This window comes from Subtercola vilae (assembly GCF_004923255.1).
GTDB lineage: Bacteria > Actinomycetota > Actinomycetes > Actinomycetales > Microbacteriaceae > Subtercola > Subtercola vilae.
In genome coordinates this window covers 1-56,753 of record NZ_QYRT01000011.1, presented here as the reverse complement: position 1 = coordinate 56,753, position 56,753 = coordinate 1, and the positions used below count along the sequence as shown (strand labels likewise).

The 56,753-nt window shown below is 65.1% G+C and carries 56 protein-coding genes, 4 tRNA genes and 1 pseudogene (1 of these 61 running past the window's edge); 26 read left to right on the top strand and 35 right to left on the bottom strand.

Annotated elements, in window-relative coordinates:
- From aroB to D4765_RS07785, 11 genes are all read right to left on the bottom strand, one after another.
- On the bottom strand, positions 1 to 411 hold the 5' portion of the coding sequence (gene aroB, locus D4765_RS07835; protein WP_136641736.1) for a 3-dehydroquinate synthase. 723 nt of this gene lie to the left of the window's left edge; 411 of the gene's 1,134 nt are visible here — the first part of the coding sequence; it begins with the start codon at positions 409 to 411; the stop codon falls past the left edge of the window.
- Positions 408 to 911, bottom strand: a complete 504-nt coding sequence (locus D4765_RS07830) for a shikimate kinase (RefSeq protein ID WP_136641735.1) — start codon at positions 909 to 911, stop codon at positions 408 to 410. Before D4765_RS07830 ends, aroB begins: the two co-directional genes overlap by 4 nt.
- Positions 908 to 2,140: a chorismate synthase gene (gene aroC / locus D4765_RS07825; protein ID WP_136641734.1), complete on the bottom strand. Its 1,233-nt coding sequence runs from the start codon at positions 2,138 to 2,140 to the stop codon at positions 908 to 910. The genes D4765_RS07830 and aroC overlap by 4 nt, the downstream gene beginning before the upstream one ends.
- A gap of 21 nt (positions 2,141 to 2,161) precedes the next feature.
- Complete coding sequence (locus D4765_RS07820) at positions 2,162 to 3,103, bottom strand: shikimate dehydrogenase family protein (protein WP_136641733.1); 942 nt, start codon at positions 3,101 to 3,103, stop codon at positions 2,162 to 2,164.
- Between the two features lie 5 nt (positions 3,104 to 3,108).
- The gene (mltG, locus tag D4765_RS07815; RefSeq protein WP_161580390.1) at positions 3,109 to 4,314 is read right to left on the bottom strand and encodes an endolytic transglycosylase MltG; all 1,206 of its coding nucleotides are present in this window, start codon (positions 4,312 to 4,314) and stop codon (positions 3,109 to 3,111) included.
- Entirely contained in the window at positions 4,314 to 4,787 is a 474-nt protein-coding gene (ruvX, locus tag D4765_RS07810) for a Holliday junction resolvase RuvX (protein ID WP_136641731.1), read from the bottom strand. The genes mltG and ruvX overlap by 1 nt, the downstream gene beginning before the upstream one ends.
- Positions 4,788 to 4,830: 43 nt before the next feature.
- Entirely contained in the window at positions 4,831 to 7,494 is a 2,664-nt protein-coding gene (gene alaS, locus D4765_RS07805; RefSeq protein WP_136641730.1) for an alanine--tRNA ligase, read from the bottom strand.
- Positions 7,494 to 7,727 carry a hypothetical protein gene (locus tag D4765_RS07800; protein ID WP_237280311.1) on the bottom strand — a complete coding sequence of 78 codons (234 nt, stop codon included), beginning with the start codon at positions 7,725 to 7,727 and terminating at the stop codon, positions 7,494 to 7,496. The genes alaS and D4765_RS07800 overlap by 1 nt, the downstream gene beginning before the upstream one ends.
- A 61-nt stretch (positions 7,728 to 7,788) precedes the next feature.
- On the bottom strand, positions 7,789 to 8,238 hold the full coding sequence (locus D4765_RS07795; RefSeq protein WP_136641728.1) for a DUF948 domain-containing protein: 450 nt from the start codon (positions 8,236 to 8,238) through the stop codon (positions 7,789 to 7,791).
- Between the two features lie 143 nt (positions 8,239 to 8,381).
- Positions 8,382 to 9,017, bottom strand: coding sequence for a 30S ribosomal protein S4 (rpsD, locus tag D4765_RS07790; RefSeq protein WP_201799257.1), 636 nt, complete (start codon positions 9,015 to 9,017; stop codon positions 8,382 to 8,384).
- Between the two features lie 238 nt (positions 9,018 to 9,255).
- Entirely contained in the window at positions 9,256 to 10,593 is a 1,338-nt protein-coding gene (locus D4765_RS07785) for a replication-associated recombination protein A (protein ID WP_136641726.1), read from the bottom strand.
- Between the two features lie 90 nt (positions 10,594 to 10,683).
- Here D4765_RS07785 and D4765_RS07780 point away from each other — a divergent pair, with 90 nt between their 5' ends.
- The 3 genes and pseudogenes from D4765_RS07780 to D4765_RS20260 all read left to right on the top strand — a co-directional run.
- Positions 10,684 to 11,481, top strand: coding sequence for a peptidylprolyl isomerase (locus D4765_RS07780; protein WP_136641725.1), 798 nt, complete (start codon positions 10,684 to 10,686; stop codon positions 11,479 to 11,481).
- A 10-nt stretch (positions 11,482 to 11,491) separates the two neighbouring features.
- The gene (locus D4765_RS07775) at positions 11,492 to 12,721 is read left to right on the top strand and encodes a DUF349 domain-containing protein (RefSeq protein WP_136641724.1); all 1,230 of its coding nucleotides are present in this window, start codon (positions 11,492 to 11,494) and stop codon (positions 12,719 to 12,721) included.
- Positions 12,722 to 12,821: 100 nt separating this feature from the next.
- A pseudogene (locus tag D4765_RS20260) lies at positions 12,822 to 13,379 on the top strand (type IV toxin-antitoxin system AbiEi family antitoxin); the annotation flags it as partial.
- Between the two features lie 129 nt (positions 13,380 to 13,508).
- Here D4765_RS20260 and D4765_RS07765 read toward each other — a convergent pair.
- The 13 genes from D4765_RS07765 to thrS form a co-directional block, all read right to left on the bottom strand.
- Entirely contained in the window at positions 13,509 to 15,761 is a 2,253-nt protein-coding gene (locus tag D4765_RS07765) for a RelA/SpoT family protein (protein ID WP_136641722.1), read from the bottom strand.
- 50 nt (positions 15,762 to 15,811) lie between these two features.
- Entirely contained in the window at positions 15,812 to 16,825 is a 1,014-nt protein-coding gene (gene secF, locus D4765_RS07760; RefSeq protein WP_136641721.1) for a protein translocase subunit SecF, read from the bottom strand.
- Positions 16,825 to 18,561 carry a protein translocase subunit SecD gene (gene secD / locus D4765_RS07755; RefSeq protein WP_136641720.1) on the bottom strand — a complete coding sequence of 579 codons (1,737 nt, stop codon included), beginning with the start codon at positions 18,559 to 18,561 and terminating at the stop codon, positions 16,825 to 16,827. Before secD ends, secF begins: the two co-directional genes overlap by 1 nt.
- A gap of 91 nt (positions 18,562 to 18,652) precedes the next feature.
- Positions 18,653 to 19,090, bottom strand: coding sequence for a preprotein translocase subunit YajC (yajC, locus tag D4765_RS07750; protein WP_136641719.1), 438 nt, complete (start codon positions 19,088 to 19,090; stop codon positions 18,653 to 18,655).
- A gap of 78 nt (positions 19,091 to 19,168) precedes the next feature.
- The gene (gene ruvB, locus D4765_RS07745) at positions 19,169 to 20,194 is read right to left on the bottom strand and encodes a Holliday junction branch migration DNA helicase RuvB (RefSeq protein WP_136641718.1); all 1,026 of its coding nucleotides are present in this window, start codon (positions 20,192 to 20,194) and stop codon (positions 19,169 to 19,171) included.
- Positions 20,191 to 20,817: a Holliday junction branch migration protein RuvA gene (ruvA, locus tag D4765_RS07740; protein ID WP_136641717.1), complete on the bottom strand. Its 627-nt coding sequence runs from the start codon at positions 20,815 to 20,817 to the stop codon at positions 20,191 to 20,193. The genes ruvB and ruvA overlap by 4 nt, the downstream gene beginning before the upstream one ends.
- Positions 20,818 to 21,030: 213 nt before the next feature.
- Entirely contained in the window at positions 21,031 to 21,660 is a 630-nt protein-coding gene (gene ruvC, locus D4765_RS07735) for a crossover junction endodeoxyribonuclease RuvC (RefSeq protein ID WP_136641716.1), read from the bottom strand.
- Positions 21,661 to 21,688: 28 nt separating this feature from the next.
- Complete coding sequence (locus D4765_RS19165; RefSeq protein WP_161580388.1) at positions 21,689 to 21,844, bottom strand: hypothetical protein; 156 nt, start codon at positions 21,842 to 21,844, stop codon at positions 21,689 to 21,691.
- 4 nt (positions 21,845 to 21,848) lie between these two features.
- On the bottom strand, positions 21,849 to 22,607 hold the full coding sequence (locus D4765_RS07730) for a YebC/PmpR family DNA-binding transcriptional regulator (RefSeq protein WP_136641715.1): 759 nt from the start codon (positions 22,605 to 22,607) through the stop codon (positions 21,849 to 21,851).
- Between the two features lie 66 nt (positions 22,608 to 22,673).
- Positions 22,674 to 23,294: a pyridoxal 5'-phosphate synthase glutaminase subunit PdxT gene (gene pdxT / locus D4765_RS07725; RefSeq protein ID WP_136641714.1), complete on the bottom strand. Its 621-nt coding sequence runs from the start codon at positions 23,292 to 23,294 to the stop codon at positions 22,674 to 22,676.
- A complete protein-coding gene (gene pdxS / locus D4765_RS07720) occupies positions 23,284 to 24,186 on the bottom strand; it encodes a pyridoxal 5'-phosphate synthase lyase subunit PdxS (protein WP_136641713.1) in 903 nt (300 codons plus the stop codon). The genes pdxT and pdxS overlap by 11 nt, the downstream gene beginning before the upstream one ends.
- A gap of 12 nt (positions 24,187 to 24,198) precedes the next feature.
- Complete coding sequence (locus D4765_RS07715; protein WP_136641712.1) at positions 24,199 to 24,852, bottom strand: HIT family protein; 654 nt, start codon at positions 24,850 to 24,852, stop codon at positions 24,199 to 24,201.
- Positions 24,852 to 26,774: a threonine--tRNA ligase gene (thrS, locus tag D4765_RS07710; RefSeq protein ID WP_237280313.1), complete on the bottom strand. Its 1,923-nt coding sequence runs from the start codon at positions 26,772 to 26,774 to the stop codon at positions 24,852 to 24,854. The genes D4765_RS07715 and thrS overlap by 1 nt, the downstream gene beginning before the upstream one ends.
- A 182-nt stretch (positions 26,775 to 26,956) precedes the next feature.
- On the opposite strand from thrS, the gene folP reads away from it, so the two are divergent.
- Positions 26,957 to 27,907, top strand: coding sequence for a dihydropteroate synthase (gene folP / locus D4765_RS07705; RefSeq protein WP_136641710.1), 951 nt, complete (start codon positions 26,957 to 26,959; stop codon positions 27,905 to 27,907).
- On the top strand, positions 27,900 to 28,679 hold the full coding sequence (locus tag D4765_RS07700; RefSeq protein ID WP_136641709.1) for a pyrimidine reductase family protein: 780 nt from the start codon (positions 27,900 to 27,902) through the stop codon (positions 28,677 to 28,679). Before folP ends, D4765_RS07700 begins: the two co-directional genes overlap by 8 nt.
- A 206-nt stretch (positions 28,680 to 28,885) precedes the next feature.
- On the opposite strand, the gene D4765_RS07695 is transcribed toward D4765_RS07700, so the two are convergent.
- The 3 genes from D4765_RS07695 to D4765_RS07685 all read right to left on the bottom strand — a co-directional run bounded on the left by D4765_RS07695 (position 28,886) and on the right by D4765_RS07685 (position 32,696).
- Positions 28,886 to 29,383, bottom strand: coding sequence for an NUDIX domain-containing protein (locus D4765_RS07695; protein ID WP_136641708.1), 498 nt, complete (start codon positions 29,381 to 29,383; stop codon positions 28,886 to 28,888).
- Between the two features lie 55 nt (positions 29,384 to 29,438).
- Positions 29,439 to 30,701 carry a phosphatidylserine decarboxylase family protein gene (locus tag D4765_RS07690; protein WP_136641707.1) on the bottom strand — a complete coding sequence of 421 codons (1,263 nt, stop codon included), beginning with the start codon at positions 30,699 to 30,701 and terminating at the stop codon, positions 29,439 to 29,441.
- An 84-nt stretch (positions 30,702 to 30,785) separates the two neighbouring features.
- Positions 30,786 to 32,696, bottom strand: coding sequence for a KUP/HAK/KT family potassium transporter (locus D4765_RS07685; protein ID WP_136641706.1), 1,911 nt, complete (start codon positions 32,694 to 32,696; stop codon positions 30,786 to 30,788).
- A gap of 208 nt (positions 32,697 to 32,904) precedes the next feature.
- On the opposite strand from D4765_RS07685, the gene D4765_RS07680 reads away from it, so the two are divergent.
- The 3 genes from D4765_RS07680 (at position 32,905) to D4765_RS07670 (ending at position 34,843) form a co-directional block, all read left to right on the top strand.
- Positions 32,905 to 33,594 carry a GAF and ANTAR domain-containing protein gene (locus tag D4765_RS07680; protein ID WP_237280310.1) on the top strand — a complete coding sequence of 230 codons (690 nt, stop codon included), beginning with the start codon at positions 32,905 to 32,907 and terminating at the stop codon, positions 33,592 to 33,594.
- On the top strand, positions 33,591 to 34,304 hold the full coding sequence (locus D4765_RS07675; protein WP_136641704.1) for a GAF and ANTAR domain-containing protein: 714 nt from the start codon (positions 33,591 to 33,593) through the stop codon (positions 34,302 to 34,304). Before D4765_RS07680 ends, D4765_RS07675 begins: the two co-directional genes overlap by 4 nt.
- Before the next feature lie 131 nt (positions 34,305 to 34,435).
- Positions 34,436 to 34,843: a hypothetical protein gene (locus tag D4765_RS07670; RefSeq protein WP_136641703.1), complete on the top strand. Its 408-nt coding sequence runs from the start codon at positions 34,436 to 34,438 to the stop codon at positions 34,841 to 34,843.
- Here D4765_RS07670 and D4765_RS07665 read toward each other — a convergent pair.
- Both D4765_RS07665 and D4765_RS07660 read right to left on the bottom strand, forming a co-directional pair.
- Positions 34,815 to 35,366 carry a DUF1003 domain-containing protein gene (locus D4765_RS07665; protein ID WP_136641702.1) on the bottom strand — a complete coding sequence of 184 codons (552 nt, stop codon included), beginning with the start codon at positions 35,364 to 35,366 and terminating at the stop codon, positions 34,815 to 34,817. The two genes, D4765_RS07670 and D4765_RS07665, sit on opposite strands and share 29 nt — an antisense overlap.
- Before the next feature lie 123 nt (positions 35,367 to 35,489).
- Complete coding sequence (locus D4765_RS07660) at positions 35,490 to 36,470, bottom strand: SDR family NAD(P)-dependent oxidoreductase (protein ID WP_136641701.1); 981 nt, start codon at positions 36,468 to 36,470, stop codon at positions 35,490 to 35,492.
- 98 nt (positions 36,471 to 36,568) lie between these two features.
- Between D4765_RS07660 and D4765_RS07655 the strand changes: the two genes are divergently transcribed.
- The 4 genes from D4765_RS07655 to D4765_RS07640 all read left to right on the top strand — a co-directional run bounded on the left by D4765_RS07655 (position 36,569) and on the right by D4765_RS07640 (position 38,622).
- On the top strand, positions 36,569 to 37,012 hold the full coding sequence (locus D4765_RS07655) for a GNAT family N-acetyltransferase (protein ID WP_136641700.1): 444 nt from the start codon (positions 36,569 to 36,571) through the stop codon (positions 37,010 to 37,012).
- Between the two features lie 72 nt (positions 37,013 to 37,084).
- On the top strand, positions 37,085 to 37,312 hold the full coding sequence (locus D4765_RS07650) for an RNA-binding S4 domain-containing protein (protein WP_136641699.1): 228 nt from the start codon (positions 37,085 to 37,087) through the stop codon (positions 37,310 to 37,312).
- Positions 37,313 to 37,528: 216 nt separating this feature from the next.
- Positions 37,529 to 37,888 carry a DUF732 domain-containing protein gene (locus D4765_RS07645; protein ID WP_136641698.1) on the top strand — a complete coding sequence of 120 codons (360 nt, stop codon included), beginning with the start codon at positions 37,529 to 37,531 and terminating at the stop codon, positions 37,886 to 37,888.
- A 56-nt stretch (positions 37,889 to 37,944) separates the two neighbouring features.
- Positions 37,945 to 38,622, top strand: coding sequence for an SDR family NAD(P)-dependent oxidoreductase (locus tag D4765_RS07640; protein WP_136641697.1), 678 nt, complete (start codon positions 37,945 to 37,947; stop codon positions 38,620 to 38,622).
- 262 nt (positions 38,623 to 38,884) lie between these two features.
- On the opposite strand, the gene D4765_RS07635 is transcribed toward D4765_RS07640, so the two are convergent.
- The 4 genes from D4765_RS07635 to D4765_RS07620 form a co-directional block, all read right to left on the bottom strand.
- Positions 38,885 to 38,956: transfer RNA gene (locus D4765_RS07635), tRNA-Val, on the bottom strand.
- Positions 38,957 to 39,016: 60 nt separating this feature from the next.
- Positions 39,017 to 39,087 (bottom strand) — tRNA-Cys (locus D4765_RS07630).
- Between the two features lie 36 nt (positions 39,088 to 39,123).
- Positions 39,124 to 39,195 (bottom strand) — tRNA-Gly (locus tag D4765_RS07625).
- Entirely contained in the window at positions 39,175 to 39,426 is a 252-nt protein-coding gene (locus tag D4765_RS07620) for a hypothetical protein (protein ID WP_136641696.1), read from the bottom strand. Before D4765_RS07620 ends, D4765_RS07625 begins: the two co-directional genes overlap by 21 nt.
- Here D4765_RS07620 and D4765_RS07615 point away from each other — a divergent pair.
- Positions 39,391 to 39,463, top strand: a tRNA-Val gene (locus tag D4765_RS07615). The genes D4765_RS07620 and D4765_RS07615 overlap by 36 nt on opposite strands.
- Positions 39,464 to 39,561: 98 nt before the next feature.
- Positions 39,562 to 41,139, top strand: coding sequence for a PucR family transcriptional regulator (locus tag D4765_RS07610; protein ID WP_136641695.1), 1,578 nt, complete (start codon positions 39,562 to 39,564; stop codon positions 41,137 to 41,139).
- A gap of 2 nt (positions 41,140 to 41,141) precedes the next feature.
- On the opposite strand, the gene D4765_RS07605 is transcribed toward D4765_RS07610, so the two are convergent.
- Positions 41,142 to 41,609, bottom strand: coding sequence for a PPC domain-containing DNA-binding protein (locus tag D4765_RS07605; RefSeq protein WP_136641694.1), 468 nt, complete (start codon positions 41,607 to 41,609; stop codon positions 41,142 to 41,144).
- Positions 41,596 to 41,742: a hypothetical protein gene (locus D4765_RS19160; RefSeq protein WP_161580387.1), complete on the bottom strand. Its 147-nt coding sequence runs from the start codon at positions 41,740 to 41,742 to the stop codon at positions 41,596 to 41,598. The genes D4765_RS07605 and D4765_RS19160 overlap by 14 nt, the downstream gene beginning before the upstream one ends.
- A 198-nt stretch (positions 41,743 to 41,940) precedes the next feature.
- On the opposite strand from D4765_RS19160, the gene D4765_RS07600 reads away from it, so the two are divergent.
- The 12 genes from D4765_RS07600 (at position 41,941) to D4765_RS07545 (ending at position 56,112) form a co-directional block, all read left to right on the top strand.
- Positions 41,941 to 43,206 carry a type III PLP-dependent enzyme domain-containing protein gene (locus D4765_RS07600; RefSeq protein ID WP_161580386.1) on the top strand — a complete coding sequence of 422 codons (1,266 nt, stop codon included), beginning with the start codon at positions 41,941 to 41,943 and terminating at the stop codon, positions 43,204 to 43,206.
- 55 nt (positions 43,207 to 43,261) lie between these two features.
- Positions 43,262 to 44,020, top strand: a complete 759-nt coding sequence (locus D4765_RS07595; protein WP_136641692.1) for a GntR family transcriptional regulator — start codon at positions 43,262 to 43,264, stop codon at positions 44,018 to 44,020.
- Positions 44,021 to 44,107: 87 nt separating this feature from the next.
- Positions 44,108 to 45,415: an NtaA/DmoA family FMN-dependent monooxygenase gene (locus D4765_RS07590; RefSeq protein ID WP_136641691.1), complete on the top strand. Its 1,308-nt coding sequence runs from the start codon at positions 44,108 to 44,110 to the stop codon at positions 45,413 to 45,415.
- 317 nt (positions 45,416 to 45,732) lie between these two features.
- Positions 45,733 to 46,785 (top strand): ABC transporter substrate-binding protein, encoded by a 1,053-nt coding sequence (locus tag D4765_RS07585; RefSeq protein WP_161580385.1) that lies wholly within the window; start codon positions 45,733 to 45,735, stop codon positions 46,783 to 46,785.
- The gene (locus D4765_RS07580; RefSeq protein ID WP_136641689.1) at positions 46,782 to 47,654 is read left to right on the top strand and encodes an ABC transporter ATP-binding protein; all 873 of its coding nucleotides are present in this window, start codon (positions 46,782 to 46,784) and stop codon (positions 47,652 to 47,654) included. The genes D4765_RS07585 and D4765_RS07580 overlap by 4 nt, the downstream gene beginning before the upstream one ends.
- Complete coding sequence (locus tag D4765_RS07575; RefSeq protein WP_237280309.1) at positions 47,651 to 48,442, top strand: ABC transporter permease; 792 nt, start codon at positions 47,651 to 47,653, stop codon at positions 48,440 to 48,442. Before D4765_RS07580 ends, D4765_RS07575 begins: the two co-directional genes overlap by 4 nt.
- Positions 48,442 to 49,227, top strand: a complete 786-nt coding sequence (locus tag D4765_RS07570; protein ID WP_136641688.1) for an ABC transporter permease — start codon at positions 48,442 to 48,444, stop codon at positions 49,225 to 49,227. Before D4765_RS07575 ends, D4765_RS07570 begins: the two co-directional genes overlap by 1 nt.
- Positions 49,228 to 49,238: 11 nt before the next feature.
- A complete protein-coding gene (locus D4765_RS07565; protein WP_136641687.1) occupies positions 49,239 to 50,924 on the top strand; it encodes an N-acyl-D-amino-acid deacylase family protein in 1,686 nt (561 codons plus the stop codon).
- The gene (locus D4765_RS07560) at positions 50,921 to 52,222 is read left to right on the top strand and encodes an amidohydrolase family protein (protein ID WP_136641686.1); all 1,302 of its coding nucleotides are present in this window, start codon (positions 50,921 to 50,923) and stop codon (positions 52,220 to 52,222) included. The genes D4765_RS07565 and D4765_RS07560 overlap by 4 nt, the downstream gene beginning before the upstream one ends.
- A gap of 74 nt (positions 52,223 to 52,296) precedes the next feature.
- Entirely contained in the window at positions 52,297 to 53,391 is a 1,095-nt protein-coding gene (gene add, locus D4765_RS07555) for an adenosine deaminase (RefSeq protein WP_136641685.1), read from the top strand.
- Between the two features lie 144 nt (positions 53,392 to 53,535).
- Positions 53,536 to 54,732: an acyl-CoA dehydrogenase family protein gene (locus D4765_RS07550; RefSeq protein WP_136641684.1), complete on the top strand. Its 1,197-nt coding sequence runs from the start codon at positions 53,536 to 53,538 to the stop codon at positions 54,730 to 54,732.
- Between the two features lie 3 nt (positions 54,733 to 54,735).
- Positions 54,736 to 56,112, top strand: coding sequence for an LLM class flavin-dependent oxidoreductase (locus tag D4765_RS07545; RefSeq protein ID WP_136641683.1), 1,377 nt, complete (start codon positions 54,736 to 54,738; stop codon positions 56,110 to 56,112).
- The last annotated feature ends 641 nt before the right edge of the window (positions 56,113 to 56,753 follow it).

Genomic DNA, 56,753 nt, shown 5'->3' with positions numbered 1-56,753 from the left:
AAGCCACGTGGCCGCGACGAAACCGGCGACGTCGGTGGTCGCTCCCCCGCCGAAGCCCACGATGGCATCGGAACGGGTGAAGTCGGCCTGACCGAGAATCTGCCAGAGGAATGACGCCACTTCGATGCGTTTGGCACCCTCGCCGTCGGGAATCTCGGCGAGCAGCACCTCGTAGTCGGCCTTGAGCTCAGTTCTGATCGAACTGGCCCAGTCGGCGAGCTGCGGGGCGTGTACGAGCAGTACCTTGCGAACGCCCGGAGCGAACGAGGACGCCAGGGTGTCGAGCACACCGCGGCCGACCACCACGTCGTATGGGTCGACACCCGAGACGCGGATGACCGTGGGGGTGCTGGGGGTGCTGGCAGTGCTGGCAGTGCTGGCTGCTGAGTCGGTGGTGCCCTCGGTGGTCATACGTTCTCCTTCGTGAGCTGCGCTCGCACCCAGGCGGCGACCTCTTCGGCGATGTCGTCGGCTTTGCGGTGTGAAGTGTCGATGGTGAAGTCGGCCAGGTCGGCGTAGAGGTCGCGCCGGGCATCCACCACCCGCTGCCAGGCCTCGACGTCGGGTACGAGCGGTCGTTTCGAATTGCCGAGCCTGGCCTTGACCGCGTCGCTCGTGACAGTGAAGAGCACAACAAGGCAGGTCTCGAGGTCGAACTGGGTCGCCACGTTCAGTACGGCGCCGCCGCCGAACGACACCACTCCCCCAGCCGAGAGAGCGTGCACGACTTCGGCCCGTTCGAGCTGACGAAAATACGGTTCACCGTGTGTCTCGAAGATCTCGGGAATGGCGCCGTGCAGCGCGACGATCTGCTTGTCGGTATCGGTGAAGCTCTGCCCGAGCAGCTTGGCCACGCGACGGCCGATGCGGGTCTTGCCGGCGGCGGGCGGCCCGATGATGACGACGGTCATGACCTCGAACGAAGCGCTGGTGGGATGTTCGCGAGGTACGACTCGAGGTTGCGGCGCGTCTCGGCGATGGCGTCGCCGCCGAACTTCTCCTGAACAGCGTTGGCCAGCACGAGAGCGACCATCGCCTCGGCCACCACTCCCGCGGCGGGAACGGCGCAGACGTCAGAGCGCTGGTGATGAGCCGAGGCAGCCTCTCCCGTGGCGATGTCGACCGTGCGGAGGGCGTGCGGAATCGTGGCGATGGGCTTCATGCCCGCGCGAACGCGCAGCACGGTGCCCGTACTCATGCCGCCCTCGGTGCCGCCGGCCTTGTCGCTCGAGCGCTCGATCTCGCCGTCGACCTGAAAGAGTTCGTCGTGTGCATCGGAGCCGCGGCGAGTGGTGGTCAGAAAACCGTCGCCCACCTCGACACCCTTGATGGCCTGGATGCCCATCAGCGCAGCCGCGAGCTGCGAGTCAAGCCGCCTGTCCCAGTGCACGTGCGAACCGAGGCCCGGCGGCAGGCCGTACGCGAGCACCTCGACGACGCCGCCGAGCGTGTCGCCGTCTTTGTGGGCCTGGTCGACTTCGGCCACCATGAGCGCCGAGGTCGCCGGGTCGAAGCAGCGCAGCGGGTCTGCATCGAGGCGGTCGACATCGGTGGACAGGGGCAGGGGTGAGTTTTCGGGAACACGCACCGGGCCGATGGAAAGAGTGTGGCTCACGAGGGTGATTCCGAGTTCGCCCAGAAAGTTTCGGGCCACGGCGCCGAGTGCGACGCGCGCTGCCGTCTCACGGGCACTGGCGCGCTCGAGAATCGGGCGGGCCTCGTCGAAGCCGTACTTCTGCATTCCCACCAGATCGGCGTGGCCCGGGCGAGGCCGGGTGAGGGGTGCACCGCGGCCGGAGGTGGGCGTGGCCGGGCCGCCCGACTCGAAGTGCTCTTCGGGGGTCTGCTCGGGGCCGGTGACCGGCTCAGAGCCCATCACGTCGACCCACTTCGGCCACTCGGTGTTGCCGATGCGGATGGCCACCGGGCTGCCGAGCGTGAAACCGTGCACCACGCCGCCCGACACCGTCACCTCGTCTTGCTCGAACTTCATGCGGGCGCCGCGCCCGTAGCCCAGCTTTCGTCGAGCGAGGTCGGTGCGGATATGAGCGAGAGTGACCGGGACACCCGACGGCAGACCTTCAATGATGGCAATGAGTTCTGGGCCGTGCGATTCTCCGGCTGTGAGCCAACGAAGCATGACTAAAATCCTCCCACAGTCTCAGCGCCCAGGCCGACCGCTGAGGCCCACTGCGTCGGCCATGGCCTCGAGAACAGCAGGTTCGTCGTCGAGCACGAGCTCGGGATCGCCCAGCGTGAAGACGCGAACCTGCAGCAGTGCCTGGTGCAGCAGCATCGACAGCCCCGAGACGACGGTGCCGCCGGCACCCTGCCAGCGCGCAGCGAGGGTGCTCGGCCACGGGTGGTACGCCACATCGAGGAGGGCTGAGCCCGGGCTGACGCGCAGGCCGCCGATGTCGTCGGCGGTGAGGGCTTCCCCGGGCAGGGTGCTGATTGTGAGGTCGCCCGACGTGCCGGCGAGTGCTGCGCTGAGCGGAACAAGCTCGACGATGACGCCCACCTGGGCACCGAGCGAAATGAGCTCGGCTGCCTTCGAAGGCGTACGTGCGGCCACGGTGACCAGTTGGGCGCCGAGTTGCGCGGCCGCGACAAGAGCCGACTTCGCGGTGGCGCCGGCGCCCAGAATGAGCACGTGCCGGGCCTGATGGATGCCCGCCGCTTCGACGGCGCGAACGATACCGGCCACATCGGTGTTGAATCCGAGGAGGGTCGGCCGCCCATCCGGTGCCGACGACGAGGCCGAAGCGAGCGCGGCACGCTGCTGCATGTCACCCTGCTGCATGTCACGCTGCGGCACCGCCGGGCCGAACAGCACGGTGTTGGCCGCGCCGGTGAGGCCCGCCAGGCGATCGACAGACGCGAGCAGGGGCAGAACTTCTTCTTTGAGCGGCATTGTGAGCGAGAGGCCACGCCACGAAGCGTCACGGCCGCCGACAAAGTCGGCCAGCTCGCCAGAGCCCACCTCGATCGCCGAGTACTCGGCATCGAAGCCGAGCACCCGGTAGGCGGCTGCGTGCAGCAGCGGCGATTTCGAATGTGCGATGGGAGACCCGAGCACAGCGAGTCGGAGCCGCGGCGGCATCAGACCTACCCGCCCGAACCGGGGTTCGCCGCCGACCAGGCCTGGTACTGCGCGACGGCCTTGTTGTGGTCGTCGAGGTTGCTCGAGAAGACCGTCTCGCCCGTGTCGAGGTTCACCGTCACGAAGTAGATCCAGTCGCCGGCGACAGGGTGCAGCGCCGCGTCGATGGCGGTGTCGCCCGGGTTCGAGATGGGGCCGACGGGCAGGCCCTTGTACACATAGGTGTTGTATTTGTTCGACTCGTCGTTGCGTTCGGCGTCGGTTGTGTCGACGCGCTTCGCACCGGTGCCGTACGCGACGGTAGCGTCACTCTGCAGCGGCATACCGTCGGCAATTCGGTTGACGAACACCCGGGAGACCTTGTAGAAGTCGGGTGTCTGCGCGGCCTCCTTCTGGATGACCGAGGCCAGCGTCAGCGTCTTCTCGCGGTCGGCGGGTGCGACCCCTGCGGCATCGAGCGACTGGAACGCGCGGTCGACCATGGTCTTGATCAGGTCGTGCGCGCTGGTGTTCGGTTCGAACGTGTACGTCGCCGGAAAGAGGTAGCCCTCGATGTTGGGCGCCGAAGCGTCGATTCCGAACTGCGTGAAGTTGGCGGCCTGGGCCTGCAGATCGGTGAGAGCCACCCCGGTGGCGTCGGCGACTTTGGTCAGCACATCGGCGGCGACGGTTCCCTCGGGAATCACCACACTGATCGTGACATGGTTCGTCGGGTTCTCGAGGGCGGTGAGCGCCGACTGCGAGCTCATCTGCTTCGCCAGCGTGTAGGTGCCGGGCTGGAATACCACTGCCGTGGGTTGTTTCAGCAGCAGTGCGTAGAAAGTTGCCGACGACTTGACCACGTCGGCCTTCTGCAGGTTGGTGCCGATCACGTCGCCGGTGTCGCCGCTGGCGATCACGAAACTGACCTTGTCGGCCGTCCCGTCGCCAGAGTAGTCCTCGACGGTCTTAGCGCCGAAGATCTTGTTGATCTGGGGCTCGTACGAGAAGTAGATCGACGTACCGATGGCGCCGAGACCACCCACCAGCACAATCGCCACGATGAGGGTGATGATTCCCCGCAGCGGCCGTCGACGCCGGGGCTCACGGGGGTGGCGGCCAGGATTCGCCGCCTCGCGGGCAGCCCGTCTGCCGTGGTGCTGTGAGCCTTCGGGGGCTTCACGAAAGAATTCGGCAAACGGGTGAGAGTCGGGTGGCTGCGGGTCAGTCACTATGAAATCCTTGAGGTCTTGTCGACGACGACGCCGGGCGGTCTGCCCGAGGCGCGCTCGACATCGAGGGCGTGCTGCAAAAGTATAACGGCGGCAACTTGATCGATCACTGAGCGTGAGTTCTTCGTGGTGCGACCGGTCTTGTGCAATGCGGACTGCGCCGAAACAGTGGTCAACCGCTCATCGATCATGCGCACCGGATGCTCGAATACCTGCGCACATCGGGCCGCGAACTCTTCGGCGTCGGCCGTCGAGGCCGTCGAACCGCCCGACATCGACAGCGGCAGCCCCACGATGAACTCGATCGCGTCGATCTCCCGGGCGATGCTGAGGATGCGCGCGATGTCGGCACCGCCGCTCGCGGCCCGGGCGACGGTCTCGACGGGGGTGGCGAGAATGCCGTGGAAGTCGGAGCGGGCGATGCCCACCCGAGCCTTCCCGACATCGATGCCCAGCCGAACGCCCGAGCGCATGGCTGGGCGTTCGGGCGAGCGTTCGGCTGCCGTGCTGTTGTCGCTAATGCGTCGAACCCACGGCCTGGCGAATGCCCGCGAGAGCATCGTCGAGAGCGTCGACGTTCGTGCCGCCGCCCTGGGCGAGGTCGTCTTTGCCGCCCCCGCCACCGCCCAGAATCGAGGCGGCGAGCTTGGCCAGCGCGCCCGCCTTGAGCGAGGCGCTGCGTGCTTCTGCCGTGGTGGCCACGATGACGACAGGCTTGCCGGCAACGGCGGCGGCCAGCGCGACGACTGCCGCGTCGGAGCCGAGGCGTTCGCGAACACCGGTGACGAGCATCCGGAGGTCATCGCTCGAGCGAAGCTCCCCCACGTTCTCTGCGACCAGGCTGACGTCGCCGACGCGCACGACGTTCGCGACAAGTGCAGGCACTCGGGAAGAGAGCGCGCTCGCTTCGTAGGCGGCGATCTTCTTCTCAGCGGCCTTGAGGTTCGCGGCCAGGTCTGCAATGCGCGCGGTGAGTTCGTCACGCGGGGCCTTCAGCGACGACGAGAGCTGCGAGACGATGGCACGCTCGGTGGCGAAGTCCCTGAACGCGTCGGCGCCGACAAGCGACTCGATGCGGCGGTTGGTCGACCCGACAGACGATTCGCCCAGCAGGTTGATCAGACCGATCTCTGACGTGTGCACCACGTGAGTGCCGCCGCAGAGCTCGCGCGACCAGGGGCCGCCGATCTCTACCATGCGCACGACATCGCCGTACTTCTCACCGAACAACGCCATCGCGCCGAGCTTCTTGGCGTCGTCGACGGCCATTTCGCGGGTGATGACCTCGAAGTCGTTGCGCACGGCCGTGTTGGAGATCTCTTCGATCTCCGACTTGGTCTCTGCCGATAGCGGCTGGCTCCAGGTGAAGTCGAGTCGCAGGTAGCCGGCCTTGTTGTACGAACCCGACTGGTGCGCGGTCGAACCGAGAATCTCGCGAAGCGCGGCATGCACAATGTGGGTTCCCGAGTGCGACTGGGTCGCGCCCTTTCGCCACTCGTGGTCGACCACGCTGCGCGCGGGGTCGCCCACGGCGACCTGGCCGCTCACCACGCGGGAACGGTGGCTGATGAGCCCCTTAACCGGCTTCTGCACGTCGAGCACCTCGAGCTCGAACCCGTTGCCGACGATGGAACCGGAGTCGGCCTCCTGGCCCCCCGACTCGGCGTAGAGGCTCGTCTCGGCGAGAATGACCTCGACGAGCTCACCGGTCACGGCCGTGGCCACCGACTGGCCGTCGATGATGAGGCCGAGCACGCGCGACTCTGTCTCGAGCTCGGTGTAGCCGGTGAAGACGGTCTCACCCACAGCGCGGAACTCGGCGAAAGCCGACAGATCGTTCGCGCCGAGCTTCTTGGTCTTCGCGTCGGCCTTTGCACGCTGCTTCTGTTCGGTCATCAGACGCTCGAACGCAACGCGGTCAACCGCGAGGCCGGCCTCTTCTGCGATCTCGACCGTGAGGTCGATGGGAAAACCGAAGGTGTCGTGCAGCTGAAAAGCGGTGTCTCCGGCCAGAGCCGTGGTGCCCTCTGACTTCGTCTTGAGCACGGCGAGATCGAGGATGCTCGTGCCACCCGTGAGCGTGCGGAGGAACGCCTCCTCTTCGGCGTACGCCGTGCGGGAGATGCGCTCGTAGTCGGCCTCGACCTCGGGGTACGCGGCCGACATCGCGTCACGCGACGCAGGGAAGAGTTCGGGAAAGGTCGAACGGTCGACACCGAGCAGTCGCATGCTGCGCACGGTGCGGCGCATCAGGCGGCGAAGTACGTAGCCGCGCCCCTCATTCGACGGAGTCACACCGTCTGACATGAGCATGAGCGCCGAGCGAACGTGATCAGCAACCACGCGCATCCGTACGTCGTCGTCGTGGTCGGCGCCGTAACGGCGACCAGAGAGGTCGGCCGCGAGGTCGAGCACGGGCCGCACCTGGTCGATCTCGTACAGATTCTCGACCTTCTGCTTGATGAAAGCCACCCGCTCGAGACCCATTCCGGTGTCGATGTTCTTGCGCGGCAACTCACCGAGGATGTCGAAGTCGACTTTCGACTTCACATTGCCGATGAGGTACTGCATGAACACGAGGTTCCAGATCTCGATGTAGCGGTTCTCGTCGGCCGCAGGGCCGCCTTCGGCGCCGTACTCGGGGCCGCGGTCGAAGTAGATCTCCGAGCAGGGGCCAGCGGGGCCGGGCTGGCCGGTCGACCAGTAGTTGTCTTCTTTGCCGAGGCGCTGGATGCGGTGGTCGGGCAGGCCCGCCGTCTTCTTCCACATCGCGATGGCTTCGTCGTCGTCTTCGTAGACGGTGACCCAGAGATCTTTTTCGGCAAAACCGAGCCCGCCGTCGGCTTCGGGCGTTGTCAGAAGCTCCCACGCGAACTCGATGGCCTGCTCTTTGAAGTAGTCACCGAACGAGAAGTTGCCGTTCATCTGAAAGAACGTGCCGTGGCGGGTGGTCTTGCCCACCTCTTCGATGTCGAGGGTGCGGATGCACTTCTGCACGCTGGTGGCACGTTTGAACGGCGCGGGTACCAACCCCGACATGTACGGGATGAACGGCACCATTCCGGCGACCGTGAAGAGCAGTGTGGGGTCTTCGCTGACCAGCGATGCAGACGGAACGACCGTGTGCCCGCGATCGGCGAAGAACGTCAGCCAGCGCTGGCGGATGTCGGCGGTGAGCACTACTTCGCAGCTGCCTTCTTCACGGTGTCTTTCACCGTGTCGCCGGCGTCGCCGATGGCGGCGCGCAGTTCGGATTCACGCTCGTGATAACCGTCGACCAGTGCGTCGGAGAAGTCTTTGATCTTCGAGTCGAGCTCGGCGAAGATCTTCTTGCCCTGGGCGGTCTGGTTGAACTGGTGTGCGGCCAAGACGCCGACCGTAATACCGGCGGCAAACCACAGAACTTTCTTCACGACGCGCTCCTTGTGTTTCATGTGTGTATCAGTGTGAAATCGATGACCAGTTTAGTGCGTGTCAATAGTCTGACCGCGGGGCCTTCGGCTTCTTTGTGGATGCCCGGGCCGCGCGTCGCCCTGTGGAGGAGTTGCCTCCCGTATTGGTGTTCTCCTCAGCAAGGTCTCGGCCGCCGCGGATGGCCGCGCGCACCGCTGCGCTGAAGCCCGCGATCTTGATCAAGGGGCCGCCGACACTCGCTGCGAACAGCGCCACAAGCGAGTTCACGTTGCCGGTGACCTCTGCCACGTTCGACGTGATCGCGTCGACCCGGGCGAGCTGCTTGTTCGCCTCCTGAATCGTGACGGTGCTCTCTTCGAGGATGGGCGTGATGCCCTTGCTCACATCACGGATGGCGAGGGTGGTCTCATCGAACACCTTGCCGAGTTTGACCAGTGGGAGCGCCAGGATGGCGACCAGAATCGCGAACACTCCGGCGGCAATCAGACCTGCGATGTCTCCACCCGACATGGGGCACTCCTCTTCGGTTCGATGATTCAGGGTTTGTGATGCACGAGTGATGAAAAAAGGGCGGGCCACCCGAAGGTGACCCGCCCTAAGCGTAGCTGGCACGAACTGCCAGAACGACGTCGCCGGTCAGGCGAAGACGAAAACTAGCGAGCCGCGTAGTACTCGACGACGAGCTGAACTTCACAGGTCACGGGAACCTCGGCGCGCTTGGGGCGACGCTCGAGACGGGCCTGAAGCTTGTCGATCTCGACCGAGAGGTAACCGGGAACCTTGGGCAGAACGTCGACGTGGCCACCGGCTGCGGCAACCTGGAACGGAGGCAGCGCCTCTGAACGAGCGTGAACGTGAATCATCTGGCCGGGCTTGACGCGGAACGACGGGCGGTCGACGCGCGCACCATCGACGAGGATGTGACGGTGAACGATCAGCTGGCGAGCCTGGGCCGTGGTGCGGGCGAACCCGGCACGCAGAACCAGTGCGTCGAGACGCATCTCGAGCAGCTCGACCAGGTTCTCACCGGTCAGTCCGCCGCCGCGACGAGCCTCTTCGAACGCGATCTTCAGCTGGGCCTCGCGAATGCCGTACTGGGCACGCAGACGCTGCTTCTCGCGGAGGCGCACCGCGTAGTCGGAGTCGGTCTTGCGCTTCGTGCGGCCGTGCTCACCCGGAGCGTAGGGACGCTTCTCGAGGTACTTGGCCGCCTTGGGGGTCAGCGCAATGCCGAGGGCCCTCGAAAGGCGGGTCTTGCTGCGGGTACGTGACTTGGTAGACACAAACATCCTTCAAAAGTAGAGATCTGAATAAGAAATGAGACGTGCACTCGTTCGCCCACTGGGCTGTCGAGTTTCATACGCGTTCGCCGGCCGAGGGCAGGCGAAGCAATATATTCAGAGGGATGGGTCAGGCGGTTCGGCTAAAGAACTCGCTCTTCCTTGTCTGGGGTCTCTCGCAGCCGCGCTAAAGACGCCCAAAAGTAGGCCTTGAGAAGATTATCACAGTCACGGAGCCGAAACAGGCTCAACCACGCGTGATCTTACGGATCTTCTCCAGCCGCGCCGCCACATCCCGCTCGTTGCCGTGCTCGGTGGGCCGGTAGTACTCGGTTCCGGTCAGTTCGTCGGGCAGGTACTGCTGCGCTAGCACCCCGAGCTCGGCATCGTGCGGGTATTTGTAGCCCTTGCCGTGCCCGAGTCGTTTCGCGCCCGGATAGTGCGCATCGCGCAAGTGTTTGGGCACGCGCCCGGCCTTTCCCGCGCGCACATCGGCGATAGCCCTATCGATCGCCAGGTACGACGCGTTCGACTTCGGCGCCGTCGCGAGGTACACGACGGCCTCGGCCAGCGGGATGCGCCCCTCCGGCATTCCGATGAACGCCACTGCGTCGGCCGCGGCAGTTGCAATGACCAGCGCCTGCGGATCGGCCAGCCCGATGTCTTCGGCCGCCGAGATGATGATGCGCCGGGCGATGAAGCGTGGGTCTTCGCCCGCCTCGATCATGCGTGCGAGGTAGTGGATGGCCGCATCCACGTCAGACCCGCGCACCGACTTGATGAAGGCGCTGATGACGTCGTAGTGCTCATCACCGTTGCGGTCGTAGCGCAGCAGCGCCCGGTCGACGGCCTGAGCCACGATCTCCGCGGTGATCTCCGGCGTGACGTCGGAGTCGAGAGACACTCCGGCGAGCACCGCTGTCGACGCGGCTTCGAGGGCGGTGAGGGCTCGCCGGGCATCGCCTGATGCGAGCCGGATGATCGTGGCCCTCGCCTCGTCATTCAGGCTCACCCGCCCGGCGAGCCCCCGGGCATCCAGAACCGCCCTGTCGACGAGAAGACCGAGGTCGTCGTCGCTCAGCGGCTCGAGGGTGAGCAGTAGGGAACGCGAGAGCAGCGGTGAGATGACCGAGAACGAAGGGTTCTCGGTGGTGGCCGCCACCAGGATGACCCAGCCGTTCTCGACCCCGGGAAGCAGAGCGTCTTGCTGCGCCTTCGAGAAGCGGTGGATCTCGTCGAGAAAGAGAACCGTCGACACGCCGTAGAGGTCACGGCTTCGAAAAGCCTCTTCCATGACTTGGCGCACGTCTTTCACGCCGGCGGTCACGGCCGACAGCTCGACGAACTTGCGGTTCGAACTGTGCGCGATGGCCTGCGCCAGCGTGGTCTTGCCGGTACCCGGCGGGCCCCACAGGATGATCGACACCGACCCCTGCGCACCACTCTCGTCGGTCGCCAGATTCACCAGCGGTGAGCCGGGCCGCAACAGGTGTTTCTGGCCCGCGACCTCATCGAGGCTCTTCGGGCGCATGCGTACCGCCAGCGGAACGGCTCCCGCGTGGAGCCCGGGCTGCGAGGTGACCATGCTCTTATTGTAAAGTTCTCGGGGGCCTGCGCGTTTTTCGCGCCGGACGCAACACAACGTTCTGCCGGTCGACCCGGTGGTGGAGGATTCGTGGCACCGACCAATTCCGAGCGCGAGGCACGCGAAGCCAAGCAGAGGCTCCGTAACTACCAGGCGCGCCAGAGCGTGCATGCCAGCCAGGTCACCCGTCGAAAGCGCGACAACATCGTCTCGGTGATCGTGGTGCTCGTCGTCGTGGCCGTGGCCATCGTGGTGCAGACCCTCTACTTCACGGGTGGCCCGGGCGCGCCGGTGCCGTCGCCCTCGGCCACGGCGTCTGTGGCCCCCACTCCCTCGGCCACGCCGAACGCCTCGGCAAACAGCGGAACCGTGCCCGCAGCCACCATCGCCGCCGGTCGCGACTGGACGGGTACGCTCACCCTGAACCAGATCGCTCTCGGCTTCACCCTGAACGGTGCCGCAGCGCCCCAGGCCGTGTCGTCGACCATCTCGCTCATCCAGGCGGGCTTCTACACCGGCGTCACGTGCCACCGCCTCACCGTCACGGGTATTTTCGTACTGCAGTGCGGCGACCCCACCGGCACGGGCAACGGTGGCCCCGGCTACTATTACGGCCCCGTCGAGAACGCTCCGACCGACAACGTCTACAAGGCGGGCACCATCGCCATGGCTCGTGTCGGAGACCAGGCCTACAGCGAAGGCAGCCAGTTCTTCATCGTCTACGCCGACAGCACGATTCCGGCAGACACGGTAGGGGGCTACACCGTCATCGGCCAGGTCACCAGTGGCCTCGACCAGCTGCAGAGTGGGGTGATTGCCGCCGGTGTGACCTCAGGAACCGAGACTCCGGCTGTTCCCACCACAATCACCAGCGTCACTGTGCAGTAGGGTGAATTTCGTGACCAGTACTGACCAGCATCCATGGGGACGCGTTGACGAGACCGGAACGGTCTACCTACGCGAAGCCTCTGGCGAGCGTGTGGTGGGCCAGTTTCCCGACGGCACACCCGAAGAAGCTCTCGCCTATTTCGAACGCAAGTACACCGACCTTGCCGGCCAGGTGACTCTCCTCGAACAGCGTGTCAAACGCGGCGCCTCGGCGTCTGACGTGAGCAAGGCCGTTTCGACGCTCTCGAGTGCCATCACGACTGCGAACGCCATCGGCGACCTCGAGTCGCTGAAGAAGCGGGTCGATGCACTCTCCGAGGCCGTTTCGTCGCTGACAGAGAAGCAGCAGGGTGAAGCCAAGGCGTTGCTCACCGACGCCATCGCTGAGCGCACGGCCATCGTCGAAGAAGTCGAAGCCCTGTCACTCGAAGACCCGGCCAAGGCCCAGTGGAAGCAGGTGACCGCCCGCCTCGACGAGATGTTCGCGCGCTGGCAGAAGCACCAGCAAGACGGCCCGCGCCTGCCTCGCACCGAAGCCGGCGAGCTGTGGAAGCGTTTTCGCGACGCCCGCACGATCATCGAAGGCCACCGCAAAGCATTCTTCGCCGAGCTCGACACGGCTCACCGTGACGCCCGTTCGAAGAAGCAGCAACTCGTCGAACGCGCTGAGGCGCTGCTGCCGAAGGGCGCCGACGGCGTCAACGCCTACCGTGACCTGCTCACGGAGTGGAAGAATGCGGGCCGCGCAGGCAAGCGTGTCGACGACACTCTGTGGGACAAGTTCAAGGCCGCCGGCGACCTGCTCTACGCCGCCCGCGGTGAGGTCGTGGCCAAAGACGACGAAGAGTTCTCCGAGAACCTCGCAGCCAAGCTCGCGCTGCTGACCGAAGCCGACCCTCTGCTCACCGAGACCGACCGAACCATCGCTCGCGACAAGCTGAGCTCCATTCAGCGCCGCTGGGACGAGATCGGCAAGGTTCCTCGCGACCAGGTGAAGGTCGTCGACGAGCGGCTCCGCAAAATCGAAGCCGCCGTTCGCAAGCTCGACGAAGACTTCTGGCAGAAGAACAATCCCGAGAAGAAGGCGCGTGCAGAGGGCCTCGCCGGCCAGCTCACCGATGCCATCGCCAAGCTGCAAGGCGAGATCGACGCGGCCAAGGCCGCCGGAAACACCTCGAAGGTGGCCGAGCTTCAAGAGGCTCTGGATGCCCGCAAGGTGTGGCTCGACGCACTGAACTAGCGCGGGCGGGGGTTATCCCCCGTCTGTCGTGGCGGAGTAGTTCTCCACAGATGGCTCTGTGACGCGTCGGAGCTGGGCGACAGAGGCTCATGCTGGGCCCATGTCATCAGTCGTTGCTGTGTCTTCTTCTCTGTACTCGTCTCGGTCTTTGTCTAGGTCTTCGTCTTCGTCTTCGTCTTCGTCGTTCGCTCGTTCTTCCTCGTCACTGGGCCTTGCCAGCGCGTTCAGCGTTGCCGAGCTCTCTGCGCTCCGACTCGACGGCGAGGTGTTCGCGGTCGACGAAGAGTACGCGAGTGTGGCCGAACCCGAGACCGTGTTGCTGCGGGCGCAGGCGGCCCTCCGCAGTACACCTCGGTGGGGCATCCTCGAGCGCCGCAGTGCGCTGTGGTTGTACGGGGCCCTCGGTCGGGCGCCGACTCCTCACCAGGTCTGCGTCGAGGCACAGAGCTCGCGTCGGGCTTCGTCGTCACACGACTTCGAGATTCGTGAGGTCGTACTGGGTGCGGGTGACGTGGTTCTGGTGGGTGGGGTTGCCGTAACCTCGCTCATTCGAACGGTCATCGACATTGCCCGAACAGCGCAGACGTTCGAGAGCACGACGGTGGCCGCCCTAGCGGCTCTCCTTGTCACGTCGGGGGTCAGCTTCGACGACATTGCCAGCCGTCTGCGGCCCGCCCGCGGTCTTCCGCACAAGCTCGTGGCGCTGCATCGCCTGAGACGTGTGTTCGACCTGATCGAGGCCGAAGAGCCCGAGGCCCAAGAGCCCGAGGCCGAAGCGACCGGTCGCCTATCCCCCGCTGACGCGGTAGACGTCGTAGACGGCGTCGATGCGCCGCACCGCGTTCAGTACGCGGTCGAGGTGGGTGGTGTCACCCATTTCGAAGACGAACCGGCTGATGGCCAGGCGGTCGCGTGACGTACTGACCGTAGCCGACAGAATGTTCACGTGGTGCTCAGACAAGACGCGGGTGACGTCGGAGAGAAGACCCGAGCGGTCGAGTGCCTCGACCTGGATCTGCACCAGGAAGACACTCTTCGACGATGGAGCCCAATCGACCTCGATCATGCGTTCGGGTTCGAGCAGCAGCGACTTCACGTTGTGGCAGTCCGACTGGTGAACCGAGACACCGGTGCCGCGGGTCACGAAGCCCACGATGTCGTCGCCCGGCACCGGAGTGCAGCACTTCGCGAGCTTCACCAGAATGTCGGGGGCGCCACGAACCAGCACACCAGACTCGCTGTGTGATGAGCGTGGGCGTCGGCCCACACCGACGTCGATCTCGCTGTCGTCGCTCTCGACCTCGGTCTGCAGCGACTGCAGCACCTTCTCGATGACCGACTGCGTCGAGACGTGGCCCTCGCCGATGGCCGCGTACAGAGCCTCGACGTTGTCGTAGTTCAGCTGGGCGGCCACCTCGGTGAACGAATCCTGGCTCATCAGTTTCTGCAGGGGCAGATTCTGCTTGCGCATGGCCCGTGCAATGGAGTCGCGACCCTGCTCGATGGCCTCGTCGCGGCGCTCCTTGGTGAACCATTGGCGAATCTTGTTGCGCGCCCGAGGGCTCTGAACGAACGTGAGCCAGTCTTGGCTCGGGCCCGAGTCGGGGTTCTTCGAGGTGAAGACCTCGACAACATCGCCCGTCGTGAGTGAGCTCTCTAGCGGAACTAGGCGACCATTGACCTTGGCGCCCATGGTGCGATGGCCTACTTCGGTGTGCACCGCGTAGGCGAAGTCGACCGGGGTGGCACCGGCAGGCAGGCCGATGACCCGGCCCTTCGGAGTGAAGACGTAGACCTCTTTGGCACCGATCTCGAATCGCAGCGAGTCGAGAAACTCGCCCGGGTCGACCGTTTCGGCCTGCCAGTCGGAGATGCGGGCGAGCCACGCCATGTCGGCGTCTCCCCGGTCGTCAGCCGTGGCGGTCTTACCGGAGTTGACGCGCTCTTTGTACTTCCAGTGCGCGGCGACACCGAACTCGGCCCGCTGATGCATCTCGTTGGTGCGAATCTGAATCTCGACCGCCCGGCCGCCGGGGCCGACAACCGTGGTGTGAAGAGACTGGTAGAGGTTGAACTTGGGTGTCGCTATGTAATCTTTGAACCGGCCGGGCATCGGTGTCCAGCGGGCGTGAATCGCGCCGAGAACGGCGTAACAGTCGCGAACCGAGTTCACGAGTACGCGAATACCGACGAGGTCGTAGATCTCATCGAACTCCCGCCCCCGCACGATCATCTTCTGGTAGATCGAGTAGTACTGCTTAGGTCGGCCCGCGACCTTGCCGCGAATCTTCGACGTCTTCAGGTCGTCGGTGACCATGTCGATGACCTGCTGCACGTACTCTTCACGCTGAGGCGTTCGCTGTCGCACGAGATTCTCGATCTCGACGTAGAGCTTCGGTGACAGAACGGCGAACGAGAGGTCTTCGAGCTCCCATTTGATGGCCTGGATGCCCAACCGATGAGCGAGCGGCGCATAGATCTCGAGGGTCTCCTGCGCCTTGCGGGTCGACGACTCGGGTGACACGAAGCCCCAGGTGCGGGCGTTGTGCAGCCGGTCGGCCAGCTTGATGATCAGTACCCTGATGTCTTTCGACATCGCCACGATCATCTTTCGAACGGTCTCGGCCTGCGCGCTCTCGCCATACTTGACCTTGTCGAGCTTGGTCACGCCGTCAACCAGCATGGCGACCTCGTCACCGAACTCGGCCCGCAGTGAGTCGAGGGAGTAGTCGGTGTCTTCGACCGTGTCGTGCAGCAGTGCCGCAGCGATGGTCTTGGTACCGATTCCGAGCTCCGCGAGAATTTGCGCGACGGCGACCGGATGCGTGATGTACGGCTCGCCGCTGCGTCGCTTCTGGCCGTCGTGGGCACGTTCGGCAACCGTGTAGGCCCGCTCGATGATGCTGAGATCGGCCTTGGGGTGATTCGACCGAACGGTGCGAATGAGCGTGTCGACCGCGCCGGCAGGTTGCGCACGGGAGAACAGACGCGGTACGAGACGCCTCAACGACGCGTTGGTCGAAGCCGTGGTTTCGGTCATGTCATCGCCTCCGGTCTAATTATCGCTCGCCCGGAGACGCCCCGTGAACCTCACGCCGAAATGCTCTCGCTCTCAACCTGCTCGGCCCGTTGTGTGCGTTGCGCGATGACCCTCTGGTTGATCTTTCTGATCTTCGGTTCGCGGTCACGCAGCTGAGCGTAGATGGGCGAGGCGATGAAAATCGTCGAGTACGTGCCTACAAAGATGCCGATGAGCAGAGCCAGTGAGATGTCGCGGAGGGTTCCCGCCCCGAGCACAAACGCGCCGATCACGAGAATCGAGGCGACGGGCAGCATGGCCACCACCGACGTGTTGATCGAACGAACGAGGGTCTGGTTCACCGCCAGGTTCACTGTCTCGCTGAAGGTACGGGTTGGTTTTTCGCCCATCTCCGTGGTGTTCTCGCGGATCTTGTCGAACACCACCACCGTGTCGTAGAGCGAATAGCCGAGAATCGTGAGAAAGCCGATGACCGCTGCAGGGGTGATCTCAAAACCGGTGATGCCGTAGATGCCCGCTGTGATGACGAGGTCGTGCAGCAGAGCAATCATCGCCGACAGCGCTATCTTCCAGGTACGGAAGTAGATGGCCATGAAGATGGCCGCGAGAGCGATGAAGATCAACAGACCGCGGATGGCCTGACCGGTGATATCGGCGCCCCAGGTCGGCCCGATGAAGTTGATCGTGACGTCAGACGGCTGCACCTTGTAGGCCGCGGCCACGGCGTCGCGAACCTTGCCCTGTTCGGCGTCGTTGAGCTGATCGGTCTGGATTCGAATTCCGCTCGCGCCCAGTGTCGTGACGAGAGGTACGACACCGGGGTCGACTGACTTGACCGCATCGATTCCGACCTGCTGGTTGGTGTCGGAGACCTGCGAGATGGAGAACTGCGAGCCACCGCGAAACTCGATACCGAAGACGAACCCGCCCCGAAGGAACGGCCCGACGATCGAGATCAGAATGAGCGCACCCGCGATGGCGTACCAGAGCTTGCGCCGCCCGATGATGTTGAACGAACGCTTGCCGGTGTAGAGGTCGTTGCCCAAATCGCTGAACTTGGCCATCAGGACTTCTTTCCCTTGTTCTTCGCATCGGCGCTGTTGGTGTCTGTGCTGTTCGTGTCTGCTGCCGGAGCATCGATCACGAGTGTTGACGAACCGGCCGCCTTGCGCTCGGCGATGGTCTGGCGACGGGCTGCCTCGCGGCTTGCAGACTCCTGCTTGCCGCGGGGTGTGTTCGATGCAGGCGTCTTGAACTGTGCACGGCCACGGTAGACAGCACCGAGCTGTCTCGGGTCGAGCCCGCTCGTCTTGTGACCGTCTCTGAAGTAGGGAAGCTCGGCGAGCAACGTCATGATCGGATGCGTGAACATCATCACGACGACGAGGTCGATGATCGTGGTGAGGCCGAGAGTGAGGGCGAAGCCCTTCACGCTGCCCACCGCGACGATGTAGAGCACAACTGCGGCCATCAGGTTGATGAGGTCCGAGGCGAAGATGGTGCGGATGGCCCGCTTCCACCCGGCCTGAACCGATGACTCGAGCCCTCGGCCGTCACGCAGCTCGTCACGTATTCGTTCGAAGTACACGATGAATGAGTCGGCTGTGATACCGATGGCCACGATGAGACCGGCCACCCCGGCGAGCGACAACCTGTATCCGGCTCGCCACGAGAGAATATCGACGACCAGGAAGGTCAGCGTTCCTGCCACCACCAGTGAGGCGATGGTCACAGCACCCAGCACGCGGTACTGGGCGATCGAATAGAGAACCACGAGGATGAGCCCGATGAGCCCGGCGATGAGGCCGCTGAGCAGCTGGGTCGAACCGAGTGTGGCCGAGATGGTGTTCTGGCTCTGCACCGTGAAGCTGATGGGCAGGGCACCGAACTTCAGCTGGTCGGCCAGGGTCTTCGAGCTGTTGGCGTCGAAGTTGCCCGAGATCTGAGGTTCGCCGTTGGTGATGACGGCGAGCGTGCGCGGAGCAGAGATGACCTTGCCGTCGAGCACGATGGCGAACTGGTTCTGAGCGCCGGTGAGACCCGATAGGCGGGTGGTCACGGCGGCGAAGGCGCTGGTGCCTTTGTCATTGAAGAAGATGTTCACGACGAACTGGCCGGTCGACGAGCCGGAGCTCGTTGTCGCGACGCCGCTCGTGGCATTGCTGATGGTGTCACCCGCCACCTCGACCGGGCCGAGGATGTACTTTGCGCCGTCGGCACCACAGGCGACCAGAGGCTGGGCCGCTGGAGCCTGGCCCGCATCGGTGGCCGCGGTTGAGCTGCAGTCGATGTTCAGGAACTGGTCTTCGAGCGCCGGGGTCACCCACGCGAGGTCGCTGGCATTCGTCGGCGATGCCGTAGGGGTGCTGTCGAGGCCGGCAGTGGGCGTCGTGGTCGGCACCGTTGCAGTGTCGGAGACGAGCACCGCGCGAAAATCGAGCTTCGCAGACGCTTCGATGCGCTGCAACGTGGCGTCGTCGGGCGTTCCCGGGATCGACACGACGATGTTCTGGCCACCCTGTGTGGAGATCTGCGCCTCAGACACTCCACTCGCGTCGACACGCTGCCGGATGATCGACACCGCCTGTGACACCTGCTGGTCTGACACTGTCTCGCCGCTGGCGAGCTTCGGCGCGAGGATGATCTCGGTGCCACCCTCGAGGTCGAGAGCGAGCTTCGGAGCCCACGAACCACCGCCCCACAGTGCCCCTGCAGCATTGACGCCGGCGAGGGCGATGAAGATGACAAGGAGCCAGACGAGCGTGCGTCTGGCTCTCTTGACGGCGGTTGATTTTGCCACCTGCGAACTCAGCTTTCTTTAACGACCCCGTGACACAGTACTGCCCCCGAAGGGCAGAGGTGTGCCGCGGCGCCGCGAAGGGTACGTGGAACTACTCGGCCGACTTGTGGTCGGTGCGGGGTTTGCCGTTCTCATCGAGCGGAACACCGTTGAGTACCGTACCCGATTCTGCCTTCGTGTCGCTCACGCGTGCCTCGTGGATGCGCTCACCGAACTCGGGCTCGGTGCCGTCGTCGATCATCGCGGGCTCGTCGATGGAGACAGCCTCTTCGGTGGGAACAACACGGGTCACCGTCTGGCGGTGCACCTTGAGCACGGTGCCGGGGGTGGTCTCGAGCAGAATCTGGTTGTTCTCGACGTCGATCGTCAGAATGGTGCCGTACACGCCGAAGTTGGTCATGACGTAGGCGCCTTCGGTGATCTTCTGCGACAGCTCTTCTGTCTCGCGCTTGCGCTTGCGGCTGTTGCGCACCATGAAGATGATGAGGACGGCCAGAACGGCCAGCATGACGAGGGTTAACGGATCCATTGCGGGTGAGAGCCTTCCAAAGTTTTGGGGGGAGATGACGGCCCTAGTGTACTGATCGGGGCTGAGCGCCAGCTTGAATTATAGTTCATCTCCGAAGAGCGTCTCGTTCTGCGGGCTCATGCCGAGGTGCTGCCAGCCGGCTCGGGTCGCCACCCGCCCTCGGGGGGTGCGAATGATGAGACCGATGCGCACCAGAAAAGGTTCGACGACCGACTCGATCGTCTCCGACTCTTCACCCACCGACACGGCGAGTGTGTTGAGCCCCACCGGCCCTCCGTTGAAGCGAGTGAGCAGAATCTGCATGACCGCACGGTCGAGCCGGTCTAGCCCCCGCTCGTCGACGTCGTACAGTTCGAGCGCCGCCCGCACCACATCTCGACTCGCTGCTCCCCCGTGCACGAGGGCGTAGTCGCGCACACGACGCAGCAGCCGGTTGGCGATACGCGGTGTTCCCCGTGAACGCCCCGCGATCTCGATCAGCGCCGACTCCTCAATACTCAGCTCGAGCATCACTGCGGCCCGGCGGAGCACGTGCACCAGCTCTTCTGGGTCGTAGAACTCGAGGTGCGCGGTGAACCCGAATCGGTCACGAAGTGGGTTCGGCAGGAGGCCGGAGCGAGTGGTTGCCCCCACCAGGGTGAACGGCGCGAGGTCGAGCGGAATCGACGTCGCACCCGCCCCCTTGCCCACCATGATGTCGATGCGGAAGTCTTCCATCGCAAGGTACAGCAGCTCTTCGGCCGATCGCGCCATGCGGTGGATCTCGTCGACGAACAGCACCTCACCCGGCACGAGCGACGACAGCACTGCGGCAAGGTCGCCGGCATGCTGAATGGCTGGTCCGCTCGACATGCGCAGGGGGCGACCGCTTTCGTGCGCGACGATCATCGCGAGCGTGGTCTTGCCAAGCCCTGGAGGCCCGGCGAGCAGAATGTGGTCGGGAGTACGGTTCTGGATGGTCGCGGCATCCAGCAGCAATTGAAGCTGCCCACGAACCCGCTGTTGCCCCACGAACTCGGCGAGGCTCTTCGGGCGAAGGGCGCCCTCGAAGGCGATCTCGGCCTCAGTGCCCATCATCTCGGGCTGCAGCAGTTCGTCGCTCATCGGGGGCCCGCCGAGCTCTGACGCGGGCCGAGTTCGGTGAGCGAGCGTCGCAGCAGCACCTGCACACTCTGCTGATCGGTGTCGCTGGCCGCCCCGAGAACGGCGTCGAGGGCGTCGGATGCACTGCGTTCGTTCCAGCCGAGACCCACCAGTGCCACCAGTACGTCATCGCGCACCGACGGCGCCGCGGCGAACGAGGGCCGGCCTGCGTGCCCGGCGCCGAACGCAGCGACCTTGCCCGCGAGCGACAGCACGATGAGCTTCGCGGTCTTCGGGCCGATGCCAGACACCCGCCGGAACACGGCGTCGTCGTCAGTGTTCACGGCGCGGGCAATCTCGGCTGCACTGAGCTCGGCGAGCACGCCCATCGCCGACTTCGGACCGACGCCGGTGACGCCGACCAGCAGCGCAAAGATCTCGAGCGATTCGGTATCGACGAACCCGAACAGCGACAGCGCGTCTTCGCGCACGATGAGATTCGTCAGCACGAACGCCTCCACGCCGACGCGCAGCGAGAGGGCGTGCGGAGGCGTCAGTTGCACGGCATACCCCACGCCGCCGACCTCGATCACGGCCCCTGTGCCGACCACTCCCAGCACTGTTCCGCGCAGACTCGCTATCATCCCACCACTGTATTACTCGTACACCTGTTCGAACGCCCCTCCCTCGGCGCGCCGCCTTCCTCAGCTCTCCAATGCTCACGTTGAGGTACGGCCTTTCTACACTTTCGACGCCCCCAGCCGAGCAAAACCCGTACCTCAACCAACGCGAGCGGCGCGGAGGGGCGGAAGGAGGGTGGCGAGGGTGGCGAGGAGGCGAGGAGGCGAGGAGGGAGGTCAGCGGCGGAGGCCGCGCCGCTCGGGGCTGGCGGCCTTGGCGGCCTGTTCGGCGGCGAGCCACGCCGCCTGGGCGTTGGTGAGGGCTGCGGTGGGGCGATCGCGCGAGGCGGCTCCCCCGTGCAGATCGGCGGTGCCGCGGCCGGCGAGGGCGCCGAGCGGGGTTCGCCAGGCGTGGCAGATGGCCAGCGCGAGGGCGTCAGCGGCGTCGGCCGGCTTCGGGATGGCGTCGAGGCCCAGAATCTTGGCCACCATGGTGCCGACCTGCTTCTTGTCGGCCTGGCCGTAGCCGGTCACGGCCGCCTTGACCTCGGTGGGGGTATGCATAGCGACCGGCAGTGAACGCCGGGCCGCAGCGAGCATGGCGATGCCGCTCACCTGGGCTGTGCCCATGACGGTGCTGACGTTGGTGTCGGCGAACACGCGCTCGAGAGCCACGCGGGCCGGCTTGAACTCATCGAGCAGCTGGTCGAGGGCGTTGCCAATGGTGAGCAGACGGTTCTCGTGCTGCTCACCGGCGGGGGTGCGGATGACCGTGACATGCACGAGCGTGGCCCGGCGGTCGTGCGACACATCGACAATGCCCACGCCGCACCGGGTCAGCCCGGGGTCGATGCCGAGAATCCTCACGTGCTCACGTGCTCACGTGCTCACGTGCTCACGTGCTCACGGTGCACCGCGCCGCTGCGAAGCTCGCCAGCACGAACCCCGCCAGCTTGAAGCGTGCCGCTGCGAACCGCGTCGGCGCGTAGCTCGTCGGTGCGGGACGTGCCAGTGCGAACCCTGCCACCGCGATCCCCGCCCCCGTCGCCATGGTGTTAGTCGGCCTCGAGCTCGGCCTGAACCTCGGGAGTCAGGTCGAAGTTGCTGTAGATGTTCTGCACGTCGTCGTTGTCTTCGAGGGCATCGATGAGGCGGAATACCTTGCGGGCCGTCTCGGCGTCGATCTCTACCTTGAGGGCGGGCACGAACTCGATGTCGGCGGAGTCGTAGTCGATTCCGGCGGCCTGCAGCGCCGTGCGGTTCGCAACGAGGTCTGAGACCTCGGTGACGATCTCGAACGAGTCGCCGTGGTCGGTGACCTCTTCGGCGCCCGAGTCGAGAACGGCCATCAGCACGTCGTCTTCAGCGAGCGTTGGGGTGTGCTCGACTTTGATGACACCCTTGCGGTGAAAGTTGTACGCGACGCTGCCCGGGTCGCCCATGGTGCCGCCGTTGCGAGAGACGATGGCACGCACGTCGGCCGCCGCGCGGTTCTTGTTGTCGGTGAGGCACTCGATGAGCATGGCGACGCCGTTGGCCGCGTAGCCCTCGTAGATGATGGTCTGGTAGTCGACGGCGTCGGCGCCCACACCCGCACCGCGCTTGACGGCACGGTCGATCAAGTCTTTGGGAACAGAGGTCTTCTTCGCCTTCTGAATGGCGTCGACCAGGGTGGGGTTGCCCGTGAGGTCGGGGCCGCCGAGCTTTGCCGCGACCTCGATGTTCTTGATGAGCTTCGCAAACGACTTCGCACGACGTGAGTCAGTGACAGCCTTCTGGTGTTTGGTGGTGGCCCATTTGGAATGACCTGACATTGGTGTTCTCCTAAAAAATTCTCACCCAGTCTAAAACACTGGGAACACGGCCCGCAGTGAAAACGGTCAACTGTGAAATGCGGTGGCGAGAACGCGGTTGTAGAAACGGCGGTGAAAACGGTAGTCGTCGGTCATCTCGGGGTGAAACGACGTGCCGAGCAGGTTGCCCTGTTCGACCGCGATGACCCGGCCGTCGTCGAGGGCGGCGAGAATGGATGCCCTCTCCCCCACTTCTTCGACAACGGGAGCCCTGATGAACACGGCGTGCACGGCCGGGTCGCCGAGTTCGGGCACATCGAGGTCGACCTCGAACGATTCGCGCTGATTGCCGAAGGCGTTGCGTCTGACGACGATGTCGAGGCCGCCGAAACTCTGCTGTCCGGCGATCGCATCACGAACAGTGTCGGCCAGCATGATGAGGCCGGCACAGGTGCCGTACACCGGGAGGCCAGCAGCGATGGCGGCTTTCAGCGGTTCGGCCAGCCCGAACATACGCGAGAGCTTGTCGATGACACTCGATTCGCCGCCGGGGATGACCAGCCCCGAGACCAAGGCTAGTTCGGAGGGCCGACGCACCGTGATGACGTCGGCTCCGAACGAGCTCAGAACCCGGGCGTGCTCCCGAAAGTCGCCCTGGAGCGCCAGCACACCGACCGGGCCAACACCGCGTGAAGCGTTACCAGCCACGCTCGGAGAGGCGGTGGGGAGCCGGCAGGTCGGAGACGTTGATACCGACCATGGCCTCACCGAGCCCGCGCGACGCCTCGGCAATGACCTTCGGGTCATCGTAGAACGTGGTGGCCTTCACGATGGCCGCCGCACGTGCTGCCGGGTCGCCCGACTTGAAGACACCCGAACCGACGAACACGCCGTCGGCGCCGAGCTGCATCATCATGGCCGCATCGGCCGGGGTGGCCACGCCACCGGCGGTGAACAGCACAACGGGGAGCTTGCCGGTCTGGGCGATCTCTGCGACCACGTCATACGGCGCCTGCAGCTCTTTTGCCGCGACGTAGAGCTCGTCGGGCGCCATCGCGCTGAGCGCCCGGATCTCGCCGAGGATCTTGCGGATGTGCTTGGTGGCCTCAGACACATCGCCGGTGCCGGCCTCGCCCTTCGAGCGGATCATGGCTGCGCCCTCGTTGATGCGGCGAAGCGCCTCACCGAGGTTGGTGGCACCACAGACGAACGGAACCGTGTAGTTCCACTTGTCGATGTGGTTGACGTAGTCGGCAGGGCTCAGCACCTCTGACTCGTCGATGTAGTCGACGTCGAGCGCCTGCAGAATCTGGGCCTCGACGAAGTGACCGATGCGGGCCTTCGCCATGACCGGAATCGACACGGCTTTCTGGATGCCCTCAATGAGGTCGGGGTCGCTCATGCGTGCCACCCCACCCTGTGACCGGATGTCGGCGGGAACGCGCTCGAGCGCCATCACGGCGACCGCGCCGGCGTCTTCGGCGATGCGGGCTTGATCGGCGTTCACCACATCCATGATAACACCGCCCTTCAGCATTTCTGCGAGACCGCGCTTGACGCGATTGCTGCCGACGGAAGACGAGGTGGAGGAGTCAGTCATAATGTTCCTATTCTAGCTTTGCTGCGCTGCAGGCCACGCCGCCGCGACAGAGGCGCGAACGTCTCCCAGAAGCTGCGGCAGGGCCTTTGTCTTGGCGATGATGGGGAAGAAGTTCGAATCGGTGGCCCAGCGCGGCACGATGTGCTGGTGCAGATGGTCGGCGATGCCGGCACCAGCGATGCGGCCCTGGTTCATGCCCAGGTTGAAGCCGTCACAATTCGAAACTTCCCGCAGAACCCGCATAGCGGTCTGCGTGAGCGAAGCAATCTCGGCCGTCTCTTCGGGTGTCGCCTGGTCGTAGAGCGGTACATGCCGATACGGGCATACGAGCAGGTGACCGCTGTTGTACGGAAACAGGTTGAGCAGCACGTACGCGTGCCGACCTCGCGCAACGATCAGCGAACTCTCATCGTCCATCGAGGGCGCAACGCAGAACGGGCACAGGTCTTCACCCGGCTGCTGGCCGTGCTGGATGTACACCATGCGGTGCGGAGTCCAGAGGCGCTGAAACTCGTCGGGCACGCCGGCGAGCCCGCGCGAACCCGAGATGTCGACACCCTCGAGCTCGTCAGCGCCGAAACCAGCATCGCCGAAACCTGCATCGCCGATGCCACCGCCGAACCCCTCACCGCCGAACCCCTCGCCTGCCCCGAACTGCTCGGCCATCAGATCTGGCCCACCGTGGTGACCTGCGCCTTTGTCTCGATCGACGCGATGATGCGGTCGACCGCGTCGTCGATGGCGACACCGTTCTCCTGCGTGCCGTCGCGGAAGCGGAAGCTCACGGTACCCGCGGTGCGGTCTTCGTCGCCGGCGATCAGCAGAAACGGCACCTTCTCTTTGGTGTGTGTGCGAATCTTCTTCTGCATACGGTCGTCAGAGTAGTCGAGCTGCGCACGAACACCCCGGGCCTTCAGCCGGTCGATGATGGGCTGCAGATAGTCGACGTACTGCTCGGCGATCGGGATGCCGACCACCTGTACCGGCGACAGCCACACCGGGAACGCGCCCGCGTAGTGCTCGGTCAGCACGGCGAAGAATCGTTCGATCGACCCGAACAGTGCCCGGTGGATCATCACCGGCCGGTGCTTCTCGCCGTCGGGGCCCGTGTACTCCAGCTCGAAACGCTCGGGCTGGTTGAAGTCGAGCTGAATCGTCGACATCTGCCACGTGCGGCCGAGAGCGTCGCGCGCCTGCACCGAGATCTTCGGGCCGTAGAAGGCCGCTCCCCCGGGGTCGGCGACGAGCTTCAGCCCCGATTCTTCGGCGACCTGGCGCAGCGTTTCGGTTGCCGACTCCCACAGGTCGTCTGGCCCGAGAAACTTGGGGTTCGTGGCGTCGCGGGTTGACAGCTCGAGGTAGAAGTCGTCGAGTCCGTAGTCTTTCAGCAGGTCGAGCACGAACTTCAGGGTGGAGGTCAGCTCAGGCTTCACCTGCTCCTGCGTGGTGTAGATGTGTGCGTCGTCTTGCGTCATGCCGCGCACGCGGGTGAGGCCCTGCAGCGTACCGCTCTTCTCGTAGCGGTACACCGAGCCGAACTCGAACAGGCGCATCGGCAGCTCGCGGTAGCTGCGGCCCCGAGCCCGGAAGATGAGGTTGTGGTACGGGCAGTTCATCGGCTTGAGGTAATAATCTTGCCCCTGCCTGGTGATGTTGCCCTCGGCGTCGCGCTCCTCGTCGAGGTGCATGGGCGGAAACATGCCGTCGGCGTACCACTGCAGGTGGCCGCTGGTCATGAACAGGTTCGCTTTGGTGATGTGCGGGGTGTTCACGAAGTCGTAGCCGGCCGCGGTGTGACGCTGACGGGAGTAGTTCTCGAGCTCCTGGCGAATGATTCCGCCCTTGGGGTGGAACACCGCGAGCCCCGACCCGATCTCTTCGGGAAACGAGAAGAGGTCGAGCTCTGCGCCCAGCCGACGGTGGTCGCGCTTCGCGGCCTCCTCCTGGCGGGCCTGGTAGGCACGCAGCTCGTCTTTGGTGGGCCACGCGGTGCCGTAGATGCGCTGCAGCTGCGGGTTCTTCTCCGACCCGCGCCAGTATGCGGCGGCGAGGCGGGTGAGCGCGAAGCCGTTGCCGATCATGCGCGTGTTCGGAAGGTGTGGGCCTCGGCAAAGGTCTTTCCAGACAGTTTCGCCGGTCTTCGGGTCGACGTTGTCGTAGATGGTCAGCTCGGTGCCGCCCACCTCGACCGACTCGTCTTCGGCAGCCGAGCCGCCCTTGATGCCGATCAGTTCGAGCTTGTACGGCTCGTCTGCCAGTTCGATGCGGGCTTCGTCGTCGGTCACGACACGGCGAACGAAGCGCTGGCCCGAGCGGATGATGCGCTCCATGGCCTTCTCGAGAACCTTGAGGTCGTCGGGGGTGAAGGCAGTGGTCACGTCGAAGTCGTAGTAGAAACCGTCGGTGACGGGCGGGCCGATGCCGAGCTTCGCCTCGGGGTTGATCGACTGCACGGCCTGCGCCATGACGTGGGTCGCCGAGTGACGCAGAATGTTCAGGCCGTCAGGCGAGTCGATGGTGACGGGCTCGACATAGTCGCCGGCCATAGCGGTCGCCGCGAGGTCGCGCAGCTCGCCGTTCACCTTCATGGCGACAATCGTTCGGTCGGAGAACAGTTCGAACCCGGTGTTGTTCTTCTCGATCTGAATGATGTCGCTCACGTGCCGTTGGCTCCCTGCCGTTGAATTCTGTGTGCCTACAACTTTAGCGCCGGTGTACCGTGCCGGTTTCCGTGCAGCGCGCTCACGGCCTGAGCCGCGAAGATAGACGCATGACCACAGTCTCCGGTGCTCCGGATGCCCGCGCTGCTGCCGCTCACACTGCAGCCCGCCCGACCGGCCTTTATCTACCCCCGCTCGCCCACCCCGTACGAACCGTCGGGCAGCGCACCTTCGACTTCTCGCGCCAGATCGCCGTCATGGCCATCGTGAACCGCACCCCTGACTCGTTCTACGACCGCGGGGCCACCTTCGCCCTCGATAAGGCGATCGAGGCCGGCATCTCGGCCGCGAACGAGGGCGCCGACTGGGTCGACGTGGGCGGCGTTCCCTTCGCGCCGGGGCCCGAGCTGGCGATGGAAGCCGAGCGCGACCGGGTGATTCCGGTCATCGAGGGGCTCTCGGCGGCAAGCGATGTCGTGATCTCGGTCGACACTTTTCGTGCGGAGGTGGCGGCGGCGGCGATTCGGGCGGGGGCGTCGGTGATCAACGACACCACGGGCATCCGGGAGCCCCGCCTGGCCGACGTGGTGGCCGACAGCGAGGCGACACTCGTGATCACCCACAGCCTTGCCACACCCCGGCAGTCGCACCCGCGGCCGCAGTATGCCGATGTGGCGGGCGAGGTGGCCGAGTTTCTGCAGCGCCGGGTCGACTTCGCCCTCTCGCGCGGGGTGCGCGAAGACCGTATCGTGGTCGACCCCGGCCACGACCTGAACAAGAACACCCGGCAGACACTCGAGCTGACCCGGCGGCTGGGCGAGGTGGCGGCGCTCGGATTCCCGACGCTGGCCGCGGTGTCGAACAAAGACTTCGTGGGCGAGAGCCTCGGGCGCGACAAGCCCGATCGGCTCGAGGGGTCGCTGGCCGCGGCGACGGTGAGCGTCATGCTCGGAGCCCGCATCGTGCGCATGCACCAGGTGCGGGCATCGGTCGACGCCATGCGCATGGTCGAAGCGATTCTGGGCTGGCGGCAGCCGGTTTCTGCGGTGCACAATGTCTGAACTGCCGAGCGACATCACCCAGCTTCTGCCCGTACGTTCGGTCGGGGTTCCGGATGCCCTGACCGACGCCGAGCTGCTGACGCTGTATTCGACGGCCGACCCCTCGCTGACGCTCGTGCGCGCCAACTTCATCGCCAGCGTCGACGGATCGGCCACGGCGGCCGGGCTCTCAGGCCGGCTGGGCGCCCCGGCCGACAAGCGCGTATTCGACCTGCTGCGCCAGCTCGCCGACGTGGTGGTGGTCGGTGCGGGAACAGTGCGCGGTGAGGGCTACGGAGCCATGCTGCTGGGTGACGCTGCCGCCGCGTGGCGGGTTGCCCGGCACCGCCCGGCGCATCCTGTCTTCGCCGTCGTGAGCGCGAGCCTCAGCCTCGACCCGGCGAGTGACGTCTTCACGAAAGCCCCCGTACGGCCGCTGGTGCTCACTTCGTCGAGCGCTGACCCGGCGCGACGGCAGGCGCTCGAAGCCGTCGCCGACGTGGTCTCGTGCGGTGAGCAGAGAGTCGAGCCGTTACGACTGGTGGCCGAACTCAGGCGTCGCGGACTCACTCAGATTCACTGCGAGGGCGGCCCGAGCCTGCTCGGCGACCTCATCGCCGCCGACGTGCTCGACGAGCTCTGCCTCACGGTGAGCCCGACGCTTGAGGGCGGTGCAGGCCCGCGCATCACGCGGGCGCCGGCCGGGCCGCCCCTCGATCTGCGGGCTCTCACCCTCGACCACCTGCTGCTCTCGGGCAGCATGCTTCTGTCGAAGTATTCGCGCGCCCGCTGAGGTTCGGCGAAGTCAGGCCGCAGCGCCTCGACCATATGTGTCGGCACTCACGAAGCTCTGGAGCGTGAAAGCCGACTTCGGAACGTGCTTCTCGGTACTGGACTTCGAAGGCCGCCTGATTTCCAAAACGGTCTCGTCTTTCGAAACGATTGCCACCGTACTAGTGGCCAAGACGGACTGAGGTTGGCACGCCCGGTCGCGGGCGTTCAGGCTCGCGGCCGCTCGACCTCCGCGTTCGCCTCGGCCTCGTGGATCATCTCTTTGAGCTCGTGCCACGAGCGGCGGAGAGCGGGGTGAAGGTCGAGCTTGTCGACATCATCGAGGGCGACCCACTGAAACTCGATCGATTCCCAGTTGAGCCGCGGCACGAACGCCCGCTTCAGTCGCGCCACGACAGTGGAATAGTGCCAGTAACCGAGATCGAACAAGTGCACCCGCCCGATCGTCACGTCGTCGGGTGACAACCCGCACTCCTCTTCGGCCTCCCGCATCGCCCCGTCGACGGCCGTCTCGAGGTGCTTCAGGGCGCCGCCCGGAGTGCTCCAGATACCGCCGTGCTCTGTCGCGTCTGAGCGCTTCTGCAAGAGCACACCGAGGGTGGCATCGGCGACAAGGATGCCTGCAGCGCCGAACACGCCCCAGTGCCTAGAACCGTCAGGGCCGTAGACGAAGTCTTCGCCGTCTCTCATACTGAACGATTGCATTGGAGAACAGACGCTAGCAGCCTTTTCTGGGGGTGGGTGGCCTGGCGCCTGTGGATCACGGCCCGACTCGGGCGGAGGCGAGCTTCGATCGCGCGAGCACCAGCGTTTTCGCGCTGCTCCTCTCCTGCGGCACCGCCGCCAGCGCGAACTCGCTGATGGCTCCGTGGCGAAAAATGAGGCACTCGGTCGACCCGCCGAACTGGAAGTACCCCAGCTCGTCACCCTTGGCGAGGCGGTGACCGGCCTGAATGTCGGCGCCGATCCTGCACGAAGACACCTCGAGCATGCCCACGGCGATGAAGGCGACGGTGCCGATGACCGGGTTGTCAGCTTCGATCACAATGATGGCGCGAGTAGCGACGTGGGCGAGGTAGCCCTGCGAATTTCCCGGCTCAACTGCCTCCGGCCCTTCTGAGTCGGCTTCGGAGTAGTACGTACCGGGCTCGACGAACGCACGCACGACGGTGCCGGCCACGGGGCTGTGCCACCGATGGTAGTTCGTCGCGCTCAGGAAGCCCTGGTACACCGTGCCTCCCACGAACGCGTCGACTGAGCTGTCGCCCGCCAGCATCTCTTCAAGCGAGTAGGGCTGGCTCTTGATCCAGAACCGGTCGCGGCGCTGCACGTTCGTGCTGATCGCGTAGGGGGTTGATTCGCAGGCGCTGACGATGACCGACGGGTCATCGGGCGAGGCCACGGGTCGCTCACCGGCCTTGAACCGGCGGGTGAAGAAGTCGTTCCACGAGGTGAACCCCCCGTAGGGGTCGGCGGGGTCGTACTCGTACTGCTCCATTCCGACGGCCAGTTGGGCTTCAGCGCTCTTCCAGCCGGCGTCAGAGTCATTGAGAACGTAGCGCGAGTCGGGGCCGCTCAGAAACTCGCACCACACATCGAGGATCTTTTTCAGCATCGCATTGATGCGCGTATCGCGGTAGGCCGCGAAACCTGCCGGGGTTCCCATCGTCCAGTCGAGAATAGCGGTGAGGGGCGTCATAACCATCGTGTCGCGACCGAACTCAGGTGCCAGGGTGAGTACCTCGTTCATGAGCTTCAGCAGCTGATCGACGCTCGTCAGGTGCCGCTTCTTGTATGCCCTGGCCGTCGGCACCTGAGCGATCATCTCATTCATGTACAGGCGCACGACGGCATCGGTGTCGATCAACCGCTGAAATTCGACGATGACCGGGTGCAGCACGATGTCGTCGCCCAGGGCATCCACCCGCTCTGCGTGCCCGGCGAGCCACGATTCGAGATCGTCTTGGTTGGCAGGCAACCAGCCGGCCCGACGACGCACGTCTGTTTCAGCCGGTGCACTCATGGTCTCTTCTCCTGACACGTCATGACAGAAGCTTGCTCGCGTTGCTGCCGCCGCGGCATCCCTTGCTCGCAGGCCGACCCGCTGCTACAAGGGCGTCTCGCGGGCCAGCACGATGGTTCGGTCGCGGGGCAGCTCGATGAGGTCGAGCGGGTCGGGCGCGAGGCGGTCGAGCGCCAGGAACAGAACCTGGGCCCACCGAAACATTTTGCTGGTGTTGTTGAACCGGGGCACCGGCGTCGAGATGAAGAACGTCGCCCGGGAAGCGGCAAAGTCATCCAACGCGTTCTTGTCGACCGCGCGCGCCTCTGTGAGCAGCGTCGTCATGCGTGGATGCTCGCGGAAGCCCACCTTGGCCACCACCCTCACGATTCCGGAGGGGAACGTCTCGACCGTGATGCGCTTGTTCATACCGAGCGTGGTCGGCACATCGACCGTCGACCAGCTGAGCAGAATGGCGCGTTTCTGCAGAGCGTGGTTTCGAGTGACCATTGTTCGAAGTGCCACGGGCACGATGGTGGGGTTGCGCGTGATGAAGACCGCGTCACCCGAGACCCGGTACAGGTCTGCCTTGTGGCTGGCGATGAAACTCTGAAGCTCGTCGATCGGCATCTCACCGAGGCGACGGGCAGCGCGGATGCGCTGTTGGCCGGCCCACCACACCGTCATGATCGTGAACACAATTGCGCCGATGGCCAGCGGAAGCCACCCGCCAGAAGCCGCCTTCGGCAGGTTGGCCACCAGAAACGACACAGTGACGACAAGGATGCCGCTCGCAACGACGATTCTCACGGTGATGCGCCGCGAGTGCGCCCAGCTCCAGGCGATGTAGACGACAGTTGTGATCGAGATGGTGGTGGTGACGGCGATTCCGTACGCAGATGCGAGGGCGGCCGAGCCTTGGAAACCGATGGTGACCGAGAGAACGGCGACAGCGAGCAGTGCGTTGATCGCCGGAACGTAGATCTGGCCCTCACTCTTGGCCGAGGTGTGGATGACCCTCAGCGGCGGGAAGAACCCGAGCCGCCAGGCCTGGTGGATCACCGAATACGTTCCCGAGATGACAGCCTGCGAGGCGATGATCGTGGCGATCGTGGCGAGGATCACCATGGGAATCTGGCCCCAGCCGGGCACGAGGCCGAAGAAAGACGCTGCCGCGCGGTGCGGATCCCTGATCGCCAGGCTGGCCTGGCCCAAGTAGTTCAGTACGAGTGCAGGGAATACGACGAAGACCCATGCCTGAGTGATGGACTTTCGGCCGAAGTGCCCGAGGTCTGCGTACAGCGCTTCGGCTCCCGTGACAGCCAGAACGATCGCGCCGAGCGCGAGAAACGCCGTTCCCGGCTGTTCGGCGAAGAACATGATCACCCAGTGCGGAGAAAGAGCCTGAAGCACGGCCGGGTGCTGCAGGATCGACGCACCACCGGTGACGGCGAGGGTCACGAACCAGAGCAGCATGATAGGGCCGAAGAGACGCCCGATGGTTCGGGTACCGAACTGTTGAATCGCGAAGACGCCGACAAGGATCACAACGGCAATCGGCACCACGAGAGACGCGAGCTCCGGCTGAACGAGTTCGAGCCCCTCGACGGCCGACAACACGGAGATCGCCGGTGTGATGACGCTGTCACCGAGGAACATCGCCGCGCCGACCATCGCGACGACGGTGAAGACCGCGACAGTGCGCGCCTTGAGACTGCTACGACGCAAGAGACCGAACAGCGCGAGCAGCCCGCCCTCACCCCGGTTGTCGGCGCGCATCAGGAAGCGCACGTACAAGACGGTAACGATCAGTGCGAGGGCGTACAGGATGGTCGCTGTAGAACCGTAGATGTAGTCGGTGGTCGGCCCGGCAGTGCCAGAACTGCCGACGCCGAAAGTTGTGGATGCGGCGTACAGCGGGCTGGTGCCGATGTCGCCGAACACCACACCCATTGCGGCGATGACGGGCCCCGCCGCCAACGCGGGTTTGCGGGCGTTGAACTTACCGAACGTCACTTGCGATCCTCCAGGCCGACACGAACACCAGCGCAGCTTATCCTCCTGGGCGGGCACTCCAGCGCCGAACGCCTCGATGGCGTGAGGGGGCAATCGCAGTCTGCATCTGCAGCCCGTTCAGAGGTACGGTTGAGGATGCCCGTTTCGCCAGAAGTATCGACTCAGCTCCAGCGGAGGTAGTTCAGCTCTGATGGCCCAAAGTTTCGTAGTGACAGCGAATGCGCTGACTCTGACGGAAGCGCATGAGTCGGCACTTTCCGGCCCGTTTCTGCGGTTTCTCGACATAGATGGTGCGGCTGTCTCGACCATCGGCGCCGTGCTCGGCTCTGAGACGATCTCGGCGAGTGATGCGCTGGCTGCCCGACTCGACGAGATTCAGTTCGACCTGGGCGAGGGTCCCTGCTGGGATGCGCTCAGCACCGCGAACCCTGTGCTCGAGCCTGACTGGATCCATCACGAGCGCTCATGGCCTGGGTTCGAGGCCGCTCTCGGCGTCAGCAGCGTCGGTGCGCTGTTCGCGTTTCCTCTCATGATCGGGCCGCTTCGGCTGGGAGCCATCGATCTGTACACGGTTCGCCCCAAGATGCTGAGTGACGAGCAGGTCTCGCAGACGCAGTTGCTGGCAAAAATCGTCAGTCGAATGGTGCTCAGGCGCGCATTGCGGCTGAGTGAAGACGAGTGGGTCGACCCACCCGACACAAAGTATTCCCGACGGGTTGTTCATCAGGCAACGGGTGTCGTTCTTGCGCAGCTTCGCATTGCACCCGATGACGCACTTCTCCTCATCAAAGGGCACGCTTTCTCCGCTGGTCGCAGCGTGATCGACATCTCGACCAGCATCGTCGACGGGCGGCTGAAGATTACGAACGACCTCATTGAGACGAAGGACTCAGATTGACGAACACGACGAGAGAGAATCTTCTCTTCGAAACTTTCACGACGGTTTCTGACACGTTGGTCGACGAATACGATGTCGTCGAACTGCTGCAGACCCTCGTCGACAGCTGCACCGAGATCTTCGACATCGCCGCCGCGGGTATTCTGCTCGCTGACAAAGACGGCAGCTTAGAACTGATCGCATCGACAAGCGAGGCGAGCCGACTGGTCGAACTGATGCAGCTCTCTGCCGTCGCTGGGCCGTGCATCGAATGCTTCGCGACCGGCCAGACCGTGTCGGTTCCCGATATCGGTGCCAGTCCAGACGAGTGGAGCGAGTTTCGCGACAGCGCACTCGATCAGGGCTTCTCCTCACTGCTCGGCATTCCGCTCCGGCTTCGCGACGAAGTCATCGGCGCGCTGAACCTCATGCGGGTTGAGACCGGCGAACTTGCCGAAAGAGACGTGCGCGCAGCCACGGCCCTCGCGAACGTGGCGACGATCGGCATTCTGCAGGAACGAAACGTACGAGAAGTCGGCCTCGTGAGCGCGCAACTCGAATACGCTCTGAGCTCGAGGGTGATCATCGAGCAGGCAAAGGGTGTTCTGTCACACACGCACACGATTTCGACTGATGAAGCCTTCAACCGCCTGCGCGGCTACGCTCGCGGTCACCACCTGAAATTGGCTGACGTGGCCCATCAGGTCGTGGCGCTCGAACTGCACGTCTGACGCCACCGCCTGCATGCCGTCATGGGGGTAGACCCAGCAGCGTTGCCTGTTCTACCCTTCTACTACCCGTTAGTCGCGCGCGCACCAAGACCCTGTCTGTTCTTGACCCGGCGGATTTCGACGGGGAGACCGTGCCTGAAACTGGTGCATCGTGGTACGGCCCACGCGTGGCGGCTTTCTGGTCGCGGGTACTGGGCGACCGTTCGTCGACAACGGAGCGCCGAACGCCCAGCGGGCGCAATCGCTCAGGAGAGTGGCTGTCGGCCTCTGCGGGGCACGCCCCAGACAACGACGAAGTCGAGACAGAGCATCCGGAAGGCGAACGGTGGTTCACCGCCATTCTCGAGTACCCGGGGCAACAACGGCCGTTCGTACTGCACGAAGTTCAGTTCTTCGGCAGCGCGCCTCCCGAGGAGATCAGCCGGCTATGCGAAGTCGACAGAATTACCGAGTTCTTTGTGCTCATCGACGCCCGGGCCTGGCCCACGGTCGCTCGGTACGCTCGCGATTTCACGCGCCCCGCTTCGGGCCATCAGTAGGCTGGCCGGGTGAGCGCCCCATGCGATGGTCGACGTCGTTGCCCGGGGTCTGCGTACCTGCTTCGAATTCGGCGATGACGGCCGCGCGAATCTCTTTCGTCAGCGCGTGAATGAGCTTGGTCACATCAGTGTTCTCGACCAGCATCTGCTCTGTGGTCGAGTAGTCCCGGTCGGCTTTCGCCTGCTGGAACGCCGCCTGGCGGTTCTGGCCGATCATCACGAAGGTCGACAGGAAGATCGCCTCGAGCGACACGATCAGGGTCAGTGTCGGCCACGGGCTTGCCTCGAAGAACAGCATCCACGCTGCGAACAGCACGACGTGCAGATAGACGAAGTTCATCGAGCCGGCAAACGCCGTAATGGCGTCGGCGATACGGAGCTGGATGCTCGCGGCCCTGATCTCCGCCTGGTGAAGCACGGCCGGGTGCGTCGTCTGCGGGTTGCTGTCTTCGACGATCTTCGACGGCCGAAGGCTCCGGCGGCGACGCGCGGTGGGCTGTGGCGGGGCGGTGGTTGTGGGCATACGGCGTCATTCTCCTTGGTGGCGGCCATGGTGGCTTCTCCTGCACGGCCATCTTGAAATGTACTGCGTCAGCGCCCGCGCCAGGGGCGATTTCAGGTGAGAGAAAAATCAGAGAGCTCGGCCTCATCGCGAGTCGGCAGAAGGGGCAACGCTTCGCACGAGGCGGTCGGCGATGAGGGCGTCAGAGGCGGCCCAGAGTCGCGCCGCTTCTGCCGGATCGAGGGCGTAGTCAGCGAAGCCGCGTCGCACTCCTGGTACGAGCGCGACTGCTTCGTTGCAGTCTTCGAAGTAGCGACCGCCGATGCCGTCGAGGAGGGGCGACGACGCGAGAAAGACCGTCGTCGCAGCGCCCTGCTCGATGGTCTTCATCGAGACACCGGTGCTGCTGGCAATGCCGGGGGCAACAGAGGGGGGTGTGCTCGGCAGGTGCCGCATCAGACCTGTGGTCGGGATGCGGCCGGGGTTGAGGGCATTCGCGGTGATTCCGTCTGCGGCCCACCGTTTGCTGGCTTCGACTGCGAAAAGGATGTTTGCGGTCTTCGATTGCCCGTACGCGGCCCACTCGTTGTATGGGCGGCGTTCGAACATGAGGTCGTCGAAGTCGATCTTGCCGTCGATGTGCCCAACGGAACTCACCGACACGACTCGGGCGTTGCCGGCCGCAGCGAGGCCACGGTGAAGGCCCGACGCGAGGGCGAAGTGGCCGAGGTGGTTCGTGGCGAACTGCATCTCCCATCTGTCAGCGCTCTGCCGGAGTTCGGGCAAGGCCATCACACCGGCATTGTTGACCAGAATGTCGAGCGGCCCCACCCAGCCCGCCACGAAACGGCTGACAGAATGCTGGTCAGACAAGTCGAGCTCGCGCACCTCGACCTGGGTGCCGGTGCTGGCGCTTACCGAGTCGGCCACCGCCCGTGCCGCTTCGACATTCCTCACCGCCAGAGTCACGAGTGCCCCCGCAGAGGCGAGAGCTCGGGAAGTTTCTCTGCCGAGCCCTGACGAACCGCCGGTGACGATGACTCGCTTGCCCGTCAGGTCGATTCCTGCGATCACGTCAGAGGCAGTCGATTCTGCGCCGAACGGTGTGATGATGCGATCTGTCATGACTCCCCCACGTTGTGCCTGTCGTTCTCCACGGTCGAACTGACCGCTGTGAGCTATCGTCGCACTCTCACCGGCACAGCCCGGTCTAAAATTCGAGAGTGAGCTATATCGTCGACGACACCCGTGACCGAATCGACATCGACGTGGTCTGGGGCGCACTGCGCGAGGCATACTGGGGCAAATGGCGAAGCCGCGACGACGTCGCCACTCAGATTCGGCAGGCGTGGCGAGTGATCGGTGCCTACGACGAGCAAACCGGTGAGCAAGTCGGCTTCGCACGCGCCGTCTCAGATGGCCTCGGCTTCGCATATCTCGCCGATGTCATCGTGCTCGAGCAGCACCGCTCACACGGCCTGGGCAAGCGAATCGTCAAGGCCATGATCGACGATGGCCCCGGGGCGAGCTTTCGGTGGACCCTGTTCACCAGCAACGCCCACGGCCTCTATGAGCAGTTCGGATTCGCAGCGCCCGGGCCAACTGCCCTCGTTCGCCCGGCGGCCGCGCTCCCCGCGCACCCGACGCAGTCGGCACTGCTCGCCTGAGTCGCCGGCTGGCGTCGGCTGAACCCGCAAGGGGCGGTCCGCGCCGGATGTCTGGTCAGCTAGCATTTCGGGATGACGCACCCGACTCCAATCGAAGACGTGACGATCGGCGGCGACGTCATTCGTCTCGGGCAGTTCCTCAAGTTCGCAGGGTTTCTCGACTCGGGTGGTCAGGTGAAAGACGCCATTGCCGAGGGCCATGTGATGGTGAACGGGGAAGTCGATCTCCGCCGCGGGCGGCAGCTGCAGCTCGGCGACATCGTCACGTTGGAGGGGCGCAGGGTGCGCGTCTGCCCCTGACCATATGATCAGTGGCATGGCCATTCCCGACATGCGCAACAACGAGACCGGGCTGATTGGCGATTGTGAAGTTCTGGCTCGTCATTCAGAGCTGAGAGATTGGGCCGGGCCCGCATGACAGGCCAATGCCCAAGGCGTCTCCGAAGCCGTGCTCGAAGGCGTCAGCCGGGCCCGACAGCAGTTCATTCATTCGATGACAACTGAGGCGGGGCTCCGATGATGTTCTCTGCGGGTGAGTGGGTCAGAAACCATTTCTTTCTCGCCTGCCTCGGCTTCGTCGCACTTCTTCTGGTGGGCATCTCCGTCAGTTCGGTTTTCGCCACGCACTCGGGTAATTCGTGGAATCAGCAGTTCCTCTCCTCGGTGCGCAGTGGGTCGAACGGCGAAGACGCGGGCCGAACTGACGCCGACCTCATTGCTCTCGGCAATTCCGGATGCACAGAACTGAAGTCTGGGCGCGCCACGCTGTCGTCCCTGACGAACGAACTCATCGCCAAGGGCTACGGAGCCGACCTGTCGAACGCCGTAGTGGAGGCGGCCGAGCACCAGTTCTGCCCGCGCTGGACGGGCAGGTGACCACTCTTCCGCGACGGAGTGCGCCGCCCCGCCCGCCGCCCAGCTAGCCTTGATTCATGGATCTTCAGCTCAGTGGTCGAGTGGTGCTCGTCGTCGGCGGTGCCGGGTACATCGGCGCAGCGATTGTGGCGCGGGCGCGCGAAGAGCAGGCCGTGGTTGTAGTGGCGTCGCGCCGCGCGGTTGACGGCATTGTGATGGATGCCCGTGACGACGAGTCGGTGGCCGCGGGCGTCAAAGCCGTGATCGAGCAGCACGGCCGGCTCGACGCCGTTGTGGTGACGGCCGCCCCCAGCGCCCGTACACTCGACGCGTCGAAGAACGGTGACCCCGGGCAGGTGGCTGAGGCGTTCGATGCGAAAGCGATCGCGTTTCTGAGGGTCGCGAACGCCGTGGCGCCGGTGATGCGAGCGGCCGGGTACGGCCGCATCGTGGGCATCAGCGGCCAGAACGCCTTCGTCACGGGCAACATGGCGGGATCGATTCGCAACGCAGCGCTCATCATCGCGGCGAAGAACCTGGCAGACGACCTCGCCGGCACCGGTGTGAGCGTCACGACGGTGAGCCCCGGCGTGGTGGCCGACAATCCGGCGACGGCGGTCGAGCCGGGTGCGGCCGGGCAGTCGTCTCCCGCCCAGATCGCCGACCTGGTTACGTTTCTGGTTTCACCGCGCGCCGCGGTCTCGGGTGAATCGATCGCAGTGGGGCATCGGGTTCGCGGGGCGATCAGCTTCTAGCCAGAGATATCGAACGGCGCGCTCGTCGTCGCGGCGCACGCGCAGCGCGTTCACTAATTCTCGTCGGTCGCCGGCTCGATCCGGCTTAAACAGATATGGCCCCGAACGAATTCAGGACCATATCTTCAGTGGGCGGTACTGGGATCGAACCAGGACGAGAATTTCAGAGTGAACGCAGCGCGTTCACTAATTCTCGTCGGTCGCCGGCTCGATCCGGCTTAAACAGATATGGCCCCGAACGAATTCAGGACCATATCTTCAGTGGGCGGTACTGGGATCGAACCAGCGACCTCTTCCGTGTCAGGGAAGCGCGCTACCGCTGCGCCAACCGCCCATTGCTTTGTGTTGTTCTTCTTGTACGGTTCTTCTTATACGGTTTTATTTGTCTTGAGCGAGGTGGCGACGGGATTTGAACCCGTGTGGACGGCTTTGCAGGCCGCTGCCTCGCCTCTCGGCCACGCCACCATTTAGAGGGTTGCCCCAAAGGTACTACTACACTCGAGCGGATGACGAGATTCGAACTCGCGACCCCAACCTTGGCAAGGTTGTGCGCTACCACTGCGCCACATCCGCAAAACTGCTGCTGTTTTTCTTTTTTGCTCGCATTCCTGCGTGCTTGGAAGACTCTACCTGAACCCCGATCACAAAACCAAACCGAGCGGATCGCGTGTCGTAATGAACCGGTCTGACCGGCCGGTCGAAGCGCTGGTGTGATTCGGCCGCCCAGTTTCGAGTAGTATCGATTCGCACGAGTTTGAACGTGAACTCGGGCGATTGGCGCAGTTGGTAGCGCGCTTCGTTCACACCGAAGAGGTCATCGGTTCGAGTCCGGTATCGCCCACACAGGCATTGTGTGACACAGGCATTGTGTGACACAGGCAGTTCGTAACGCAGGCAGTTTGCAACACAGGTTCTGCGAGGTTTCGTGGGAAGCATGTCATGAGGTTCAACGAACTCGTCGCCAGGCCCGAGCTGGGCATCCAGGTCATCGTCGCCGCTGAGAACGCGTCAGAACGCATGGTATCCGGGGCGTACATCACCGATCTGCCCGATCCGTCACGCTTTCTGACTCAGGATGATCTGGTGCTCACGAGTGGGTTGTGGAGCCAGCGCCCGGGAGGTTCCCGTCAGTTTCTGGGCGCCCTCGCCTCGCAGAAGGTGTCGGCGGTCGTTATCGGTCTCATCGAGATCGGGCAGCTACCCCCCGAGGTGATCGACCTCTGCCGGGAACTCGGCCTGACCCTCGCGACGCTGGCCGAGAAGGTGTCGTTCAAATCGGTGAGCGACGCCATCGAGCAGGGTCAGCAGGGCTCCCCCGGTGCAGTCGCCGCACGGCAGGCCGAACTCGCGAGCAGCCTGGCCGACGTTCTGGCGCGCGGCGACGGAGCCCGAGCCGCCCTTAGAGTGTTCGCCGATCGTTTCGCCGAACAGTTCGCCGTGTCGGCGTGGGTCATCGACGATCGAGGAACCCCGATTGCCGCGGTAGGCGGCTCCCCCAGCCGTGCGCATATCGCCGGTGTCTGGAACCATGCACTGGAGGGTGGCACGTCACGCGTGACCTCCGTGACGACGGCGGGGGTCACCTCGTCGATCTGGCCGCTGGTGGCCTCGCAGAACCGCCCCGCCGGTTCGCTGGTGTTCGACGGCGACTACCGCGAGTTGCCCGCAGAGGTTCGCGGCGGGTTCGACACCCTGGTGGGTGCGCTCCGCGTGGAATTCGAGTTCTCGCTTCGCTGGCGGGATGCCCGGCGCAGCAGGGTCAGCGAGCTCGTACAGTTGCTCGTCGATGACGCCGTCTCGCCCACTGAGCTGGCGACACGGCTGCGGCTCGAGGGGCTCGACCCACAGTTGCCTACGAGTGTGGTGGTGGGTGAGGTTCACGGCCACGGGTTTCCGGCCGAGGCGGCGCTCGAGGTGATGAACCGGCTGTTCTCGTCGCAGACCACGCAGGTGATCGGGTGTGTTCTCGCCGATCAGCCGGTGCTGCTCGTCAACGGCGAGGGAGCCACGACCGCGGGCGAGCCCAGCCGGTTCGACGCGGCCGTGCGGGCACTGGCTGAAACGTACCTGCCGCTGCTCGCCGGTCGCCAGCTGCGGGTGGGCCTCAGCGACGCGATGGCCGGGGTGAGCGCCCTGGGGGCGGGTTACGCTGTGGCGCGGGAGCGCTTGTCGGGGGTCACGGGTGACGAAGCGGTGCTGCTCGGCACGGCATCGAGCATCCAGAGCCATCGGGCCCTTCTGGGCATGCTCGGCGAACGCACGCGCACGTCGTTCGGTGCCCTGGTACTGCGGCCGTTGGTCGAGTACGACGCCAAACACGGCGCGGCGTTCGTCGAGACGTTGCGCGTTTTTCTGAACACGGGCGGCGCCTGGCAGGAGGCGGCCCGGTCGCTGCACCTTCACCCCAATACCCTGCGCTATCGCATCGCGCGAATCGAAGAGCTAACGGGGCGCGATGTGAGCTCGATGGATGACCGGGTCGACCTCTACCTGGCCCTGGCCTGCCTTTCGACCTGAGCTCAGGGGCCCGGCCTGAACACGAGATTCTCGAGTCCGAAGGCCTGCTCGTCGGCCACACGAACCATCGTGGGAGCCAACACCTCGTCGATGACCAGCTCAGCCGTGTAGTGCGTGACGGCGCCGAGCAGGTGCCCGGCGTAGGCCAGTCCGCCCTCGTCTTTGACGCCGAGGGCCACGTGCAGATGTACGCGGGGTTCGCCGGCGTCGGCGTTCCAGACGATCGAACCGCTGCCGGTGCCCTCGGTGTACGCGACGGTCACTTCGGCGCCGAGGGGAGGCTCGGGATCGGTGGCCGGATTCGTAGTGGCAATGAGGCGAGCCGAGCGAAACGCGCCCAGAAACATCGCAATGTAGCCCTGCCTGATGCGGTGCAGGATGCACGCGTCGACGATCGACCGAATCACGTCGTCGCCCGGCTGCAGCACGACCGCCACGCGACGGCCGCAGACCAGCTCAGCGCTGAGCACGGGTGCTGGGGGTCGTGCTGACGGCTACGGCTGTGGTGACGGCTACGGCTGTGGTGACGGCTACGGCTGTGGTGACGGCTGCCGGGAAGAGAAGCATCACGTGGCGTCGGGCTGCGTGGGGAGAGGGCGGCATGGCGGTTTTCCTTGACTGTCGGCGGATCGCGTCGCTCACGCGATCTGTTCCTCCTAAGCAGAGCACGCGGGTGCGCCTGGTCTCTTCGGAGCATCGCCCGAGATGTCGACGTCGTCGCCCGCTGGCGTTTGGTGGATTCGACAGGCCACAGCGGAACGCCGCGCAGGGCAGGGCGATACCGTTGTTCGTGTGAATCCTGTGACTGATCTGCCTGATGTGTGGCCGACGACCGGCTGGCCGACGACCGCGTGGCCCCCGGCCGCCGTGAGAACCGCGATGGGCGGCGATCTGCCACGCATGGTGCTGAAGAATTCGGCGCTGGTACACAATGTCGACCTGATGAGCCGGTTCTGCGCCGAGGCGGGCGTCGAACTCGCGCCTCACGCGAAGACGCATCTCTCAGAGGAATTGTGCCGGCGTCAGCTCGCGGCGGGAGCATGGGCGATGACTGCGGCGACCACGGCGCAGGTGCGCCAGCTCGTGACGTTCGGTGTGCCGCGTATCCTGCACGCCAACGTGCTGGTCGACAGCGCCGCGATCGAGTTCGTGGCAGAGACATTTCTAGCAGAGCATCCGGTAGCAGAGTACCTCTGCTACATCGACTCGGTCGAGGGTGCTGAGTTGCTCGAACGCGAACTCGGACGGCTGCAGCCCGCCCGGCGGCTGAGGGTGCTGCTCGAGGTGGGGTTCACGGGCGGCCGCACCGGAACCCGCAGCGCGGCAGATGCGCTCGCCCTCGGCCGCCGCGTGGCGAAGTCGGGTCTGCTCGAACTCGCGGGCGTGGCCGGGTTCGAGGGACTGATTCCACTGGCGGGTGGAGCGTTTCCGCCCGGCGCCCGGGAACTGCTGGTGGCGATGCGCGAACTGGTGGTCACGCTTCACGACGAGGGTCTCTTCATGTGCATCCCGATTGTCACGGCCGGAGGCAGCTCGTACTTCGACCTTGTGGTGACCGAGCTCGGGCCCGGCGCGGTCGACTTTGAGACCATCTGCGTTCTGCGCAGTGGCTGCTACATCACCCACGACCACGGCGTCTACGAACGAACCTCGCCCTTCGGCCTGGCGCGCGACGACAACCCCGCAACCCGCTTCGAGCCGGCCTTCGAACTGTGGGCGAGTGTGCTCTCAGAACCCGAGCCCGGGCTCGTGATCGTGGGGTTCGGGCGCCGCGAAGCCCCCACTGACGACCGGCTTCCCGTGCTGCTGGGGGTACTGGATGCCCTCTCCCCCGATGCCACCACCGAAACCACCACTGCTACCACCACCGACACCACCAGCTGGGTCATCACCGGCGTCAACGACCACCACGCCTTCCTGCGCGTTCCCACCGAGACCCGGCTCTCCCCCGGTACCGTTCTGCGGTTCGGAATCAGCCACCCGTGCGGCGCGTTCGACCGCTGGCGCACTATCGCTCTGCTCGACGACTACGGCTGCACCATCGGCGCCATCACGCCGGCACTGTAGCCGTTTCGGCTTATGCTGGGCGCATGACGTCGAGTATCAACGCCCGGGGCCTGCGGTGACGGGCGTTTTTCCGAGCATCCCGACACCTCGGCGAACGACCGACGAAGAAGACCGGGTGCGCGCCGGAGTGCTTCGCTACGTTCGGGAGGCCGCCGAGCGCCACGCCCCGCTGCCCGGCGAAATGGAGTTGAGCGTCACGCTGGGCTGTTCGCGCCAGCAGTTGCGGCACTCTCTGCTCGAGCTCGAACGAAGTGGGGTGTTGCGCCGCCGCCAGGGCGCCGCGACGACGGTCGACCCCATGGCGCTGCGCATGAGCGTGCGCATGGAGGAGCAGTTCGAACACGCAGAACTGCTCAGCCGCATGGGCTACACAGGCACGGTCGAGGTCGTCTCGACGGCTATCGAGGCGCTGCCGAAAGCGATCGCGGCCCTGCTCGAGACGGGGGTCAGTACCCAGTGCAGCTTCACGGTGAAGCGCTGGTTCGCCGATGGTGTGCCTGCAATGGTCGCCGAAGACCGCCTCGCGCTGCCGACCGGATTCGACGGCGAAGTTCAGCCCTCGGTGTTCGCTGCGGCGGCGGCGCTGTGGGGCGAGCCTGTCATCTGGGAGATCGCGACGCCGGGTGTGGTGGCTCTGGATGCCCGCATGAGCGCTCTTCTCGACCTGCCTCTCGGCTCCCCCGTTCTGACCCTCGAGCAGATCGGCGTGAGCGCAAGCGGACGCCGTCTCTTCCACACCCTCGAGTACCACCGCCCGGGCCTCGTGAGCTACTCGTTGGTGCGAACCGTGCGGCCGCCCTGGAGCACGGTCTGACCCGACGGTCTTCGCTGGGCCAACTTGTTTACAAGTTCGTCATCTGCTCGCAAAACAGGGCGTGAACCCCGAGCGCAGGATAGAAGGGTGACCCTCCCCTTTCATCTCGGATTCTTCACCTCATTCGCCCCCGACGAGTGGAACGGCCCGCTGTCGTCGGGTGGCGGAGCCTTCGCCGACGGCCGTTTCTACATCGACATCGCACGCGACCTCGAGCGCGCCTGCTTCGACTTCATCCTCTTCGAAGACTCGCTTGCCATTCCGGATGCCTTCGGCGGGTCGACCGACGAGTACCTCCGCGAAGCGCTCGTCGCCCCGAAACACGACCCCGTGCCGCTGTCGGTGGCCGTGGGGGCGAACACCACCCGCATCGGGGTCGCCGCGACCATGTCGACCACGTACTACGCCCCGTTCACGCTGGCGCGGGTGTCATCGACCGTCGACAGTCTGCTCGGCGGGCGTTTCGGCTGGAACATGGTGACCACGAGCGGAGACGCCGTGGCGGCCAACTTCGGCAGCAAACCATTGCCTCCGCACGACGAACGGTACGACCGTGCCGACGAGTTCGTGGCGGCCGCTTCGGCGCTCTGGAACTCGTGGGAGCCAGACGCTGTGATACTCGACCACGAGAGCGGCGTCTATGCCGACCCTTCGAAAGTGCATCCGGTCGACTTCAAGGGCAGATGGCACCAGACCAAGGGGCCGCTGAACACGGTGCGCTCGCCGCAGGGCCGCCCGGTGTTCATTCAGGCCGGCGCGTCAGACCGCGGCCGCCAGTTTGCTGCTGATCACGCCGAAGTGGTGGTGGCCACCGCCCGCGGAATCGAGGGGATGAAGGCCTACCGCACCGACATTCGCCGCCGTATGGAGCTCGCGGGCCGCGACCCCGACAGCTGCAAAGTGCTCTTTCTGGTGACGCCGATCGTCGGTCGAACCGACGAAGAGGCACAGGCGGCGTACACGGCCTTCATGCAGACCCACCGCTTTCAGATCGACGTGCTCGCGCGGCTCTCGGCGTACACCGGGCACGACTTATCGGTGTACGACCTCGACGAACCCCTGCCGGTGATCGAGACCGAGGGCAGTGCGGGGCTGCTCGCCCGGCTCGCGCAGTGGGGCACGGGCAAAACGCTGCGGCAGTGTGTGATCGAGATGGGGTTCGCGTCGGACTGCATCGACCTGGTAGGCACCGCCGAGACCATCGCCGACACCATGGTGGCTGCCATCGACGAGATCGGCGGTGACGGATTCCTTTTCGGCGCCCCCGGTTTTCAGCCGAGCCGCGCGCACATCGCGGGGTTGACCGAAGCGTTGGTACCGGCATTGCAGCGGAGGGGCGTCGTGCGAACGTCGTACGAGTTCCCGACTTTTCGCGAGAACCTGCTGGCGTTCTGACGTGCGCCCGAAACCTCCCGAAACGTGCCCGAAACGATTTCGCCTCTCGCACCGGAGCACCCCCAGCAGCCGCTCGGCCTTTGGTGCGATTCTCCATTGTGTCGCTACATTTCAACTTGTTGACTAGATGAATCTGGCAGCCGTTATCGTCGGATTGTTCGAGTTCTCACAGCTGCGTGAGCAGTGCACATAATTCGCACACAAACCGCACACAACCCGCTCACAACCCGCTCACAACCCGCACACCGCGTACGCCGCAGCACGACCCGCTCGCACACACCCCGCCCGCATCCATCAGAAGCCACAGAGGACACACCGTGAAACTTTCCCGCACCGGTCGACTCGCGTCGATCGCCGCACTCGGCGTCGCCGCCGCCATTGCTCTCTCCGCCTGCTCGAGTGGCGCCTCGACCTCGCCCAGCACCTCGGGTGCCGCCGCCAGCTACGGCGACATCGACATTCAGCTCTCCTACCTGAAGAACACCGAGTTCGCCGGTGAGTTCTTCGCCGACAAGAACGGCTACTTCACCTCTGCCGGCTTCAACTCGGTGAGCCTGACGGCGGGTGGCTCGTCGGCCGTGTCGGCCGAAGCCCAGGTCGCGACCGGCAAGTCGCTGATCGGAATCAGCTCGCCGCTCATCACGGCGCCCGCCGTGGTCAAGGGTGCGGCGATCAAGATCATCGCCGCCGACTACCAGAAGAACCCGTTCAACGTGGTGTCGCTCGCCAGCTCACCGCTGAAGACGGCCGCCTCGCTGAAGGGCAAGACCATCGCGGTCTCCGACTTCAACACGCTCGCGTGGCAGGCCTTCCTGGCGGCTAACAACCTGACCAGCGACGACGTCAAGACGGTGCCGCAGACCAACGGCCCCGACCAGCTCGCCAGCGGCCAGGTCGACGGATACAACGGGTACACGACCTCGTTCACCGGTACCGTCGGCACGGCCAAGACCCCGTCCGTTCAGTTCTTACTGGCCGACCAGGGCCTGCCGCTCGTCGGCGAGACCCTCGTGGCGTCGCAAGACACCATCGACAACCACCGCGACGAGCTCAAGGCGGCGCTGAAAGCCATCATCAAGGGCTGGAAAGACGCCGTGGCAGACCCCGCCACCGCAACGAAGATCACGGTCGAGACCTACGGAAAAGACCAGAACTTCAACTACGACTCACAGCTCGCGGCGATCACGATTCAGAACACCCTGATGGTGACCGACGACACCAAGGCCAACGGTCTGCTGACGATCACGCCGGCCCTGGTCGACCAGTCGATCACCGCTTTGAAGCTGGCGAAGATCGACATCACCGCTGACCAGCTGTTCGACACGTCGGTCATCAACGACGTCTACAAGGAGAACCCGGATCTCAAATGATGATGGAGACAACGCCCACAACCGTGTCGGCTGACGCCATCGGTGTCGCCGTAACCGACCTGTCAAAGACATTTCGGCTCGGCCGCACAAGCGTCACCGCGCTCGACGGCATCAACCTGACGACACCGCGTGGGTCGTTTGTCTCTCTTCTCGGGCCGTCAGGATGCGGAAAATCGACGATTCTCCGCATCCTGGCTGGCCTTGAGACCCCCTCAGAGGGCACCGCGAGCGTGAACGGCGAGGTGGCACGCCGCGGCCGCAGTCGCGAACGCGGAAACCTCGGCATCGCCTTTCAGGATTCGGCGCTGCTGCCATGGCGCTCGGTTCGCACGAACATCCGTCTCCCCCTCGAAATCATCGGCAGACGCGATGACACGGCTGTGCAGGAGCTCATCGACCTGGTCGGGCTCACCGGCTTCGAGAACGCCCGGCCCTCGCAGCTCTCCGGCGGGATGCGCCAGCGCGTCTCCATCGCCCGGTCACTGGTGGTGCGCCCCGACTTCCTGCTGCTCGACGAACCGTTCGGTGCGCTCGACGACATGACCCGCCAGCGCCTCAACCTCGAGTTGCAGCGCATCTGGAGCGAGCGGCCCGTCACCACCCTGATGGTGACCCACGGCATCGCCGAGGCCGTGTTGCTGTCAGACTACGTCGCCGTGATGTCGGCTCGCCCGGGCCGCATTGTCGAGATGGTGCCCATCAACCTGCCGCGCCCGCGTTCGGCCGACACGCTTCGAAGCCCCGAGTTCCACGAGATCGTCGACCACCTCAGCGAGCTTCTGTTCGACGCCCACGCGCCGCGCGGCACCGGCAGCACCGGCAGCACCGGCAGTTCCGACACTTCCGGCATCGCAGAGGCCTCGGCGTGAGTCGCGACACCAGCCCCGCCCTGGTGCGGGCGCTGGCCCGGCCGTGGCTCGGCGGCACGGTGGGTATCGTGCTGCTGCTGCTCATCTGGACACTGTTCTCGACCGTGTTGCCCAGCAGTTCGATCATTCCCACACCCTGGGTCACGGCCGACAGTGTCTTTCGCGACTTCGGCTCGTTCTACTTGCCTAACCTCCGCTCGACCCTCGAACGTGCCGGCTGGGGATACCTCTGGGGCAACCTGGCCGGGCTGCTGGTCGCTTCGATCGTGTTGATCATTCCGAAGCTCGAAGAGGTCGTCACGCAGCTGGGTGTCGTGAGCCAGTGCCTGCCCATCACTGCGGTGGGGCCGATCATCATCCTGATCTTCGGCGGTCGCACGGCCGCCATCTTCCTGGCTGCACTGCTGGTGTTCTTCACCACGATGATCGGCGCCATTCTGGGCATGCGGTCGGCGTCACGCACGGCGCTTGATCTCGTGAGCGCGTATGGCGGCAGCCGTTTCACGCAGATTCGAAAGGTACAGCTGATCGCCGCGATACCCGCTGTGATCACGGCACTGAAGATCGCCGTTCCGGGAGCGCTTCTCGGCGCCGTGGTCGGGGAATACCTCGGCGGCATCGACAGCGGAATCGGCGTGGCATTGAACGCGGCCCAGCGTGCGGCCACTCCCGACCGGGTGTGGGGCATGAGCATCCTCGCCGGCCTGATCGCGCTGCTGGGCTATGCCCTGGTGGGGCTCATCGGCCGGTATGTGACGCCCTGGGTGCGCCGGGAAGGGGGCAACTGATGCCCACCATTTCACGACTCGTCGTCAACCGTGTGGCCTTGGTTCTGCTCGCTGCCGTCATTGCCACGATCATCTGGATTCTCTTTCTGCAGGTGTTTCACATCAGCCCGCTCATCGGCAAGAGCCCGAGCGACGTGTGGTCGTACCTGTTCACCGGCAAGAAAGCCGACGCGAACCGCATCGAGATCTCGGGCTACCTGCTCGCGACCATCCGGGACTTCGCGGTGGGGTATCTCGTGGGGCTCGCGGTTGCGTTCGTCGCTGCGGTGTTCTTCAGCCTTTCTGTGACGCTCGAGAACGTGTTCATGCCGACGGCTACGATTCTGCGCTCGATTCCGGTCATCGTCATCACGCCGCTCATCACGCTGCTGTTCGGTGTGGGTATCGGTGGTGTGACGGCGATCGTCACGCTCGTGGTGTTCCTTCCCGCGCTGGCCAACGTGCTGTTCGGTCTGCGGCAGGCGCAGGCCCAGCACGGCGATCTGGTCTACGCATACGGTGGCAGCAACTTCGATCTGCTGTGGAAGGTGGCCCTGCCGGGGTCTCTTCCGGCCGTGATGGCGTCGGCACGCATCTCGATTCCGGCGGCGGTCACGGGCGCCATGATCGGCGAGTGGCTGGCCACCGGTGAAGGCCTCGGCGGGTTCATCTCGCGCTCGGCCGGCAGTTTCGGGTACGACGCCATGTGGGCATCCGCGGTTCTGATCACCGGGTTCACGATGCTCGCATACACCGTGGTGAGCATTCTCGACGCCCTGGTTCAACGCCGATTCGGGGCGTTGTGATGGGCGCTGGGATGGGCGCTGTGCCAGACGAGGCTGCAGCCGCCGTCGCCGTCGACGTGCTCGTGCGAGGCGGCACCGTGTACGACGGCCTCGGCTCTGCCGGGGTCGTCGCCGACGTGGCCATTGTGGGCGACCGGGTCGTGGACATCGGCCCCGCGCTCGAAGTGACAGCCGTGCGGGTGATCGACGCGACCGGACTCGCCGTGGCGCCCGGGTTCATCGACCCGCACACGCACTCCGATGTTGTTCCGCTGATGGCCGAGCCGCAGCCGTTCAAGTTGTATCAGGGCGTGACGACCGAGATCGTGGGCAACTGCGGCAACTCTGCCGCCCCGCTCGTCGACGAGGTCGCGGTTGAGCACCACCGGCCCATCTCCTCGACGACGAAAGCCGGGGTCGTGTCGCACCCGCGCACCTTCGGTGAGTATCTCGACGAGATCGAGGCGGCGGGGCCGACGAACCACATCGCGTCACTGGTCGGCCACCACACCCTGCGCATGAGTGCGAACGGCATGGCGGTCGGTCTCGAACCGGGCGCCATCGAGCGCATGGCCGAGCTGGCCGACGAGGCCTTCGCCGACGGCGCGATCGGGTTCTCGACCGGGCTGATCTACGCACCGGGCTCGTACGCGAACGTCGATGAGGTGACTGCGATCGCGCGGGTGGCGTCGCGGTGGCAGCGTGCGTACGCGACACACTTGCGCGACGAAGGCAGCCACTTGGCCGAGGGTATGGCCGAAGCCATCGAGGTGGCGCGACGTGCGCGCGTGAAACTGCAGATCTCGCACTGCAAGGTCGCGGGCATCCAGAACCACGGCACGGCCTCGTTTCTGCTCGAGACGATTCGAGCCGCACGGGCCGAGGGCATCGAGGTGTTCGGCGATCAGTACCCGTACACGACCGGTGAAACGTTTCTGGCGGCCCTCTTTCCCAGCGCCATTCAGGAAGGCAGCCGCGACCGGATGCTCGACCGATTGAGTGACCCCGACGAACGTGAACGCTGGCACGCCATCGCCCTCGAGGCCGCGACACCGCCCGAGGGAGGGTCGCCCGGATCGTGGCACCAGACCACCCCCGCCGGCGTGACGATCAGTATGCACAACGACCCGGCCCGGCAGGGGCGTACGCTCGCCGAACTGGCCTCCTCGGCCGGTATCACGCCGTGGCAGGCGCTCTGCGACGCGGTGCTCGACGACCCTGCGTCGATGATGGTCTACGAGCTGATGGCCGAGAGTGATGTGCGGGAGATTCTCGCCGACCCGCTGATCATGATCGGGTCTGACAACTCGATTCCGGTGGGGCTCGCTCACCAGCGGGCCTGGGGATGCTTTCCCACGGTTCTCGGCACATACAGTCGTGATCTCGGTGTGCTGGCGCTGCCGGAGGCGATTCGCAAGATGACCTCGGCCACCGCGTCGCAGTTCGGGCTCGTCGGGCGGGGAACGCTGCTGCCGGGGTCGATCGCTGACGTGGTGGTGTTCGACCCGGCGACGGTGGGGCACGCCGGTGGGTCGCCGGCGACTCCGTCGGCTCGGCCCGAGGGGATTTCGTACGTCGTGCTCGCGGGCCACGTGGTGGTTGACGGGGGCGAGTTCACGGGTGAGCGGTTGGGGCGAGTGCTGCGGGCCGGGCATCCGGAGCCGTCAGCTCAGGGCGGCAGCGAACAGAACAACACTGAACAGAAGGCAACAGTATGAGCACGACGACCATCACCAGCACCAGCAGCAGCAGCAGCAGCACCGAGGGAACCCTCACCGGCATCACCGTGTGGAACGGCGAGACACTCGTGGGGCCGAGCACGGTGACGTGGAGCGGAGACCGGCTGACCGACGTGACGCCGGCATCAGCAGGTTCGGCAGCATCAGCAGGTTCCGCAACGTCAGCCGACGCGGCAGCAGCAGACCGCTACCCCGGCCTCTCGCTGATTCCGGGGCTCGTCGACACGCACGTTCACCTCGACACCAGCGTCATCGACGGTGCGGGCCCCGGTGACGCGTGGCCCCTGGTCACGCCGCCCGAGGAGCAGGCCATGCACGTGGCCGCGCACGCACAACGTTTTGCGGCATTCGGCGTGACCACTCTGCGCGACCTCGCGGCGTCGTCGATTCAGATCTCGGTCGGCCGCGCGTTCGACCAGGGTGTGCTGGCGGGGCCGCGGCTGTTGTCGAACGGGCCGGTGGGCATGACGGCCGGTCACGGCGACCTGTTCACTCCCCCGCGTTTTCGCACTCGCCCGCCGGTCGCCGATTCGCCCGACGAGTGCCGCAGACTCGTGCGGGAGTGGGCTCGCGAAGGCGCGACGGGCATCAAGATCTACACCAGCGGCGGAATCCTCTCAATGGGTGACCAGGTGGGTTGGCGCAACCAGACCCGTGCCGAACTCGCCGCGACCATCGACGAGGCGCACGCGCTCGGCATGCTCGTCGCTGCACACTCGCACTCGGCCGAGGGCATCGACATCGCGTTGGCCGAGGGTGTCGACTCCATCGAGCACGGTACGGGAATGACGGATGCCCAGCTCGAGCAGCTCGTCACGGCCAACATTCCTGTGGCGCCCACCCTCATCATCAACGACATCGTTGCGGCAGGCGGCGGCACCATTCGTGCTGATTCGAGTGCGAAAGCGCGCGGAGTGATCGCCGACCGCGACCCCATGTTTCTGAAGGCAGGTCGTGCCGGCGTGCGGTTCGTGCTCGGTACCGATGCCAACGGGCGGTTCGTTCGCCACGGCGGCCAGCTCGATGAGATGCGGCTCATGCAGCAGGCGTTCGACTGGAGCGCCGAGCGCACCCTCGTGGCCTCGACCTCTGATGCGGCGGCCAGCATCGGGCTCGGCGCGACGGTCGGTCTCATCAGGCAGGGCTTCGTGCCCGACTTCATCGTGGTGCGCGGGCAGCCGTGGAACGACCTCGGCGATCTGGTTCCCGAGAACATCGTTGCAGTGGTCAGTCGCGGGCGGGTCATCGCGGGCGCCCTGCCGTCGGCTACCGCCTGACGCGCAAATCGCTCCGCATCCGCGCCCCCGAGACCCGACCCGACCCCAACCGACCCGTACCGAACCAGGACACCATGTACATCGACGAAAACGCCATCCGCGCCCTGCCCAAGGCAGAGGTGCACGTGCATCTCGAAGGCTCGTTCGACCTCGCCGACCTCATCGAACTCGCCAAGACGGCCGGTGTTGCGCTGCCCGGCCCGGCAGCGACACTGTTCGACATCAGCACGCACAGCAACCCCGAGGCGTTCACTCTCGGTACGGGCGGCGGCGCTGCGAACGGCATCGGGGTGACGGGGCTCAGCGGGTTTCTGCAGTTTCTCGACTGGCAGGGCGGGCTGGTGGTGACTCGCGAGCAGGCGGCGCGGTTGGCGTACCGGTTCGCTGCGCGGCAGAGTGCCTCGGGCATCCGGTACACCGACGCGATCATCAATCCGACCCACTGGCACGCGTGGGCGGGCAACGTGGCCGGGCTGCTCGATGCGTTCGCTGAGGGGTTGGCCGAGGCCGAGGCCGACGGGCTCTGCGTGGTGAACCTCTGTTACTCGCTGCTCCGCACCCAGAGCGCGGCCGAAGGCGTTGCCGCAGTGACGTGGCTGGCCGAAGCGCGGCCCTCCCGCGTAGTCGCGCTGTCGATCGATGGTGACGAGCGGGTGGCCGGCCGCACGGGTCCGAAATTCGCCGAGGCCTTCGACATCGCCCGCCGGGTTGGCCTTCACCGCACGGTTCACGCCGGCGAATCTAGCGGGCCAGAGGGGGTGTGGGATGCGATTCGCCTGCTGCACGCCGAACGCATCGACCACGGTGTGCGGGCCATCGAAGACCCGGCTCTCGTCGACTACCTCGCCGAGCACCAGATTCCGCTCGGCATCTGCCCCCGCTCGAACCTCACCCTCGGCATCTACCCCGACCTCGAGCAACACCCGCTGGCCGAGCTGCAGCGCCGGGGAGTTCTCGTCACCGTTAACACCGACGACCCGGCGCCCATCGGCACTCGCCTCGAAAGCGAGTGGAGCCTGGTAGCCGGCGCCTACGGTTGGGGAATGAACGAACTCGTCACGCTGGCCCACGCGTCTGTGACGGCGAGTTTTGCTCCGGATGCCCTGAAACAGTCTCTGCACGCCGAAATCGCCGTCGCCGCCTCGTCGCTCGTGCCCGCGCCGGCCTAACCCTCACGATGCGCCGACGCCCCCTCCGCCTGTTCGCCCCACCTGGCCCCAACGCCACCCGGCTCGCCCCACCTGGCCCCAGCGCCACCCGGCTCGCCACCCCCGGCCCGCACCACCTCGTTCATCGCATTGAGAGACGCACCCATGACTGACCCGGCCATCCCCGACACCCCCGCCAGCGCCCACGCGGCCCCGCCCAGCAGCCCGTTCGCCGTTGCCGCCTGGGAGCAAGACCTCATCGACACAGCGACCGAACTCGCCCTCGGTTTCGCCGAGACGGCCGCGTACTACGACGACAAGGCGGAGATCGCTGTCGGCAACCTCGAGGCCCTGCACGACGCCGGGCTCGACGAAGCCGCGCTGCCCGCCGACGTGGGTGGCCGCGGGCTGAGCTACCAGGCCTACGGCGAGATCGTGCGAACCATCGCCCAGGGCGATCCGTCGACCGCCACCATCTGGACCATGCACACCGGTGCCGGCATCAGCCTCGCCCAGACCACCCGAGGCACCCTCGGTTCGTTCTACGCCGACGAGTTTCTGGCCGGCAAGAGGTTCTCGAACGCCCTCTCTGAGCCCACCAGCGGCAACCGTTTTCTGAACCCGCAACAGGCCGCGCTGCCGGTCGAGGGCGGCTGGGCGCTCGACGGTGCCAAACGGTTCGTCTCGGGCAGCGAGATCGCCGACTACCTCTTCGTGAACGCCCTCGTCGACGACGCCCCCACTTTCTTCGGCGTGCCGACCGCCGACCCGACGCTCAGCATCATTCCCATCTGGGACACGTTGGGCCTGCGTGCCACCCGCAGCCAGCTGCTCGCGTTCAACAACACCGTTCTCCGAGCCGACCAGCGTGCCCGCACCCCCGAATTCGCCGACTTCGCTGCCATTCCGGCCGGCTTGCCGATGATCTCGCTCGGCGTCGCCGACGCGGCGCTGGCTGCCATCGTCAAACACGCCCAGTCGCGCGTGATCATGGGCGCACCCCTCAGTCACCAGCAATGGCTGCAGTTCGAGGTTGCGGATGTTCAGAGCCGGCTCGAGGCCGCCCGAGCGTTCATCAAGCAGACCTTCTGGCAGGCAGACAACGGTGTGCCCACTTTCTTCACCAACCTCTCTCGGTCGAAGTACCTTGCGAACAAGATCGCTGTCGAGGTGGCTCAGCTCGGCGGAAGGGTGGGTGGGGCATCCGGATTCCTGAAGTCGTCACCCATTCAGCGGCACCTTCGAGACGCGCAGGCCGGGCAACTCATGGCCTACTCGACCGAGGTGCTGGCCGGCGAAATAGGCAAAGACGTGTTCGGTATTGTGCCCGTTCAGACACCAGCACCGACAGAAGGCAAGTGACCCATGGCTGACCGCCCCAGAATGCTCTTCAACGCGTTCAACATCTTTTCGGCCTCGCACCACGATCAGGGCATGTGGGCCTGGCCCGGCAGTCGCCAGCTCGAGTACAACGATCTCGACTACTGGGTCGACATCGCCCAACTGCTTGAACGCGGCAACTTCGACACGCTGTTCTTCGCCGACGTGCTCGCACCCTACGACACATTCGGCTCCTCGCGCGAGGCGTCGGTATTCAGCGGCATGCAGTTTCCGATCAACGACCCAGGCGAGCTGATTCCGGCACTGGCATATGCCACGAAGAACCTGGGGTTCGTGCTCACGCAGAACATTCTGCAAGAGCCGCCGTACTCATTCGCCCGCAAGATGTCGACGCTCGACCACCTCACCAAGGGCCGCATCTCGTGGAACATCGTGACCACCTTTCTCCCCGGAGCGGGCCGCAACCTGGGGTTTGGCGGCCTACCCGACCACGGCGACCGGTACGCCCGGGCCGACGATTACATCGACGTCGTCTACAAGCTGTGGGAGGCGAGTTGGGAAGACGACGCGGTCGTTCGCAACAAGGCGCTGCGTCAGTACAACGAGCCCTCGAAGATTCACGAAATCAACCACGTTGGGCCGTTCTACGACGTGGTGGGGCCGCACCTCAGCGAGCCATCGCCGCAGCGCACCCCGTTTCTCATGCAGGCCGGGGTGTCGCCGCGCGGGCGTGACTACGCCGGGCGCAACGCCGAAGGTCTTTTCATCAATGCGCTGACTCCCGAGGAGGCCGGGCCGGTGGTTTCGGATGTTCGTGCCGCCGCCATTCGGCACGGACGCAGCCCGCACAACGTGAAGCTCTTCGGCATCCTCGGTTTCGTCGTCGGCTCGACTGAGGCTGAAGCCAAGCGTATGCACGAAGAGATCACCGACTTTCAGAGCATCGAGGCGAACCTCGCCAAGCAGAGCGTCTTTCTGAACTACGACTTCAGCCAGCTCGACCCGAAAGAGCCCATCTTCGAGATCGGCAAGCGGCCCGAAGGCCAGACCGGAATCGTGGCCGACCTCATTGCCATGTCGCCGAACCCTTCGTACACGATCGGCGAGTTGGTGCGGTGGTACGGCAACCTGCGCGTGGTGGGAACGCCCGAGCAGATCGCTGACCACCTCGAAAAATGGCAGGATGCCGGTGTCGACGGCATGAACGTGCAGTACGTCGTCTCGCCCGGTACCTTCGAAGACTTCGTCAACCACGTCAGCCCCGAGCTGCGTCGTCGCGGAATGATGCAGAGCGGATACGCCCCCGGCACATTGCGGGAGAAGATCTTCCCCGGCAACGGACCCTTCTTGCCCGACGAGCACCCCGCCCGGGCCATCCGTCGCGCCGCCTTCGGCAGCTGACACGGCTGAGGCGGCATAGGCAACTGAGGCGCGATGCCGGATAGGCCGAACGGCGCGATCGAGCACTGGCGGTGGCGGTGGCGGTGGCGGTCAGGTTGTGTATGGTCGTGGTTGTCTGACCCATGGTGGTAATGGTGCGGTGGGGAGGGGGCCGCGTCTTCGTGATCTGATCTGACTGCATGGTCTGGGGGTTTGTTCCCAGTCGATGCTTTTCGGTGGGATCAGCACGGGTACGCCGTTCTGCATGGCGAGTTTCCACTCAGAAGAATGCACATGTGTGTGGTGGAAGTGACACAGCAGGGCCCCGTTGTCGATGTCTGTTCGCCCGGGTGCGTAGGTTTGGTGTTTCCAGTCATCGACGTGGTGGCTTTCGCACCACGACGGGCCCCGGTCGCAGCCCGGCCACACACACCCACCATCCCGTGCCGCCATAGCGGCCTTTTGCGCGGTCGTGAACAGGCGTTTCGTTTTCCCGTGCTGGAGTACTTCCCCATGGGTACCGAAGACGGTGGTCGTGATGTCGCCGTGGCAGAGGAGCTGTTCCACACTCGACATCGGGACCGGGTCAACAATCCCATCAACCCAACCCACACCATGCCCGGCAGTGAGATCATCAAGCTCGACCCGGATGTTCAGCACCG

Bases quoted from the DNA above. Each gene is read 5' to 3' on its own strand.
- D4765_RS07830 (WP_136641735.1), bottom strand. From the start codon at position 911: ATGACCGTCGTCATCATCGGGCCGCCCGCCGCCGGCAAGACCCGCATC.
- aroC (WP_136641734.1), bottom strand. From the start codon at position 2,140: ATGCTTCGTTGGCTCACAGCCGGAGAATCGCACGGCCCAGAACTCATT.
- D4765_RS07820 (WP_136641733.1), bottom strand. From the start codon at position 3,103: ATGCCGCCGCGGCTCCGACTCGCTGTGCTCGGGTCTCCCATCGCACAT.
- ruvX (WP_136641731.1), bottom strand. From the start codon at position 4,787: ATGCGCTCGGGCGTTCGGCTGGGCATCGATGTCGGGAAGGCTCGGGTG.
- D4765_RS07795 (WP_136641728.1), bottom strand. From the start codon at position 8,238: ATGTCGGGTGGAGACATCGCAGGTCTGATTGCCGCCGGAGTGTTCGCG.
- rpsD (WP_201799257.1), bottom strand. From the start codon at position 9,017: ATGTTTGTGTCTACCAAGTCACGTACCCGCAGCAAGACCCGCCTTTCG.
- D4765_RS07785 (WP_136641726.1), bottom strand. From the start codon at position 10,593: ATGGTCACCTCGCAGCCCGGGCTCCACGCGGGAGCCGTTCCGCTGGCG.
- D4765_RS07765 (WP_136641722.1), bottom strand. From the start codon at position 15,761: ATGACCGAAACCACGGCTTCGACCAACGCGTCGTTGAGGCGTCTCGTA.
- secF (WP_136641721.1), bottom strand. From the start codon at position 16,825: ATGGCCAAGTTCAGCGATTTGGGCAACGACCTCTACACCGGCAAGCGT.
- yajC (WP_136641719.1), bottom strand. From the start codon at position 19,090: ATGGATCCGTTAACCCTCGTCATGCTGGCCGTTCTGGCCGTCCTCATC.
- ruvB (WP_136641718.1), bottom strand. From the start codon at position 20,194: ATGAGCGACGAACTGCTGCAGCCCGAGATGATGGGCACTGAGGCCGAG.
- ruvA (WP_136641717.1), bottom strand. From the start codon at position 20,817: ATGATAGCGAGTCTGCGCGGAACAGTGCTGGGAGTGGTCGGCACAGGG.
- D4765_RS19165 (WP_161580388.1), bottom strand. From the start codon at position 21,844: ATGGCGACGGGGGCGGGGATCGCGGTGGCAGGGTTCGCACTGGCACGT.
- D4765_RS07730 (WP_136641715.1), bottom strand. From the start codon at position 22,607: ATGTCAGGTCATTCCAAATGGGCCACCACCAAACACCAGAAGGCTGTC.
- pdxS (WP_136641713.1), bottom strand. From the start codon at position 24,186: ATGACTGACTCCTCCACCTCGTCTTCCGTCGGCAGCAATCGCGTCAAG.
- D4765_RS07715 (WP_136641712.1), bottom strand. From the start codon at position 24,852: ATGGCCGAGCAGTTCGGGGCAGGCGAGGGGTTCGGCGGTGAGGGGTTC.
- thrS (WP_237280313.1), bottom strand. From the start codon at position 26,774: ATGAAGGTGAACGGCGAGCTGCGCGACCTCGCGGCGACCGCTATGGCC.
- folP (WP_136641710.1), top strand. From the start codon at position 26,957: ATGACCACAGTCTCCGGTGCTCCGGATGCCCGCGCTGCTGCCGCTCAC.
- D4765_RS07700 (WP_136641709.1), top strand. From the start codon at position 27,900: ATGTCTGAACTGCCGAGCGACATCACCCAGCTTCTGCCCGTACGTTCG.
- D4765_RS07695 (WP_136641708.1), bottom strand. From the start codon at position 29,383: ATGCAATCGTTCAGTATGAGAGACGGCGAAGACTTCGTCTACGGCCCT.
- D4765_RS07690 (WP_136641707.1), bottom strand. From the start codon at position 30,701: ATGAGTGCACCGGCTGAAACAGACGTGCGTCGTCGGGCCGGCTGGTTG.
- D4765_RS07665 (WP_136641702.1), bottom strand. From the start codon at position 35,366: ATGCCCACAACCACCGCCCCGCCACAGCCCACCGCGCGTCGCCGCCGG.
- D4765_RS07660 (WP_136641701.1), bottom strand. From the start codon at position 36,470: ATGACAGATCGCATCATCACACCGTTCGGCGCAGAATCGACTGCCTCT.
- D4765_RS07650 (WP_136641699.1), top strand. From the start codon at position 37,085: ATGACGCACCCGACTCCAATCGAAGACGTGACGATCGGCGGCGACGTC.
- D4765_RS07645 (WP_136641698.1), top strand. From the start codon at position 37,529: ATGATGTTCTCTGCGGGTGAGTGGGTCAGAAACCATTTCTTTCTCGCC.
- D4765_RS07640 (WP_136641697.1), top strand. From the start codon at position 37,945: ATGGATCTTCAGCTCAGTGGTCGAGTGGTGCTCGTCGTCGGCGGTGCC.
- D4765_RS07610 (WP_136641695.1), top strand. From the start codon at position 39,562: ATGAGGTTCAACGAACTCGTCGCCAGGCCCGAGCTGGGCATCCAGGTC.
- D4765_RS19160 (WP_161580387.1), bottom strand. From the start codon at position 41,742: ATGCCGCCCTCTCCCCACGCAGCCCGACGCCACGTGATGCTTCTCTTC.
- D4765_RS07580 (WP_136641689.1), top strand. From the start codon at position 46,782: ATGATGATGGAGACAACGCCCACAACCGTGTCGGCTGACGCCATCGGT.
- D4765_RS07570 (WP_136641688.1), top strand. From the start codon at position 48,442: ATGCCCACCATTTCACGACTCGTCGTCAACCGTGTGGCCTTGGTTCTG.
- D4765_RS07565 (WP_136641687.1), top strand. From the start codon at position 49,239: ATGGGCGCTGTGCCAGACGAGGCTGCAGCCGCCGTCGCCGTCGACGTG.
- D4765_RS07560 (WP_136641686.1), top strand. From the start codon at position 50,921: ATGAGCACGACGACCATCACCAGCACCAGCAGCAGCAGCAGCAGCACC.
- add (WP_136641685.1), top strand. From the start codon at position 52,297: ATGTACATCGACGAAAACGCCATCCGCGCCCTGCCCAAGGCAGAGGTG.
- D4765_RS07550 (WP_136641684.1), top strand. From the start codon at position 53,536: ATGACTGACCCGGCCATCCCCGACACCCCCGCCAGCGCCCACGCGGCC.
- D4765_RS07545 (WP_136641683.1), top strand. From the start codon at position 54,736: ATGGCTGACCGCCCCAGAATGCTCTTCAACGCGTTCAACATCTTTTCG.